Raw genomic sequence first — 53,071 nt, 5'->3', positions numbered from 1 at the left:
TGGACTACTGTGTCAGTGTTACAAAAGGATGAATTATCCTAGCATATTAATTATTGTTGGACTGGTCATTGACGCTTTCGGTGCATTATGCGTAGTGATACCAGACTTACCAAAGAGTGCTAGAGATACGTTGATTATGTTCACCCCATTCTTAAGGAATTATGAAAAAAACTTGAAAAAATTCAGAGACAGAAATAGACAGGATCTGACTGAGTTACTGAAATCGTTGTGGCCTGCGATAAAAACGCAAGGATTGGGTATTTCAACAGTGGATGCCGCTCAATTGTACGATGCTGAATACCGTGATGATAAGAGAGTAGTGTTAATTGGTGATAGTGGTCAAGATTTGACTTCAATAGATGCTAGAGATGTAGAAATCGCGGTAAATGAGTATATAAATAACAAGTATAGATTCACAGGTTTTGTACTTTTATTTACTGGTTTTCTGCTACAAATAATTGGAAATATCATGTAGTTTTTGATGAGTGTATAAATTCGGGTGCAATCTAATATATCTATTATTAATTAGGCTGTTTCACAAGTTCAGTAACCGCGTAGAAGGGGAGCGTATCAAGAAGCGCTACGAGCAATTTTACAATATACTGTCCGACGACAATTGACACGAGTGCCCACCCCCATGTTGGTTCGCCACCGAAGCCGAGAACTGGGAAGATTGCGAATCCAAGCGTAATGAACACTATTGTATCGACACCTTGGCTGACTGCTGTAGAACCGCAGTTTCGAAGCCAGCGGTGGCGGCCGGCGGTACGATTCTTCAGATCAGCGAACAAGCGGACGTCAAGGTGCTGTGCAAGCGCGAGTGCGACAACAGATGCAAGAATGATCGATGCGGAACCTCCAAGAGTGGATACGAATGCTTCTTGTCCACTATAGAACGGTGCAGATGGCATCCAAATGGCGAGGAACACGAGCGCATACGCGATGACGAGCGTGACGACAGTTCCGTTGACCACAGTCGCAGCGTATTTTTTCCCGTGGTACTCAACGAGTAGATCTGAAGCAAGATAAGCGACGCCGAACGCAACGAACCCGGCAGGGACGGCAACACCACCAAGTCCCGGCAGTTCGATCCACGTGAGTTTCGCTGCAAGGACGTTTGCGAGGACAATTGAGCCGGCGAACACAGCGGTGAAGATCGCGCGAGTATCCTCAGTCTCCATTAGCTATCACCACCGTCTGTGAACGTACAACTGCGTACGATGCTGTGTCGCGGCTCAGCTGGGGTGGGTACCGGTGGACAACGAGAGAGTCGACGGAGAGACGCTCGTGAGTGTTGGTGCTGTTCCATCGAGGGACTATCGAAACTCAATATTTATATATTCCCCGGATATTCTTCGAGTATGGCCCGAAGTATATCAAGAGACGAGTCCGAAGCAGATGTGCTTCAGGAAGCAGGCCAACGAACACTCCAAATCGGCGCAGACAACCCGATTCGGATCAGCTCGGGCCATCGAATCCTGCATCACGACGGGAAGTGCTCGCGACCACACGGCCACAACTACGAGATCATCGTCGAAGTGACCGGCGAACTCACCGAGGAAGGGTGGGTCGTTGACAAGGGCGATGTCACGGACGTCATCGATACGTGGGATCACCGGTTCCTCGTCGAAGAAGGCGACCCGCTCGTCGATGCATTTGAGGCGTCTGGAGATGGCGACGCACTCGTCGTCTTAGATCACCCACCGACGGCAGAGGTGATGAGCGTCCTCCTCGAACAACGCATGCTCGACGCGTTCCCAGACACCGTCTCGGACGTGTCGGTGTCGGTGAGCGAAACCGGCGAGCTCTGTGCGACCTACTAATGCCGGTCGCAAGTGACGTCGAGGAGCCCACAACGGATGCTGACGCGGCTGGTGAAGGGCTCCCGATCAACGAGGTGTTCTACTCGTTGCAGGGCGAGGGAACGCTTGCTGGCGTCCCCTCTGTCTTTGTGCGGACTTCAGGGTGTAATCTGCGGTGTTGGTTCTGTGATTCGTACCACACGTCATGGGAGCCGACCGGGGCGTGGCGCGACGTCGACTCGATCGTAGACGAAGTACGGTCGCACGAACAGGCGAACCACGTCGTACTCACGGGTGGGGAACCGCTCATTCACGAGCAGTCGGTAGAATTGTTAGAGGAACTGGCTGCAGAGGGATACCACACGACAGTGGAAACGAACGGAACGATCTACCGGGATGCACCGATCGACCTTGCGAGTATCAGTCCGAAGCTCGCGAGCAGTACACCGACACCAAATCGAGACCCGAAGGGTGACGGGGAGTGGGAGGAGAAACACGAGCAGAACCGGATCGATATGGACGCGTTGTCCCGTATGGTTGACGCGTACGAGACGCAACTGAAGTTTGTCGTGACAGATGAGACGGACCTTCCTGAGATTACGGACTTGGTCGATTGGGTTCGGGCGGCAACGGCGACCGCCGTAGCGGACGATGACGTGTTGTTGATGCCCGAAGGGATGACGCGTGAGCAACTCGACGGGACGCGGAGTGAAGTCGCCGAGTTAGCGATGGAGCACGGGTATCGGTACACGCCACGGCTACACGTGGACCTGTGGAATGACGCACCGGGTACATGAGAACTGAACCCAACATCTCAGACGAAGCAGCGCGACGACCACACCATGTTGGAGTCGTTACACGCAGTGCGGTGAACAGAGTGAACACAGCTTTAGCGAGACTGACAACACATGAGTAACGAAAGCGCGGTGATTCTGGTGTCTGGCGGGATGGATAGTGCGACGGCTGTCTACGAGGCGATGGAGCAGGGGTACGAGCCGTACTTCCTGCACACGTCGTACGGGCAGCGTACGGAAGACAAGGAGTTCGAGTGCGCACAAGCACTCGCTGACGAGGTCGATGCGGCTGACTTCCTCCATATTGAAACAGGGCACCTCGCTCAAATCGGTGCGTCGAGTCTGACGGACGAAGAGATGGACGTGGCTGATGCGGATCTTGAGAGTGACGAGATCCCGACGTCGTACGTTCCCTTCCGAAACGCGAATCTGTTGTCGATGGCGACATCGTACGCGGAGGCGACTGACTCGGAGGCACTGTTTATCGGCGCGCACTCGGAAGATTTCTCCGGGTATCCCGATTGTCGCCCCGCCTTTTTCGACGCCTTTCAGAACGTAATCGATGTCGGCACGAAACCCGAGACGGATATCGAGTTGAAGGCGCCGTTCGTCGAGTGGTCGAAGACAGAAATCGCTGAACGTGGGTTGGAACTCGGTGTTCCGTACGAAATCACGTGGTCGTGTTACCGAGACGATGAGCCAGCGTGTGGAACGTGCGACGCGTGTGCGTTCCGGCTCGAAGCGTTCCGGAACGCTGGATCACGCGATCCGATCGCGTACGCAGAGCGTCCAGAGTTCTCGTAAGATTCGATTCAGACAATATAGGGAGAACAGTTCCCAATTGTTGAGGAAGTTCTATTGAGATCGGGAAAAGAATCTCTGGCTCTGTTGAAATACTAAATTAGTAACATTTTCTTGCAGCTGTGCTGAATACAGAACACGAATCTTGTATGGAGAAATAACTGAAAACCGGTTGTTGGATCTAAGCAGACTATCAAACCCGGTTAGCTGATTCCACCATATCTTCCCATAATACCTGCCTACAAGGATTATAAACTAGTCTGACGTCGACAATCTGATTCCACCGCTAGCGGGTGAGTGGCCCCTCTCATATAAGCAGGCTAATCAGGATCAGAATAAATAGGACAATTATCAGATACACAATCACTCTATGCATATCAGATGGCTTTATTTGACCGTAGGGAACTGATTCAGATGTGGTGCTCGTCTCTTGGCTGGTTGTAGGCTGGGTGGCTTCATCCTCAACAACATCGGTCGGTGTGGTCGCTGGATCCATTCGCTGACGCATTGCTGAGTCGAGTTTTGTGCCGATCTCTCCGGCGTCCAAGAGTTCTAAAGATTCCCCGACCGACATGAGTTGCTCATAATGGTGGTGTAGCTCCTCAACATCATCTGCAGTCTTTATTCCCTCGGCATGAGCGAGGAGCCGTTTGAGCTCAACGACCAACGTAGTGAGGAACCGTTCAGCGTCCGTACATGCGTCCGGTTTTTCCGGAAGCTCGCTGGCTCTGTCGATAAACGCCGAATACGCATCATCGACATCCGAATACGTCGTTTGTAAGCTTTGAAGCTCCGTCTCAAAATCCCGAACGGCGTGGGACGGTGGAAGTTGCTGATACGATTTGGTGTAGTAATACCAGTCCTCTGCTATGTCAATCAGCGACTGAACATCAAAATAGTATTCCGGCGTTTCGTAGATGGCCACAACAGTAATATATGACCGAAAGTACCGGACATACGGCCGTGAATTGGGAGTGTAGTCGTCCGGGTTCAGTTCCCTTTTGAGCGTCTTGAGGCTGTTATTCGTCTTGTTATCTGCACTCGATGTTTCTGTTGAGGTACCAGTCTGTGCCGAAGTTTGATGCTGTGAACTATTGATATCTGTCCCAGCATCTATTATCGAATTAGATGATCCAATATTTCTGCCGATCCGCTGTAAGTTCGCACTTGCACGCGTGTTCACCGTTCGATTAGATGTGGGGCCTGAACTCCCGCCAGACGAAACTTCGGACATCTTTGGTATGTGATGGTCATGGACCTTATTATGACAGTCACGGCAGAGGGTTTTGAGATTGCTCTTGGCGTGAGAGCCGCCCTTACTCTTTGGAATTATATGATGACAGTGCAGTTCATTGTTCCCGAATGGGCCACCTTTTGCGCCGCAGTTCTGACACGTATGTCCGTCACGAGCGTATACTGCTTTCCGACGTGAATCCCAGTCATCGGGGTACTCGTCCCGTGACCAACCGTCGCCCATATAGACATCCTATCGCATCAAATTAATATGTTTTTCCACTGGATAGAAATCTGTGTCTCGTACGCCGTCCTATCTGTTCTTGAGGATTTCAACAGAGCTGAATCTCCGTTATTTATCTTCGATATCCCGCTAATGTCTCGTCGCGCGCGCCGGCGAGGTACTGCTTGATCTTCCCTTCGCGCCACCCTACAGGGGAGAGCACGCTCTCGACGGCGCGCACGGCGGCGTCTTCGTACCATTCGGTATCATAGCGTCCGAGATCCTCAAACTCCAGTCGGACGCGTGCGGCGCCGCGCGCGTCTGCATCAACGACAACGTATCGGACGGTCTGCCCCGGTTCCACGCCGGCGCCCTCAATTTGCGTCCGTTTCAGTGCGGCCACAGTGAGTGTCTCCATTGAGTAGTCGTCGACGTCCTTCGACACGCGATTGTCGACGACGAGTTCGTCGGGAGCGATCTCACCCCCACGCAACTCCTGAAGCCGTCGCCGAAGCACGTCACACACCGCCTCCGGCGACCGTGTCTCGTCGAACACACGGAGTGCGTCGTTCTGGACATTCTCAACCCACGCCGGCGTTGAGCGCTGTCGTCCCTCGATGCCGCGCGTCTTGATCGCGTCGCCGAGTCCAACCTCTGGATACTCTGCTCCACGTCGCTTCCCGAAGTACCGGGTCAACGCGCCCGACTCCGAGTTTCGCACTGGACAGAACGCCACCCAGTCGAATGCGCACTCGTACTCCAACTCGATCCCGGCCGCTTCAGTTATTTCCCCAGCAACCTCTTCTAGCGGACGCTGCTGGCGATCGTCTACGGGTGTCACCCAGATCGAATCAACGATCCCGTGGACGACGTGCCACCCAGCTTCTTCGAGGGCAGCTTTTGCGTCGAGGAGGAGGTCGCGAGCGTAAGCGTTGATCGCTTCATGACACTCGATGCGTCCGAACTTGGCGTTACTGAATCCCTGATACCCGAAGCAGGACACGAGGATCCACTTAATAGCCGAAGAGGCAGCTTCCAACCGCTTTCGCTCGTCGCCGTCGGTATTTGGAATCTGGTCTTTGATATTACTCCGCGCGTCGATAAGCGGCCCAAGCACGTCGGGTAGATACCCGTCATCCTCGCAGATCGAGTATTCGAGCCCCGGCACATCGTCGGTATCACAACATCCGCATCGAACGGTCTCAGGCGAAATATTTCGCGTCCGGATGATATTGGGGTACAACGACGCGAAGTCGAGTTCGTGAACGTCCTCATGGACGCCGACGTCGGGGGCGAAGGTCGTCCCACCGCGATCTGCGTCATCGAGCGTCGATGCCGTTTTGAACAGTTCCGGGCGCCACGCCCGCCATGGAACGAGCACGTCACGGCTCCGGGCCTCTCGGGTCTGCATGGCCGTCAACACCCGGCCGATAGACGCCCATCCGAGCTCTTCCAGCGGCAACCCGGAGCGCGCAACGAGATCAAGGCATCCATCCAGCCCCGACTCGTGATAGAAGAATGAGTTCGACCTATCGATGATGACGCGCCCGGGCACGGTGTACCGGGCCGGCGAGTGGCCGACGTTCCCGTACGAAGTGTATGTAGACTCGCTAGCGAGTTTGGTGTACCCCGGTCGCCGTCCGAGTTCAAGATCGATGCCATACGCGTCGGCTGCCTCGAACAGTAATAGGACGAGGTCAGCGGTCGACATGACCAGCACGTCCGGGTCGCGCTTGTCGATAGCCTGCTGGACGCCCGCGACAACTTCGCGTGGTGACGACCCAACCCGCTCGTCCTCGAGAGTGAGTTGCGGTAACGACTCAATCCCCGATTCATGACTGGGGAACTCGAGGTGCAGCGTCCGGAGATCACGGACCGAGCGGTCGGGCCCGGCCGGCGTGTCTGTTTCAAGACAGTATCGTAGTTGGCGCGTGAAATCAACGTTGTAGCAGGTGTATACATCCGGCTTGGCGAACTGGCGGATCCGCTTCGCTATCGTCCGGACAGCCTCGATCGACGTAGCGTCGATGCGGAGGAGTGGCCGTGCTTCTGTCCGGAATGTCTGGCGGTGTGCCTCCACACCGAGTTCGGCGACCGCGTCCTGTCCATCGAGGAATGACTGGAGATCGGTTAGTGCGTCTGAGAGTCCGTCGCGAGGTGATGGTGTCGGGTCGGGACCACCGGCTTGTCCATAGAGGTCACTTGCCTCGTCTCCAACGAAAAGTGTCGGTCGATAGTCCTCGTGGATTGTGCGAACGACTCCATCCGTTGTAAGCGCCCACGTGGCAACACGACCATCCTCAAGATAATCTAGCGTGAGAGTCACGACTACTCGTTGCCAAGCGCTTCGACCTGCGTCTCCAACTCAGCGATCCGCTGTTCCTGTTCGAGCGCGATTGCCATCCATACCGGTGCCAGCGGATTCGGGTGGTTGAGGTTGCCAGCGGCGTCCGCGTGATTACGGGCGTATCCGAATAAGTCGTCGAATCGAAATTGATCCTCCCGACGCAGGGGCCGGCGAAATTCGCCCCACTCTTCTTCGACCTCCCGCAGCTGATCCCGATATGTCGGGTTTGTCCGACCCATCACTGCACCCCCGGCGAGGCCATTGCGCGTTCGACCGTCGACGCTTCGTGCATCCGCGCGCGGTGTTCAAGGACCTCCCGCCAGTACGCAAGTGTCGTCTGCATCCAGCCGTCGTCAGTATGGTAGACAAGCGTTTCCGTATCGCTCGCTGCGTCCTCGAAGCGGGGGCCGAAGGCTGTTGCCCGGCACTGGAGGTGCGTCGCAGCGGCACGGCGCAACGGCCGGGAGAAACCGTCCTCGTGACACCGAGTCACGACGACCGGTACGTCGTGGACACGAGCGATACGGGCAACTGATGCGATCGCACGTATGAACATCTGCTCCGCGATCTCGCCGTTGACATCGGCAGCCCGGTACATCCCGTCGAGTCCAGTTGCAACGACAACCGACGGTGACAGTTGTTCGTCCAGTCGGCCAGCCAGTCGATCGAGGAGCGACGTGTGCTGATGTGCCGTGAATCCACGCGCCACCTCGATACGGTCGAGGATACGATCGGCCGGTGCAAGTTCGCGGAGCCGTGTGGTGTTCGCCCTGTTAGCGCCGTCGACCCAGAACGCCGGGCCATCTCTACTGAGCACTCGATCGAGGAGGAGCGCTTGAACGGGTGTGACACCGAGATCGTCGTCGACGTCGACAAGTGTGACGCCCGGCACGAGCTCCGGGAGATCGGCGGTCGGTCGTCGGGAACGAGTGTGCATGGTGTCGAAGATGGGGAGATGTGTAAAATGGGTGAGCCATGGATGGGCGGTGGAAGTGGAAGTGGTACTCACGCAATGGCCCGTTGGAATACTCAGTCGCTGACGACATTTGATTTGGTTGCGGTCAACACAGAGGACTTACAGACTAGAAATGGTCTATCTCTGTCTGGAACACCCTGCGAGATACAGAGAATATATTCAGCATAGCTGCTCAACACGTGGCGGTCCATGTCTAGTCCTCAATTATTTGCTTCTCAACTCCAATCCTAAAACCCCGCCAAAAACCATACCTGATATATGAGAGACACTATTTGCCGAACCACCTGAGTATAAATCTACAATTGGCACTATAATTGGCAGCGTGAACCCGAACAATACAATCGCACACTCAAACCAATACCGTAAATCATCCCACTCATCTACATTAATCCACGCACGCCACTTCTTTACGACATCAAAACGACAGATCGACGCAAACACCCACAAACCGTAAATTCCACCACTCGCTCCTGCTACAAGCCATTCCCCATTTACAAGCAAAATAAGGCCAACCACTGGAATAAGAGTACTGAACGCCAAAATCCCGGAAAACACCAGCAAATACTGTCGCGTTTTCAGGTGTGGTTCGACAAGGAACCCAGCGAGCAGCAAACTAAACAAGTTACCGATCAAGTGGCCAGCATCCCGCATATCGTGTGAAAAAGGAGCAGTCACCCATCCTATCCCCAAGTCCGGCGTGAAGTAGAACCATTTTTTTGCTACCTCAATACCGAACGCATCAGCAACGGAAAGCTGGAAAACATACCATGCAGTGAGAAACAATACTAATTCAATAGTGAATTTCCGGCGTTCAAGCCACAATATAAATCCTGCTATCGCTTGGCCGGGCGGACGATGTGTTGTGGCTTCGACCATAGTCAACGGTTCTAAGAGAAGAGATAGTGTATCATAAAACACCGAATATTCCAGCTTGTTCTCAGTGAGATGAGAGCTGCTACAAGATTTGCGCCCTTTGTCCAGCAGTATCCCCTCTATCTACTCAGTGACTGTTAATACCGACGTGACCGATACAAAGGTGTAGTCAGCATAGAACTTGTGTATCTTCCTCTAATTATATGATCACCAATATAAGTGTCCACATATATTTCAACCAAGTGAATTTCATCGAGAGGAACATTAATTATCCACTCTATTGAATACATCCTGTATGGCTTCTGAGGAGTTGAAGAATAGAGCTGAATCGCTGGTTGCGAATGCTCACGGAACAGAAATTGAATCGCACGATCTGTTTACTTTAGCGGATGATAGTAGTTCATTAGTTGATATTATAAAGAATAAAACAACAAAGAATAGTGGCAGTTCCGCGCCTAGAAGGGGTTTTCTAGCAGACCAGCCGATTATAGATTACTTTGATCAAGGTGAGCAACCACATTACTTGATATATAACGAGGGAATAGGAGTTTCAATTGATAATAGTATAAAGAAATCAGACATAGAAAGACGCAATCAAAATACGATGTGGGTAACAGATGAGGGCATTCATTTTGCTATAGGCAGGTCAGATGGGGACTTCCACAAATTTGTTCCTTTTCACACGCTTGAAAATATTGAGAAAGATGGTGATTCATTAACATCTATGAAACCCTACACATTTATTTTCTATACTGAAGAAGGCGATAATATAGAATTTAGTGCTGATTCCGGGTTGGATAAAAAAGAGGCATTTGATTTTATTGATCAACAGATCGGTAAATCTTCGTCGCCGAAAGATGATGTCTCTACAAGATCATCAACGACAACTAGAAAAAAATCAGTTCAATCAGGCGAGGGTACATCGGGAACTGAGTTATTCATTTTGCAGGAAGTAGATGAGCATGAGTTTGAGCATATCGTATCGAAAGTATGGGAGCAACAGGGTTGGGAAACAGAGGTAACAGATAAGTCAGGTGATAGAGGTATTGATATAAAAGCTGAAAAAGAGGACCCATTCCAGCAACTTCAGTACATACAAGCAAAACGTTACTCTGCGAGCAACAAAGTTGGGAGTAGCGAGATACAGAGATATGCTGGCTTACATGCCCGAGAAGAGACTGTAGATGCCGTCGTTGTGGTTACGACAAGCGAATTCACAGCAGAAGCAGAGAAAGTTGCAAAAAATAGAAATGTCAAAATTATAGATGGCACCCAACTTGTGGAGATGATTGACGAATATGATATAGAAATATAGTTGCTACTATGGTCTAGTTTGATGATGAGTGTTGTTTTGAATATCTGCAACATTCGCGCTCTGTATCTCGCACGGATATTGGAAGACCTCTCTGAGCTAGTATAATTCTCAGCGGTCAATACGCACTCTTCAGTAACCAACTATTTCGAACGGAATGTGTCTGCAGAAACGAATTTTCAACGATGTCGTTGAGATTAAGATTCTTTGTTGGCGTCGCCTGTAAACTCCTTCTCACTGCGGAGGCGTCCCATAACCCCATTCATAGCGTAGATCAGTGTCGCTGCTACTTCGAACGCTTCTGTTCGTGATAGTCCGGATACCGGTCTTGTCACGAATTCCTCACCATCGGTATTCACGCCGGTGATCGGAGTTACAGAATAGTCGCCATCGCCCATTGTCCCGTCAAGACGGACGAGAATTGTGGGATCGTCATCGGCTACCCACTCAATGTAGTACTCGTCATGGATCTCTTCATTCCACCCCGACGGATAGTAGTCGAGATGCTCAGTTTCGCTTTCAGACATAAGATGTAGTTGAAAGTCGTGTCCGGCACCGAATAAAATTGTTCCACACACATATTTTTGAGTCACTCCAGAATGTAGATCATGAGATTCGATTGAGTATGGAGAACGTCTACAACTCTCGTAACTTGCAGATCAATAAGACTCATCCCACTACAGCAGTGCTATGACGGGTGTGATGTAGGGATACGTGGACATATGGGTGTGATATGCGACACTATGAAGATATTCCCCTGCGAATACAAGCGTATGCCGAAGGTAAGCGTTGAGATCCCACAGGAACTGCTTGACGATCTCGACAGCCACGTTGGTGACGACGGGAAGTTCGTCAATCGGAGTGACGCTATCCGGGCGTCGATCCGTAAAACACTAGATATGCTTGATGAGATCGACGAGCGGCACGGACGGGTTGACTCAGCAGAAACTGAAGGCGGGAATACGAACTAACTGCCTTTACGTCGACACGCAAACGGTCAGCAACTCGTGAGAGAGCCGCTTCACCGTATCGCTCCAACTGCCTCGCTTGGGTCAGGGAGTTCTTGATTAAGTAGTCAGATGCCGAAGACAATGGTTACAGTGAATCTCCACCTACTAACAAGTATTAATTCGTCATCCAAACCCGTGCCCCGCCGACAAGTTTACTGGTGATATTACCTTCCTCTTCGAGGTTACTCAGACGTTGATATGCCGCCTGCTGAGAGCAATCAAAGTAGTCCGCAATTTTACTAGTTCCGACAGGCTCCAGATCATCAATCGCCGCCACCAACTCCTCGTCGGTAAACCTCGACGAGAATTTACCCGTGTCGGGGTCTCGGTGGTCGTCTGTCACGAGCGCAGGTGAACCTGAACCCAAATTAGTGTATCGGAGACGAGTCCAGCGACGAAAGCTTTAACCCACTTGTTGATCAACAAGTGGATGTCCGAAGGTATCGCCTGCTTATAGCTGGTATAAGCAGGCCGGTGTTACAGCACCGGCCTTCGGGGAGGACCGAATCCCCATGCCGACAGAAGAAGACCTACAACAAGACAGTGACGGAGCTCAGCAACCCAAACAACAGACTCTGGATGGCGACACCGCCGAGATAGATTACAAGGAGTCATCAAGTTCGCAAGGCGCGAAAGTACGTCGTGTCATACGAAAATACAACCTCGACGGTCTCGGACAAGAACTCAAGCAAAAATACACGGGTCCCGGAAGGCGCTGGTCACTCCGTGAACTCGAAGAGGAGTTCAATCTCGAAGTTCTCGACCATAGCACCCGAGGAGCTCAGGTAAAAGAAGAGGAATATCATGACTGTATCCAGCGACTCAAATCTAATGATCGGGAACTAACTCAGGAACGACTCCGCTTGCTCGGGGTAGATGGGAAGGAAGTCCTCAACGACATGGTCACGTACGAGACGATTCGTCTGTATTTAAAAAACTTCCATGGTGCGACTGCTCAGGAACGATTCGTAAGCCCCAGTAAGTCAGCAGAAACCGTCGAACTGCTCCATCATCGTCTCCGGCGAGTGTTATCCGATATACTGGAACGGCACCACCGGCGTGACGAAGTACCTGCAGAGCCCGAGATCGACTCAACAGTTGGCGTAGTCTGTCCAGACTGTGGAGCAACCGTGAGTGCCGTTAAATATCTTCAATTGCAGACGTGTCCGAATTGTCTATAAAAGGTGTCCAATAGTGACAGACACACTCACATCCGTCTCGTTCGACATCGAGACCACAGGTTTCGAACGATCGGAGATTGTGACAACCGTCGGGTTTAGTCTCCCACTCGGCTGTCGTCTATTCGTCAATACAGCGGACTCTTCCCTCGCGAAAGGTCCCGTGGAGGAGAGATTAGAGACCGCGTTCGATACATCGATCGAACTCAGCACGCACACAACTGAGTCCGCATTACTTGAGTCGATAATTGAGTTCGGATCGGAAATACTGGGGCCTCGTGAGTATCTTCTCGTCGCGTTCAACGGTGAGACGTTTCGAGGAGGGTTTGATCTGCCCTTCCTGCGATCTCGATTCGCGACGCACGATGTTCAGTGGCCGTTCTATGACGTACCATACGCTGATCTGATGCCAATATTCAACTCGAGATTCAACACGACGGTGGAAGACAGCAAAATTTCGGATCTCGAGTCGGTATATGAAATGCTGATCGGTGACGGATTGACTGAACTCGACCCGTTTGAGGACAGCAGCGAGGCAGTGACCACGTTTGAGGAACAGAGAATCGAACCGCTCCTCAAGCACAATGTCTCGGACGTCCTTCGAACAGATGCGCTCGCAACTCTCGCTGAGCGCTACTGCTCGAAGTCGGAGTTCAAATTGAAATCGCTAACTCCTGTGTCGCACAGGTAAACGAAAGAACAGCCGTACTAACGGGTTGGTAGCGGAATCTAATCCCGGTCGTTCAACTTCAAAACTGGAAACATGTTCATTGGTCGGGATGACGGTGACCTGACCTTCGCGGAACACCTCATCAGAGAGATCCGGAAGGAAGTCAATCTGGAGGCGGTCGTCGTCGCCATCTGGGTCGACAGCGTCGGCGTTGTCGTTCCTCGATCTTGCTGTTGGTGAACCCCTAGGTCCGGACCTGAGTCAAACACGACATCTATTTTCGGGCGTATAAATGCCGCCCGTCGAGGCGTTATAGCCGACCACCTCAGGGGCGACTAATTAACCAGTATCGGCTGTCCCCACGGGGACTACAGGGGAGAGGGTATCACTAGGCCGAATCCTGTGGCGTCTGTTGCTGTGCGTCCTCAAATTGATCATAGACCAGTTCACCGTAGACAGCGGAAACCGTGGGGTGGGGGGACCCCCCAGCGTCCGCATAATTGACACTCATACAAGAAACGGGGATGTGTCAAAACTACTCCTCTCTCAAGTCCCCCACGGGGACTACAGGGGGATCTTCCTGTCTGGTTTTTCAGCCCCCCCACCCCACAAGGGTATACACGGGTATATCTAAGACGTAATAGAATTTTGACCGCGCTCAGAATGGCAAGACCCGGTCAAAACAAACCCTCTAAATCCCTCGTATTACTAAATTCAGACCCGATTCACCCCCACCCACTGCTGAGGTTTATTAGCGGCCACGCTCGAAATCATATATGAGCAACAAGCTACCTGTCAGGGGTAGCGAGGTCCTACGCGCGCTCCTCGAGGAAGACGAACTCACGAGCTCGGACTTCGCGAGCAGCTCCGATGTGACGTCGAACGCGTACAACTACACCTTCAAGCAATTGGAGGAAATGGGATTCATCGACCTCGAAGAAGGAAGACAGAACCCCAACGGCGGGAATAAGCCCAACCTAGCTAGCCTCACAGAAGAAGGGCGCCACGTCGCCGAAGACCTCGACGAGCACGAGGAAACGATTGTCCGAGTTCAAAACTCCCAAGACGAGATAGAGGCCCTCGCAGAAGATATCGACCATCTGAGGCGGGAGATCTCGAGGGCAAAGTCAATGACCAACAATCCCGGCTATCAAAAATATCAGATCGAACAACGGCTTGACCAACTCGAAGAACAGACAGGAGACTTAGCAGACAGGTTAAGTATGCTTTCGCCACAGGAGTGGGAGCATCGGGGAATGGTGCTGGGTAAGATCCGGACGGTGCTAGCCGAAGAGCTGGGCAAATCCGTCAGAATGTGTGGACGGTGTGCAACCCCGACGGTCGTCGAGGTCAAGGCGGATGGGACACAAACTTGCACCGAGTGCGGTTCCAAAGTCTAGCGGCAGCTCGCAATCACCGGTCACAGCCGTCGGCAGTCCGCTCCGTCACAATCCAGTGTCCGTTCAAGCAGCGGTGGCGTTGAGGGCTGCCCTCGCCGGTTTTTGAAACCCCCACACAGCGCGCGCGACGAGTCTCAGCGAACGCCGGTAAGCTTGGCTTCTTTTCCACAGACTAATGTTTTGAGTACGTCACTTAATCAGTCATGCGAAAACAGATATTTCTTCATCGGCCGTGGCGGGTGTCTGCCCTTGCGAGCGCGCCGCTGCGGCCGCCTCACGGGGAGAGATTAGTCAGCACTTCCCGGCTCTAGTCTCCAATAAAATAGCCGACGTGGAAGCACTCGATCGTCAGACCGAGTGTGTACACATCGTGTTACTCGTTTCCAAACATCTGGCGCATCATCGGATGCATTTCCATCAGCTGCTCCTCGGCGATCTCCTCGTACAGCTTGTACGTGATCGAGACCGCGAGCAGCAGCCCGGTGCCGGAGACCTGGCCGATGGTGCCGAGCAGGTTCGCCATCACGGCGAGGAACCCGACGAGGGCGCCCCCGATGACGGTCACCTGCGGGATGTACCGCTCCATCACCTTCTCGACGACCTGCGGGTTCCGCCGGAAGCCGGGGATCTGCATCCCGGAGTTCTGGATCTGCTTCGCGGTCGCCTCCGGGCCCATCCCGGTCGTCTCGACCCAGAAGATGGCGAATATCGCGCCGCCGACGATCATGAACGTGAGGTCGATCGCGAGCCGGAGCGCGATCATCCACGGTTCGCCGGTCGCCGTCCCGCGGAACCACATCCACTGCTGCGGCTGCTGGATGGGGTTCAGGTAGTAGAACAGCCCGGACGTGGGCTGCCCCTGATCGCCGTACACACCGAGCCACCCCGGCATCCCCGCCCACTGCGAGGAGAGGAGCTGCCCGACGAACTGGATGTTCGCCTGCAGCGCGCGGACGAGGATCATCGGCAGCACGGACGCGTAGATAAGCTTCACCGGGAAGCGGCCGCGAGCGCCCTTCACGCGGGCGTGCGACAGCGGGATCTCGACGCGGACCGACTCCGCGTACACGACGATCCCGAAGATGAACACCGTCGTGAACAGCGCGAGGATGTTCCCCGGCTCGAACAGCAGCGACTCGAGCCCGGCCGACGTGAACGGCGACCCCAGCTGGGTGCCGCCCGTCGCGATCGCGAACCAGTTCGCGAAGAAGCCTCGCGCGCCGAGCGCGGAGAAGCTGAAGAAGCCGCCGACGATCTGTTGGCTCACCGCCGCGATGATGAACAGCCCGACGCCGGAGCCGACGCCCCACTTGCTCACGATCTCGTCCATGAACAGGAGGAGGACGCCGCCGACGAAGATCTGCGCGAAGATCAGCGACTTAACGCCGAACGTCCCGATGCCGAGCGCCTGTCCGACGGCCGGATCCGCGGGCAGGAACTGCCCCGTGAACACCATCGGCGCGGCCGTCAGCGCCGTCACGATGATCACCAGCAGTTTCTGGAGGCCTTGGTACAGGACCTGGTCTCGCGGGTCGTCGGTGTCGAGGCCGAGCAGGTTCGCACCGCCCAACAGCTGGAGGACGATGGACGCCGTGACGATCGGTCCGATACCGACCTGCAACAGCGAGCCGGACGAGCCGGCGAGCACCGACCGGAACTGCCCGAAGAAGTCGGACCCCTGACCGACGGCCAACCCGAACGGGTTGATGTTGGTCAGGAAGAAGTAGACGACCAGGATGCCGGCCGTCCACGTGAGCTTCCGTCTGAACGGGACGTGACCCGCCGGTCGCTCCACGACGGGCATCCGAGAGAGCACCGGTTCGGCGGCCTCCTTCCAGCTCATGATTACGCCTCGTCAGTCTCGTCGTCTGAAGTGTTTTCTGATTCGGCAGCGGCTTCCTCGGCGCGCTCGGAGAGCGTCGCCTCGCCGCCAGCCTCCTCGATCAGTTCGACCGCACCGGCGGTGAACGCGTCGGCGGTGACGTGGAGCTCGCGGCGGACCTGTCCGCCGCCGAGCACCTTCACGACGTCGGCGTCGTAGCCGTCGTCGACGACGTCGCGCGCGTCGATGACGTACGCGTCGCCGTCCTCCTCGGCGAGGTCCTCCGCGGCGTACAGCGCCGCGTCCTCGTCGAGTTTCTGGACTTTGACCTCGAGGACTTCCGTCTGCGCGTCCTCGGGGCGCTTGAAGCCGTACTTACCGAGCGGTCCGTAGTTGTGGAACTCGTGTTTCGCGCGGCCGGCCGCGCCGCGGCCGCCGCGGTGACCGGCGCCGCGCCGGTTCTTGTGCGTTCCGCCGCCGTGGGTACGGGACCCGCGCTGTCGACGTTTCTTGCTCGTCATCGCATCGCCTCCAGGAGACCGTCGATCTCCTCGGTCGTGTGTTTCCCGAGCTCGCCGCCCTCGATCACGGGGTGTTTGATCCCCTCGTGACCGCCGCGGGGCGCGTGGAGCCGCAGCGTCGGAGAGAGCCCCTGATCGCGCAGGGTCGTCTCCTCGGCGACGAGCGCCTCGGCCAGCGCCTCCAAGTCGGCGTAGTCGGTGTTGTCGTCGATCCACTCGTCGTCGACGTCGGCCGAGCCCTCGAGGGGCTCGCCGCGCCGAGCGATAGTGGTCGCGACGGCGTCGACGCTCGGTTCCCCGAACGCGACGATGTCGTTCACCTTGGTGATCATCCCGCCGTACGAGTCCGTCTCCGGGACGAACGTCGCGTGGTTGACGCGCCCGATGTTCAGCATGTCGAGCGTGTCCTCGACGCCGTGCTCCAGGTTGACGTCGCCGCGGAGCTGTACGATCGCTTGCATCACTCGCTCACCTCGTCGTAGTGGACCTCGCGGGCGTGCTGCGGAGTGCGGGACTGCGCCGCGTTCTCCAGCGCGTTGAACGTCGCCTTCGCGAGGTTGACGGTCGTGCGGGTGTTGCCGTCGGAGTTCGTCCAGGCGTCCTCGACGCCGGCGAGCTCCAGAATGTTCCGGACCGTCTCCGCGGCCGCAAGGCCCAGCCCCTGCGGGGCGGGCTTGATCTCGACGGTGACGGAGCCAGCCTTACCCTTCGCCGTTCGGGTCAGGGAGTTCGTGCCGCCGGGCTGGTCCTCCCAGGACCCGGAGCCGCGGTCCACCTGGATGATGTTCAGCTTCGCGACGTCGATCGCCTTCTGGATGGCGCCGCCGACCTGGTCGTCCCGGGCCTGCGCGTAGCCGAGGTAGCCGTCGCGGTTGCCCACGGCGACCACGCAGCGGAACTTCACGCGGCGGCCGGAGTCGGTCATGCGCTGGACCATGTTGATGTCCAGCACCTCGTCTTCCAGCCCCGGGAGGAGCTGGTCGACGATCTCGGCCTCCTTCATCGGGAGGCCGGAGTCGAGCGCCTGTTCCATCGACGAGATGTCGCCGTTCTGTACCTTGCGGCCGAGTCGCGTCCGCGGTTCCCAGCCGTCGTTGTGTCTACTCATGGTCCTCCTGGATTGTCGCGAGCACGTCGTCGAAGTGCTCGGGTAAGTCGGCCGCGTCGAACTCGCCGCTGTACAGCGGCTCGTCGAGCTGGTCGTCGTACGCGGCGATGTGTTCGCCTCGCGTACGCGACCAGTCGGCCAGCACGCCGTCGTTGTGCGGGATCTCGAGGCCGGCGTCGATCGCTCCTTCCTGTACTGCAAACGTCTTGTTGCCGGGCGTCGCCGTGTTGAGCCCGATGTCGAGGACGGCCTCTTCGAGGCCGGCGTCGACTGCGCGAGCGCCCGCGAGGTACCCGGTGAGGTACGCGCTGGGAAGGTTGCCCGTGGGGGCGTCCCAGCCGTACTCCGCGAGGTCCTCGCTGGAGGCGGCCGCGTGGGTCTCGTCGCCGTCGGATCCGGGAGTCACCAGCTGCGCCCTGACGTGAGCGTTGCTCACCCGGGCGACCAGGCGAGGCTTGCCCGATTTCAGCAGGCGCAACCTCTGATGGTAATCCGTCCGGACCTCGCGGCGGCGCCGCATCGGCACCTTGTATCGTGGTCCTGTCGCCATTACTCTGTCACCTCGTAGCCGTACTGCGTCTGGATGTACGCCTCCAGTCGGGCGACGTCCTCGAACTCGCCACCGCTCGCCTTGTTGTAGAGCGTGCGGTACTCCGTGGCGTCGAGGACGTCCTCGTCGTCGCGGAGCTCCTTCAGGCGGGTCCGCATCGCGCGGATCCGCGCCTTCCAGTCGTCTTTCGTGTTCTGTCGCGCGCCGGCTTTCCCCTTCCGGGTACCGGCGCCGGACTTGTGTCCGTACGAGCGCTTCGCGGCGCGCTCGCGGGCCTGTCCGCGGGAGTTCGTTTTCGCGTCCTTCGCGCGGATCGTGCCCTGCTCGATGAGTTCGCGGACGTCCTCTCGCGTGATGGCGTCCTCGATCTCCTCCTGTGCCTCGGGGTCGAGCCAGACGCGGCCCTTGCCGACGTCCAGCTCGTCCGCTGCGAGCCGTTTCTGCGCTTTCAGGTCACTCATCGTCGACCTCCACTTCGACGTAGGTCGGGTTCAGCACGCGGATCTCGCGCTCCTCCGCCTCGTCTTCGATCAGTTCGCGCTTGCGACCGCCGACCTTCGAGGCGATCCGCACCGCCTGCGTGTCGCCGTCGACGCCTTCGAGATCGTCCGTGTTGTGCACGCGGACCTCCTCGAAGCCGCTCGGGTGCAGGTCGCGCGACGCCTTCGGCGACCGGAACCCAGCCTCGACGACGGGGCCCTTCGCCTTCATGCGCCGGCGCTGCTTGGAGAGCCCGCCGCGCGGCTTGCGCCACGACGTCGGGATCCGCTTTTTCTTGTGGTAGTCCTGCCGGTTGAACTGCGGTTTCCCCTCGCGGTGCTTCTGCGCGAGCGCGCGAGCGGTCTCGTCGTCCAGCTCCGGCGTCTTCTCGGCGTGACCGCGGGGGCGAAGCTCCGTCTCGACGTCCTCGTCGGCGGCGGCCTCGTCGGCCTCCTCCTCGTCCGTCTCGTCTTCGATTTCCGCGTCCGCCTCCTCGTCGACCTCCAGCCCGCCGACGTCGGCCTTGATACGCGCTGCGAGCGCGTTGCCGACGCCGTCGACCTCGGAGAGCTCCGACTGGGAGGCGGCCTTCACGTCCTCGACCGTCTCGTAGCCGGCCTCGCGAAGGGCGTCCGCCTTCGAGGGACCGACACCGCTGATGTCTTCCAGTTCTTCGGCCATTGGTTAGGCACCTCCGGTGGGCTTCTCGACGATGTACACGCCGTCCTGGAAGACGCGCGTGTCCTTGTCGGTCACCTTCGTCAGCTGTTCGATGTCGGCGGCGGTCTGCCCGACGGCCTCCTTGTCGGAGCCCGAGAGCGTGACCGTCTCGCCGTCGACCTGTACGTCCGTGTCCCCGCGGACCGGGGTGCGTCGCTGTGCTCGCTCGCCGAGGAAGTTCTCGATGACGACCTCGTCGCCCTCCACGGTCACCTGCATCGGGAAGTGGGCGTAGTACACTTCCATCGTGTACTCCCATCCCTCGGTGACGCCGTGGATCATGTTGGTGACGTGGCTCTCGAATGTGCCGACCGTGGCGTTCGTCTTCGCGTCCTCGTTCTCGGAGGCGATCGCGACGGCACCGTCCTCGACCGTGACCTCGACGTCGGGGTACCAGAGGCGTCGCGTGACGCTCCCGTTGGGACCCTCGACGGTGAGTTCGAGGTGGTCGGTCTCGGCGGAGACGTCGTCCGGAATTTCGATTTCGACTCTGTTCATTGTTAGTAGACGTATGCGATCACTTGGCCGCCGATGCCCTCTTCGCGGGCCTCGTAGTGGCTCATGACGCCGTGGCTCGTCGTGACGATGAGCGTCCCGTAGTCACGGGCGGGGAGGTACCGCTTCTCCCACTTCTCGAACTCGTCTGCGCCCGCGGAGTAGCGGGGCTTGACGGCGCCACACTCGTTGATCGCGCCTTTCAGTTCGACCTCGAACTTCCCGGCTTTCCCGTCGTCGACGTACTCGAAGCCGTCGACGTACCCGCGGTCGTAGAGGACCTCGAGGACGGAGCCGATGATGTTTGAGGCGGGCTCAACCGTGTACGACAGGTGGCCAACGCTCTCGGCGTTGTCCATGCCGGCGAGCGCGTTGGTGAATGGATCGTTTCCTGTCATGATCAGCTGTACTTCTCGAATCCCATGTCTCGGGCGACCTCGCGGAAACACTGCCGGCAGAGGTTGATGTCGTACTTGCCGACAAGCCCCTGCTCGCGGTCGCACCGCCGGCAGGTGTGCCGGGAGCCGGTGCGCTTCGCCGCGTGTTCGCCCGTGTCGTTGTTCGCTTCGCTCATTCCGTTACCTCTACGTCGAAGTTGGTCTCGAGGAACGCGGCCGCGTCCTCGACGGTCATCCGGTGTTTCGCGGGGATCGACGCCGTCGCCTTGTCCCGCTTCGACACGCGGTAGCCGGGCCGGACGATCGTCGTCGTCACGTCGAGCCCGTAGATGCCGATGTTGGGGTTGTACTCCTGGCTCGGGAAGTCGGTGTGGTCCTCGACACCGAAGCTCAGGTTGCCCGTGTCGTCGAACTGACTCCGCGAGACGTCGACGACGTCGAGCGCGGTTGCGAGGAACTCGTGTGCGTCCTCGCCCCGCAGCGTCACCTTGACGCCGATCGGGTCGCCCTTGCGGATCCCGAACTCGGCTATGGTGCGCTTCGAGGTGGTCCGGACCGACTGCTGCTCCGTGATCTCCTCGATGATCTCCTCGGCGTCGGCGAGGGGTTCACCGCCCTGCCCGACGCCCATGTGGACGACGACCTTCTCGAGATACGGCTCGCGCATCTCGTGAGGGGCGCTCTCGGCTTCACTCATCCGAATCACCCGCCTCGTCGGCGTCGTCGCCGGTGAAGTTCTCGTCGATGACGACGAGGTACTCCTCGACCGTCTCGTAGCCGTCGTCGTCGTCGCCGACGAACACGGTGTTCGAGCCCGAGCCGAGCGTCACGTCGATGGCGTCGACCTCGCCGATCCGCCCGGCGTGCTGGCCGGCAACGGCGGTGACGAGGGCGCCCTCTTCGTACTCGAAGTGGGCGACGACCTCCTTGGTCTCGTTGTCGACGACGATCGAGTCCTTGGTGTCGTACGGTGTGTCCGCGTCGACGCGCACGTTCGTTCCGTCGTGGAGCGTCAACTGGACGGCGCCGCCGGGGACGACCGACTTGTTCGTGATCTTCCCGAGCCGGCTGCCCGCGGCCTCCTCGTCGACGGGGGTCAGCGCGAGCCGACCGCCCTCGTCGGGGAAGACGCGGAAGAACTCCCCGCGCTCGGGGAACGCCAGGATGTCGAACATCCCGATCGGACGCTGCTCGTCCGAGATCGCGTCGCCGTTGACGAGGACCGAGTCGTTGTTCAGCGCGTAGCGCGCCTCCTTCGTCGAGTCGACGTAACCGAGCACGTCCCGCAGCAGGACGACGAGCGGAACGCCCGCCTCACCGTGCGGGCCGGCGCCGGCCTTGACGGTGAATGTGTTCGTCTTTCGCTCGACCGGCCAGGAGTTCGGTACTGCCAGTCGCTTCTGATGTCGCGTCATTCGTTATCCTCCTGGAGCCGCGCCTCCCGGCGTTCGTCTTCCAGGTCCAGATCGGTCACCCGGACGTTGCTCGCCGGGATCGGACGGGGAACTTCCTCCCCGTCCGCCTTCTCGACGGTGACGTCCTCGACGGTGATCCGTTCCGCGGACAGGTCGACGGCGACGACTTCCGCCTCCGTCCCGGCCGCGTCGCCGCGAAGCACCTCGACGGTGTCGCCGGCGTTGACGCGGACGTTGCGCTGTCCGTACTCCTCGCGGAGCTCCTCCGTGAGGGTTGCTCGGACCTGGTTCTGCCGCTCGTGGAGCGGCGCGGTCTCCGACCGTTTTCGCTGTTTGCGTGGCTGTTTCGTCATGGTTAGACGATCATCGTCGCGGTCGAGGCGATGCTTCCGAATCGTTCGGCGACCTCGCGGGCGACGGGGCCCTTGATCTCGGTGCCCCGCGGCTCCTCGAGGTCGTCGATGATGACGGCCGCGTTGTCCTCGAACTTCACGCGGGTCCCGCTCGGACGGCGGATCGGCTTGCGCTGGCGGACGACGACCGCCTCCAGCACCTGCCGCCGCATCTCCGGGGTCCCTTTGGTGACCGAGACGGTCACCTTGTCGCCGATACCTGCCTTCGGGTGGCGGTTCTTCGTGCCGGAGTAGCCGGCGACGGAGATCACCTTCAGCTCACGCGCGCCGGTGTTGTCGGCGCACGTGATGAGCGAGCCCTTCGAGAGCCCCTGCGTGACGTCGGCCTTTAGCGCCTCCATCACTGATCACCCGACAGGTTCTCGACGACGACGTGGGACTTCGTCTTCGAGAGCGGTCGCGTTTCCGCGATCTTCACTTCGTCACCGACTTCGAGCGAGTCGAGCACGCCCGGCACGTGGGCCGGGATGCGCGAGCGACGCTTCATGTACCGATCGTATTTCGGTACGAACACGTCGTATTCTCGCTCGACGATGACGGTCTTTTCCATATCCGTCGACACGACCGTTCCCTCGCGGGTTTGGCCGCGGACGGAGAGCTGCCCGTGGAACGGGCACTTCTCGTAGTCGTAATCCTCCGGGTTGTCTGGCTCCGGAGGCGTGGGTACGTCGATTCCTATCGCCATTGTGTGACACCTCGTTCGGTGCGTTCGGCGGGTCGATGCCGCAACCGATCGCCATCCACCGTTACGTAGACCGCGTCTTTGCACTCGCCGCGGTGGCTCGCCGGACCCGCGTCGTCACCGGTGACGACGCTTGCGGACCCGGACGGGCCAGACTGACGGGGGCGGACCCCCGTAGTATCCGACCCGAGTTGGGACGCGGACCCCGACGACTGCGCGTCGCCGGCGGCTTCATCTGTGCGGACGGTCGGGACGTCGACGACCGCGAACTCCAGCGTCGCGCCCGACTTGGGCACGCGCTTGTCCCCCGACGGCGTTCGGACCACGATGGTGCCGAACGTCTCGGACAGCACGCGGCCGGCGATGCCCGCGTGGGCGTCGCTGGCGGCGTCGGCCACCCGAACCGGGAGGCCGACGAGCTCGTGCCGGACGAGTGTGTCGGGGGATATCATCTTATTCGTCGTCGAAGTCGCCTTCTTCCTGCTGGATCGTCTTGATCCGCGCGATCGTCTTCTTCAGTTCCTTGACGCGGCCCGGACTCTCCGGCATGCCGCCGGCGGCGCGCTGCGCCTTCGAGTTGAGCAGCTCGGTCTCGAGCTCCTCGAGCTCGACCTGCCGCTCGGCCGCCGTCATGTCGCGGATCTCGTCTGTGTAGAGGATCGCCATTTACTCGTCCTCCTCTTCGTCGTCAGCGGCTTCCATCTCCGCGACGAGGTCCGCCGCCTCCGATTCGATCTCCTCGTCGAGCTCGTCGATGTCGTCCGCGTCGGCGTCGCCGACCGGCTCCTCGGGGGCGACATCGGTCGCCTCCGCGGCCGTGTCTTGCGTCTCCTCGACGACCTCCTCGACGACCTCCTCGTCGATGACGTCGGTGGGGTCGTCGTCGGGCACCTCGACGTCGTCGTCGGCGCCGACGTCCGGCACCTCCTCTGGCTCCTCTTCGAGGAGCGCTTCGACGCCTTCGTCGTCGCCCGCGGCGGCCTGCTCGACCTCCGGGACCTCGGCGTCCTCGCGGATATCGAAGTCGTCCGGGAGCTTCGCGCCCGGCGGGATGATCTTCACGTTGACGCCGATCGTCCCGAGCTTCATCACCGCGACGCCCTGGCCGTGGTCGACGACCTCCTCCGCGGGCTCGCCGTTGTGCTTGATGTAGCCGCGGTTGAACTTCTCGACGCGCGAACGCGCGCCGGTGACCTTCCCGGACAGGACGATTTCGGCGCCCAGCGCGCCGGCGTCCATGATCCGGTCGATCGTCGTGTGACCGGCCTTCCGGAAGTACCAGCCGCGTTCGAGAGCGTTCGCGAGACGGTCCGCGACGATCTGGGCGTTCAGGTCGGGCTCGTCGACCTCCTGAACGTCGATCTGCGGGTCGTCCATGTCGAAGCGGTCCTCGAGCTCGGTGGTGATCTTGCGGATGTTCTTCCCGCCTTTCCCGATCACCATGCCGGGCTTTTCGGCCTTCAGCACGATCTGCGTGCCCATCGGCGTCTTGGCGACGTCCATGCCGCCGTAGCCGGCTCGGCCGAGCTCGTCCGCGAAGAACTCGTTGATCTGTGAACGGCGCAGGCCGTCCTCGATGAATTGGTGTTCGTCAGCCATTATTCGTCGGCCTCCGGGTCCTCGATGATGAGTTCGACGTCGGCGAGCGTGGTGTTCCACTGGGTGGCGCCCGCGGCTCGCGGGTTCCGCCCGGGTCGCTCACCGACCTTGTGGGGGGCGACGTGTTTGATGACCATCTCGTCGCCGTCGAATCCCTGTTCTGTCGCGTTGTTCTTGACGTTCTCCAGGAGCTTGAGGAAGTCCTTGGCGGCCTTCTCGGGGTAGCGGCCCGCGTCCCAGCCGTCGATGTCGGAGCGGTGGCCCGCGCCGGCGTTGTGCTGGCGCATCGGCACCGAGGTCTCCTCGTCGATGACTTCCTGGAGGAACTCCTCGGCGTCGGCGACGGTCTCGCCTTTGATCTCCCGGGAGATCTCCTTGCTGTCCTTCACGCTGATGGGCCGGTCGCGGAGCATCCCCTTGGCGGTGGTCTCCGGGTCGGCCTCGACGCTGTAGTTGATTCCCATGGGTTACTTGAGCGGCACGAACTTCGAGGACCGGGTCGCGCCGATGCCGGCCTGACCGTGTTCGACGGTGCTTCGCGTGAGGTGGAACTCGCCCAGGTAGTGTCCGATCATCTGGGGTTCGACCTGCACGCGCTCGAAGCTGTGTCCGTTGTACACGGAGAAGGTGACGCCGACGAACTCCGGAAGGATCGGCATGTCGCGCAGATGCGTCCGGATCGGATCGTCCGCCGTCGTCTCCTTGTCGCGGGTTCGGGCCTTCTCCAGCAGCTTCTGCTGTTCGGTGCCGAGGCCGCGAACGATGCTTCGCCGCTGGCGTGCGGGGAGCAGTTCCGCGACGTCTTCGACGTCCATCTCCTGCAGCTCGTCGAGCGAGTGACCGCGGTAGGCGAACTCCTTGCCCTCGCGGCCGGTTCGGTAGTTGGAACTCATTTGTTGCCACCTCGTCCGGTGCGCTTGGATGCGATGTCACCCACTTTGCGTCCCGGCGGGGCGTCCCGCGAGACGGACTTCGGCTGTCCGGGGTGTTGGCGACCGCCCCCGCCGAAGGGGTGGTCGACGGCGTTCATCGCGACGCCGCGCACGCGCGGGTATTTCGTCCCGCGCGCCTTCATCTTGTGGTACTTGTTGCCGGCCTTGACGAAGGGCTTCTCCGTCCGGCCGCCGCCCGCGACCACGCCGATCGTGGCGCGGCACTGCGGGTCAAGCCGCTTCACTTCCCCGCTGGGGAGCTGGACGACCGCGACGTCGCGGTCGTGGGTGAGGAGCGTCGCGGACACGCCGGAGGCGCGCGCGAACTTCCCGCCGTCCCCGCGGTTGCTCTCGACGTTACAGACCGGAACGCCCTCGGGGATTTCGGCCAGCGGGAGCGTGTTCCCGGGCTTGATCTCCGCGCTCACGCCGACCTGAATCGTCTCGCCCACGCGCACGCCTTCCGGCGCGAGCACGAGCCGACGGTCGTCGTCCTCGAACTCGATCTCCGCGAGCGGAGCCGAGCGGGCCGGGTCGTGTTCGATCCCGACGATCTCGCCGGTGATCGTGTCCACGTCTTCGAGCTTCTTGTGCGACAGTTCCGCCTTATAGCGGTGGGAGGGGGCCCGGAACGTCGGGCCGCCGCGTCCACGCCGCTGTCCTTGGATTCGTCGTCCCATATCAGAACACCCCGATGCGCGAGGCGATTTCGGTCGCGTCGTCGTCCTCGGAGAGCGTGACCGTCGCCTTCTTCTTCCCCTTCGAGGTCACCTGCGTGTTCACGTCGGTGACGGTGACGTCGTAGCGGTCTTGGACCTCCTCGCGGACCTCGGGCTTCGTCGCGTCGATGTCGACGAGGAACAGCAGCTTGTTCTTGAAGTCCATCTCGTTCATCGCCTGCTCGGTGACGAGCGGGTGCTCGATGATGGAGTTCATCGGTCTGCCACCTCCTCGATCGCGCTCTCGGTCCACAGCGTGAGTCGTCCCGGGTGTCCGCCCGGCGCGAGGTCCTCAGCGTTGACCTCGCCCGCGGTCGCGACGTCGACGCCCGAGAGGTTCCGGGCGGCGCGGGACGGCTCCTCGCTGGTGACGACGAGGACGGACTTGGGTTGGCTGTACTTGCGACCGCGGGTCTTCCCGCGGCCGGACCGCACGGAGCGGCCCTCCTCGGCGCGCTCGATGTCGGCGTCGGCGCCGACGGCCTCCAGCACGCCCAGGGCCTCCTGGGTCTTCTGTAAGTCCTCGAACTCGTCGGAGACGACGAGCGGGAGCGCCAGGTCGTCGTCGAACGCGTGACCGCGCTCGGCGACGAGCTCGGCGTCGGTGGTGGCCGCGACGGCCGACCGGATCGCGAGCTGTCGCTCCTTGTCGTTCAGTTTCTTCGTCTGGTCCTTCTCGGCCTTCGGCGGGTGCGCGGCGCGGCCCGAGACGGCGCTCGGGACGCGGCGGGCGACGTTCTCGGAGCGCGGGATGTGCGCGAGCCCGCGCCCGGAGCCGAACGACTCCGCGGGGGTTCGCAGCCCGGCGAACTCGTCGGCACCGTAGGCCTGCTTCCGGTTAGCCTGTGCGGCGGAGACCGCTCGACCGATGAGGTCCGGTCGGAACGCGGTCTCGAAGATCGCCGGCAGCTCGACGCTGCCCGCGTCCCCGCCGTCCAGGTCGTGTACTGTTGCGTTCATGTATTATCCCTGGTTGGATGCGGTGGATACGTACCGGACCTCGGGGTCGAGGCGCGGCTGGTCGTTCGGCCGGATGGCCGGGCGGAACCGAAGCAGGCGCTGGTCCGGACCGGGCAGCGAGCCCTTGATGAGCGCGTACTCGCCGTCGACCTCGCCGTAGTTGACGAAGCCGCCGTCGACGGAGGCGTCGTCGCCCTCGCCGAAGTCGATGAGGCGCTTGTTGAGCTCGGTGCGCTGGTGGTAGCCGGTCTGCCCCTGCTGGGGAACGGTGGAGCGAACGCGGGAGGGGTTCCACGGACCGAGGTTACCGATCCGGCGCCGCCATCCCTGGCGGGCGTGTTTGCCCTTCCGCTTCTGTACGCCCCAGCGCTTGACGGGACCCTGCGTCCCCTTCCCCTTCGTGATGCCCGAGACGTCGGTGTACTGACCGGCGCGGAAGACGTCGCCGAACTCGTGGGCGCCGCCCTCCCCGACGAGGTCGAGCCCGAACTCGACGCGCTCCTCGAGGGAGCCGCCGCCGACTCGGGTCTCCATGACGTCGGGCTTCTTCTTGGGGATGTTCGCGAGCTCCGAGGGGACGGTGTGAGTGATGACGCGGACGTCGTCGACGACGCCGTCGTCGAGCAACGCGCGAAGCTCCTCTGCGTCCTCCTCGAAGGTGTTCTCCGCCGGGAGGTCGAGCGCGCGATCGAGCTCCTCGTGGAACTCGGTCGCCCAGACCTCTTCGACCGGCTTCTTTCCGTACGCCGTCTGTTCGTAGGCGCGCAGGGCCACCGCGTACATCGGCGGCGTCTCGACGACGGTGACGGGAACGGACTCTTCCATTCCCTCACGCGGCGAGTTGGCCTCGTCGTTGACCATAACGACGTGCGTCATTCCGGCCTTGTAGCCGGCGAACCCCTGCAGTGCGGGGGCTCCGTCGTCGTCGGGCCACGAGCGAATACGCGGGACCTCTCGGTCGGCGCGGGTCCGTGGGCCGTAACCCAGCGAGCCTTTTCTCGGTCGGTTTGGTTGTGCCATGTGTTTACTCCGTGAGTGTGAGCGAGCCGAGAGTCACGAACAGAGCCTCCTCCGTTCGGACGACCTCGCTGCTCTGTGCCGGGATCGTATTCAGCCAGAGGTCGAACCCCGGATCGGGTTCGACCGGACGGCCGTCGGCGACGGCCGCCCGAATGTCGTCGGGCGAAAGCCCGAGCATCTCCGGAAGCCCCCGCTCGGGCGCGCCGAAGGCGACGGCGTAGCCGCCGGCCTCCCGCGCGTCCGAGACGATGCCGCCGAGCCGCGAGACGGAGAGTTCCTCCCCGTGTCGCGACGTCGCGACGGCCAGTCCGTCGCCGGCGAGCGCTTCCGACAGGTCCGCGTTCACGACCTGGAAGCCCGCCTCGGGCTTCCCGGTGATGCGGGCGCGGACCGGTTCTCTCGAAGAGACCCTGATGGTGACGCGCTCCCCCTGCTCGACCTCCATTCCGGAGGGGACGAGCAGGGAGATCGGGTGTTCCCGCAGCGGGGAATTGACCCGGACGCGGCCTTCAGGTCCGACCTCGGTCACGAGTCCCTGTGTTTTCGACTCTTCCCCGCTAGGGGTCGAGCCGGTCCGCCACGGCACGCGGAGCGGCGGGAGCACGCCGGCGTACCGGAGTTCGTCGCGCTCCCCCCAGAGGTCCTTCCGGAGCTCCGGAGGGGTCGCGGCGTACCCCAGCACGGTCCGAACGTACTCGCCGCCCCGTCGCCGCTCGCCTTCCGCGTCTGGGAAGACGACCAGTCGATCCGCCCGGAACACCGCCGCCGCGCGGGCGACGTAACCGAGTTTGCGAGTCGCCTCGCGGTCGTCCTCGGCCTCCCGGACGACCGAAGACGGAATACAGATCGTGAGTCCGTCTTCGGTACGCATCGTGGCGAGACTGTACCCCTCGATTTCGGACGGCACCGTAAAAGGATAGCGGTCCCGTTTCCGGGCTGTGCCGCGTTCACACGGGGTCTGACGGGCGTTTCGACCCGTCGGATCGAGAGAGTCTATCACACGGATCGGGTCGAACCGAGATCGCTCAAGACGATCCGAGGCCGCCCGAAACGATCCGAGGCCGCCCAAAACGATCCGAGGCCTGGAGCGACACGGGGCGGCCGAGCCGATCCGGCGCTATCGCTCCGACGAGTCCCCGACGACGTCGCCGTTCCCGTCCACGGTGAGCGCGAGCTCGTCGCCGTCGACCGAGAACGTCAGCGTGGCCCGGAGGGGATCCGTCGACCGGACCGCCTCGTCGTACTCGTTGAGGAACCGGTCGAGGCGGAGGACCGACCGGGGCGAGAACGGGTCGAGCCCGTGATCGAGCATGAACCCCAACAGCTCCGGCGACGACAGGAGCCCGGGTCCGGCGGCGCACCCCATCTCGTAGGGGCAGTTGGGACACGACGCCTTCAGCAGCACCGCGAACCGGGACCGGCAGTTCGAGCAGACGCCGTCGCGCTCGTGGTCCGCGCAGGCGTCCAGTTCGGTCTCGACGGACGCCGCGCAACGCGGGCAGATCCCGGAGCCGACGGCGAGCAGTTCGAGGTTCGTCCACGCGTGGGCGGCGCGGAGCACCTCGCCCGGCGTTCGCCCCCGGAGCCCCGCCGGGGGAAACGGGAGCCGGCCGAGGTATCCCGACGCCGTCTCCTCGGGGCCGCCGACCCGGCCCCACGAGCGGTCCCACCGGCTCTCGCACGCCGGGCAGAACACCTCGACGCTGCCGTCGCGCCACTGGATCTCCAGCGGTCGCTCGCAGGTCGGACAGCGGTCCTCGACCGGCGTCCGGTCGAGCTCCGGGTCGTCGGTGACCGCCCCGGAGCGGATCGCTTCGACGACGCGTCGGCCCGGGTGGTCCAGCGCGTAGCCGTCCGCGGTCTTCCGGACGAAGTGGCCGCGGAGCTCGCCGAGGTGGTAGTTGAACCTCGCCGTGTCGTCGACGGGGAGCCGGTCGTACAGCTCTGAGAAGGCGAGCGGCTCAGCGGCATCGCCGAGGGCGCGCAGGATCCGCACCCGGACCTCGTCGCCGAGCGCGGCAAACGCCTCGTCGGGCGACAGCCGACCGTCCGGACGCTCCTCGGTCATCGTGGTACCCCGTCGGTCCGCCTCATGTAAAGAGCCTGTCGTGGCGTGCGCCCGTCACGCGCCGAGACAGACGCCCGTCCCGGGCACGCACACCGGCCGAGGGTCCCAGTCGTCGGCACGCTTTCGGAGCCGCCGAGCGATCGGCCGCGCCCCGTAGTACACGGCGAGGGCGGCGCTCGCGACCCCCGCGCTCGCGACCGGGTACGAGGCGGCGACGAGGACCCCGAGCATGGCCGCGACCAACAGCGCCGATCCGCGCACCGTCGGTGGCGGCCCCCGCGGGGGGTTCGATGCGTCGCGTCGCGTCCGCGTTCCGTCGGGTCTCATGCGGTCGATGCTACGCGCCGCGAGGGAATAAGTGTAATCTGAACGATGTTTTTGTAGGGAAAGCTACGTAAATTCGTTTGAGTAAGCCGGCACGAGTCGGACCGCGCTTCAGGCCGGGACGATCCGGACGACCGGCGCGTCGGGGTCGTCGACGGCGACGTAGAGGTGGCCCGTCGACGGCTCGACCGCGATCGCGCGCATGCGCCACTCCCGGTCGTCGAGCAGGGGGTCGCGCTCGGTGACGTCGGCCTCGGCGGCGCCCGCGCCCTCGACCGTGAACCGGCCGAGGTACTGCGCCGCGAGCGTGCCGGCGAACAGGTCGCCCCGCCACGCGGGAAACGCGTCGCCGTCGTAGAAGACCGCCCCGCTCGGGGGGAACCCGCCGGAGCCGCAGGGCCAGTAGTGGACCGGCGCGACGACGTCGCCGCGCTCGTCGTGGCCCGGTGCGAGGGGGTCGTCGGTGCCGTACCGGCACGCCTCGCTCGCTACCGGCCAGCCGTAGTCGCCGCCGCGTTCGACGACGTTGATCTCGTCGCCGTCCTCCTCGCCGTGCTCGCACTGCCAGACCGCCCCCGTCTCGGGCCGGACGGCCATCGCCTGCGGGTTCCGATGGCCGTAGCTGTACACCGCGTCCGACGCGTCCGGGTCGTCGGCGAACGGGTTGTCCGGGTGGGCGTCGCCGTCGGGCGTCAGCCGGAGCGTCGCCCCGAGCTCGTTCGACGGGTCCTGCGAGACGTGGTCCGGGCCGAACTCGGTGTCGCGCCGGTCCCCGACGGTGACGAACAGCGCGCCGTCGGGGCCGAACGTCGCGCGCGAGCCGAAGTGCAGGTCCGTGTCGCGGAACGGCTCGGCGACGCGGACCGCCTCGAACCCCGAGAGCGCCGGGGGGTCGAGGCGGCCGGCGCCGACGTGGGTCGTCGCGCCGCTCCCGTCGGCGGGAGAGTCCTCCGCGGCCGCCGAGTACGTGAGGTACACGCGGCGGTCGTCCGGGTAGTCGGGGTGGACCGCGACGTCGAGCAGCCCGCCTTGTCCCGCCGCGAACACGTCGGGCGCGCCCGCGACGGACTCGACGGTTCCCGATCCGGGGTCGACAAGTGAGAGCCGGCCGGGCCGCTCGGTGACGAGGAGGCGCCCGTCGCCGGGGAGGAAGGCGAGCCCCCACGGGTCCTCGAACCCCTCCGCGACGCGCTCGACCGCGTACTCGACGTCGTCGCCGTCGTCCGGGAGGGCGTCGTCGCCGTCATCGGTGCCGCCGTCGGTTCCGGTGCCGCCGCCGTCCGCGCCGTCGTCGGCGCCTCCGCCGCCGAGACAGCCGGCGGTCGAGAGGACGGCGAGCCCGCCGGTCGCTCGGAGGACGCTGCGTCTGTCGGCGAGGTGGGCGGATCGGCGCGTCATGTGGGTCGTCTCGTCTCCGTCTTGGTCGGGAGCCCGATGACGCTTCCGGCGTGCGGTCCGGGCGGGGAGGCCCGCCAGCCCGGCCCGCGTTCGGAACCCTTATATCTCCGACTCGGGCTATGTGCAGATGCGAAGCACGCACCGGTAGTGTAGTGGTATCACGCAACCTTGCCATGGTTGCAACCCGAGTTCAAATCTCGGCCGGTGCACTCTTTTCAGTCGTGCACCGCCCTGACTCCCCGCTCGTTTCACTCGCGGGGAGTCTCGGCCGGTGCATTTTCTAACTGACTCCGTCAGTCAGCGTTCGCTTCACTCCGTTCAGCGAACTCGCGAACGAAGTGAGAGAAATCACCGAGTGATTTGAACGCTATCAGTCGCGCGCAGCGAACGGAGTGAGCGAAATCACCGAGTGATGTGAACGCTATCAGTTACTTATGAATCGTTGCCGGCGCGGTGAACACCGCCAAAGCCCGCACCTCACGCCTCCCCAGCCTCGGCGGACGGCCCGGCGCGGGCCGAGCCGCGCCGGCCCGCCGCCTCCCTCGCACGCGCTCCTCGCGCCCCGAGGGGCGCTCGCAGGCGCGCGCCACCGCATCGTTGTTTATAAGCTATCGTCGTCTTTTATGAGCGATCCTCGTCTCATCTCATTGTCATTAAATACGGTCACGCGACCGCTGGGGATCGAAAGGTGCCGGGGTTCCCCGACCGGTAGTTTCAATCGGCGATCCGGCGAACCCGTGGCGTGTGACCGTTCCAACGAAGACGCTCCCGAGCGGCGCCGAGCTGCCGGCGCTCGGACTGGGCACGTACGACCTCGACGACGAGCAGACGGCCGAGAGCGTCCGCGCGGCGCTCGACGCCGGCTACGCGCACATCGACACCGCAGAGGGGTATCGCAACGAGGAGGTCATCGGCGACGTCCTCGCGGAGTACGACCGCGACGAGGTGTTCCTCACCTCGAAGGTGCTCGCGAAGAACCTCAACTACGAGTCGCTGATCGCCTCCTGCGAGGCGTCGCTCGACCGGCTCGGCACCGACTACCTCGACTTGTACCTCGTCCACTGGCCCAACCCGGCCATCTCGCTGCGCGAGACCCTCCGGGCGATGGCGGAGCTCCGCGACCGGGGACTCGTCCGCGACGTCGGCGTCTCGAACTTCAGCGCCTACCAGCTGAGCTGCGCGCACCACGTCTCGGACGTGCCGATCGCGGTGAACCAGATCGAGTTCCACCCGTACTTCCAGCGGGCCGACCTCGTCGACTACTGCCGCGAGTCCGACACCGTGATCGAGGCCGCGGCGCCGCTCGCGCGGACGGACGTGTTCGGCGACGAGGTCGTCGCCGGGCTCGCCGAGAAGTACGACAGGAGCCCCGCGCAGGTCGTGCTCCGGTGGGCGGTCGACCGCGGCGTGGTCCCGCTGCCGCGGTCGTCCACGCCGGACCACGTCCGGGCCAACGCCGACCTCGACTGGGAGCTCGACGCGGCCGACCGGCGGCGCCTCGACGAGCGCGACCGCGACGAGCCGGTGTACGACACCCCGGCCCGCGACTGGACGAGCGACGTGTACGGGATCGAGCAGTGAGGCGGCTCGCGTCGCCGACCGACCCCGTCCGGGCTCAGGCCGCGTCGTCGCCGAGCGCCACCGGCCGCCCGGTCTCCGCCGACTCGTAGATCCCGTCGAGCGCGTGCACGTCCGTGAGAGCGTGTTCGCCGTCCGGATGGAACGGCTCGCCCGCCAACAGCTGATGGCCGAAGTAGGCGAACTCCTCTTCGATCTGGTGGACCTGCTCGAAGTCGACGTCGACACGGGCGCCGTCGCGGACGACGGCGAACCCGCGGTCCTCCCGCTCGTAGAAGGCCGGGTCTACGATCAGCCTCGCCTCCGTGCCGGTGACCTCCAGCCGGCTCGCGTGCTGCGCGTTCTGGCTCACCGAACAGAGCGCGTCCACGTCGCCCGGGAACTCCAGCCGGAAGGTGGCGTGCTCGTCCACTTCGGCGAACGCCTCGTGGTCTGAGCGGGTCCGGCCCGACACGCGAACCGGGTCCTCGCCGAGCGCGAACCGGGTCGTATTGATCGGGTAGACGCCGAGGTCCATGAGCGCGCAGCCGCCGGACAGCTCAGGGTCGAGCCGCCACTGGTCGGCGTCGCCGCCGAGTTCGCCGAGCATCGTCTGCGACATCGTCGCGTGCACGTGGACCACGTCGCCGGCGACGCCCCCGTCGAGGAGGTCGCGGAGCCGCCGGACGACGGGGTCGGTCTGCATCCGGTAGCCGACCATCAGGGGTACGTCGGCGTCGTCGCACGCCTCGACGAGCCGGCGCGCGCGGTCCGGCGTCGCCTCCAGCGGCTTCTCGCAGAGGACCGCCTTCCCCTGCGCCGCGGCGGCTCGGACGTACCCCAGGTGGGCGGCGTTCGGCGTCGCGACGTACACCGCGTCGTACGCGTCGGCGGCGGCGCCGGACCGGAACTCCTCGGGGGTGACGCCGGTTACGTCGCGCTCGGCGGCGACCGTCTTCACCGCGTCGGCGTCGATATCGGTGACGACGGTCGCCTCGGTGTACGCCGACCGAGCGATGCCCGGCAGCGCCCAGTCGCGGGCGAACCAGCCGAGGCCGACGACGGCGATCCGAACGGGGTCCGTGACGGCCTCCGGATCGAGCGTCTCCCAGTCCCGGCGCGTGAACTCGTCGAGGTACTCCGCGAGGGCGGCTTCCATGTCGGGACGTCAGCGCGGGGCCGTGAAATAACCCCGGCGACCGGGCGGGTTCGTCAGCCCTCGTCGCCCGCCCTCACCACGGCCCGTCGTAGTTCACTCGCGGCCGGTCGGCGTCGACGCCGAGGTCGCGGAGCGCCGCGGTCGCGTTCTGGACGGGCGAGGGGGCCGGGCGGTCGAGCGCGTCCGCGGTCGCCTCGGCGAACCGGACGGTCCAGTCCCCGCCGATGACGACGGTCGCGCGGCGCGGGATCTGCGAATGCCCCTCCCACGACTCCGCGACCAGGTCGTACGAGTCGGCGACCCCGCCGTGGAAGTCGGAGACGACGGGGAACGGAAGTTCGAACCGGTCGGCGTACGCGAACCCCGCGTACAGCGAGTCGCCGGTGAGCGCGACGACGGCGAGGTCGCCGCGGTCGTGCCAGCCCGCGTCCCGCACCGCCGCGAACTCGGCCGTGCAGGTGGGGACGAAGTTCGCCGGCGCGAAGCAGAGCGCGACGGCGTCGCAGTCGTCGACGAGCCGGAACAGCTCCAGTTCCGTCGCCGTCCCGCCCGCGACCGCGGGGGCGATGAAGTCCGGCGCCTTGCGGCCGACGTCTATCATGGGTGACACGTGCGGACGCGGTGGATAAATACCCACCCCTGACCGCTCGGCGTCCGCCGAGGCCGGAGAGATGTCGGATAAGCGGATTAGATACACGCATGAGTGCTGAGAGCACCGCTCACGGTGTAAGAGCTTTACGTGTAGCCGGTCGATGGAAGGCGTGTTCAGCGCCCACGCCGCGACCGCGCTCGCCCTCGTCGACAGCTACGGGGCCGTCGCGGTGTTCGCCGTGTTCGCGCTCGAGGGCGCCCTCGTCGGGAAGGTGCTCCCGGCGCGGACGCTGTTCGTGACCGCCGTGGTCGCCGTCGGCGTCGAGGCGATCGCGGTCCTGCCGGTGTTCGCCGCGGCGGTGGTCGGCGCGACCGTCGGCCAGTCGACCGTCTTCGTCGCAGTCCGTCGGTTCGACGTCGACCCCACGTCGCTTCCCCTCGTTCCGGTCGGCGAGGACCGCCTCGACGGCGCGAGCCGCTGGTTCGACCGGTGGGGACTCCCCGCGGTGGCGGCGTCGAACGCGGTCCCCGGCACGCGCGGCTGGCTCGCCGTGCCGACCGCGAACGCCTCGTCCGTCTCCGTCCCGCGCTTCGCCGCGGCGTCGCTGGTCGGGTCCGCCGCGTACGTCGGCGCGCTGCTCGCGATCGGCGTCGCCGTGGTGCTCGGGTTCGGGAGCGCGACCGAACTCCTCGGCGCCGAGTGGATCGCGGCCTTATAACATCGTCCGCCGCCCTGCCCGTCAGATTTTAAATAACCGTCCCGTGCTTCTTCTCCGGCAGGTCCTTCTCCACGTCCTCGTAGAACGCGAACCGGGCCGCGAGCTCCTCGCGGAGCGTCGACGGGGGGACGATCTCGTCGATGACGACCTCGCTGGCCATCCGGTGGACGTCGATGTCTTCCCGGTACTCCTCGCGGAGCCGCGCCTCGGTCTCGGCGCGCTCCTCGGGGTCGTCGATCTCGGCGAGCTTCCGCGCGTAGACGGCGTTGATCGCGGCCTCCGGCCCCATGATGCCGATCTCACCGGAGGGGAGCCCGATCACGCTCTCCGGGTCGTAGGCGGGCCCGCCCATCGCGTAGATCCCCGCGCCGTACGCCTTCCGGGTGACGACGGTCTGTTTTGGTACCGTCGCGGAGGAGGTGGCGTAGATCATCTTCTTGCCTTTCTCGAGGATCGCGTCCTTCTCGACCTGCGAGCCGGCCATGAATCCCGGCGTGTCACAGAGGTATAACAGGGGGATCTCGTAGGCGTCGCAGGTCCAGATGAACTCGGCGGCCTTCTCCGCGGCGTCCGGGAAGATGGCGCCCGACCGCTCCGTCGGCTGGTTGGCGACGACGCCGACGGGGCGCCCGTCGATCCGGCAGAACGCCGTGACGATCTCCGGGCCGTACCCCTCCTTCAGCTCGAAGACGGACTCCGCGTCGGCGATCCGGTCGAGCAGGTCGCGGACGTCGTACGGGCGATTCGGCGACTCGGGGATCAGCTCGTCGATCCCCTCGGGCGGGAGCTTCGGCGGCTTCGTCTCGCGCTGCGGAGGCTTCTCGCCGGCGGCGTCGGGGAGGTAGCCGATCAGGTCGGCGACGAGCTCGCGGGCGTGCTCCTCGTCGCGGGCGACCAGGTCCGCCGACCCGGACTCCTCGGCGTGGACGCGGGGGCCGCCCAGGTCCGCCATCTCGATCTCCTCGCCGGTGACCATCTTCACCATCCGCGGCGAGGCGATCGCCATCGCGGACATCCCCTCGACCATCACGGTGAAGTCGGCGAAGACGGGCGTGTAGGCGGCGCCGGCGATACAGGGGCCGTAGAGGACGCAGATCTGCGGGACCGCGCCCGACAGCAATGAGTGGTTGTAGTAGTACTTCCCGATCCCCTCGCGGTTGGCGAAGAAGCCGCTCTGCTGGTCGATCCGCCCGCCGGAGGAGTCCATCAGGTAGAGCACCGGCTTGCCCGTCTTCAGGGCCCGCTGTTGCATCCGGAGGAACTTCTCGACGCCCTTCGCCGCCATCGACCCCGCCTTCACCGTGAAGTCGTTGGCCATGAAGTGGACGTCGCGCCCCTCGAACTCGGCGGCGCCGGTGAGCAGGCCGTCGCCCGGGAGCCGGTCGCCGCCGGCGTCGTCGGATCCGTCGCCGTCGGCGTCGCCGTCGCGGTTCGGCGCGTTCGGGTGCCAGTCGTCGAACGCCGCGAACTTCCCGTCCTCGAAGTGGAGCCCCGCCGGGTCGCCGTCGGTCGCGCTCGCGTCGCCCGCGCCGCGCGTCCCGCCCTCGCCGCCGAACCAGAGGTCGAGGCGGTCGCGGACGAACAGCTTCCCCTGCTCGGGGAGCCGCTCGCGGTACTTCTCCGGGCCGCCTTCCAGGATGTCGTCGATCTCGGCCCGGAGGTCGCGCTCGCGGTCGGTCGGTCCGAGGTCGTCGTCGAGGGGGTACGCCGTCTCGGGCGGCGCGGCGCTCGCGGCGGGCTCGTCGCTCTCACCGACGTGGACGTCGACGTCGACACCGAGATGCTCGGCGAGCGATCGCGCGATCGCCTCGGCCTCCTCGGGCGTCGCCGCCGCGCCGACGTGGACTTTCATGGGCGCAAGATTTGCGGTGGATCCTAAACAGTTTTCCATGCAAGTCCGGCGGCGACCGACGGATCGGTGCAAACGGGCCGCGAGCCGACCGGGTCAGTCCAGCGCCGTCTTCAACCGCTCGACCAACTCCTCGTTGCCGACGTACAGCGGCACGCGGTCGTGGACGCCCTCGGGCTCGACGTCGAGGATGTCGATTTCGCCGTCCGTGGCGGCCCCGCCGGCGCGCTCGACGATGTAGGCGATCGGGTTCGCCTCGAAGGAGAGCCGGAGCTTCCCGTCCGGCGCGTCGACGAGGGCGGGGTACGCGAAGATCCCGCCGTAGGTGAGCACCTGGTTCACGTCGCCGACCATGGCGCCGCCGTACCGGAGCTTCAGCTCGTCTTCGATCTCGCGCGCGAAGGCGGTGAACGCGTCGGGCCAGTCGGGGACGCGCCCGCCGAACCCGTAGACGAGGGGGTCGTCGGGGAGGTGCAGGTCGTCTTCGACCACCGAACGGGAGACCGCGTGGCCGTCGTCGCTACCGCCGTCGCCGTCGGGGTCGGCCTCGACGACCTCCTCGCGGACGCCGGCGTCGTCGGCGACGACCATCGTCGTGATCGGGCCGTACAGCACGTAGCCGGCGGCGACGAGGTCGCGCCCGGTGGCGGGCAGCGGGGCGTCGTAGATCCCGACCACCGTGCCCATCGCGTTGTTCGACCGGAGGTTCGACGAGCCGTCGAGGGGGTCGATCGCGACCGCGTAGGCGCCCTCGCCGACCGCCCCGCCGGCGTCGACGGCGGCCTCGCGTTCCTCGCTGACGAACGAGCCGACGCCGTCGACCGCGGTGATCGCCTCGCCGAGCAGCTCGTCGGCGTACAGGTCGCCGGCCAGCACCGACTCGCCCGAGGGGTTGTCCGTCCCGCTCTCGACGCGGCGGCCGGGGAGCGCGGCGCGGATCTCCGGGGCCGTCTCGGCGACCGCGTCGAAGACGGCCTCGACGGTCGGGTCCGCGTCGCGGTCCGAGGCGGGGTCGCTCATCAGTCCGCGCTCTCGGCGGCGGCCAGCGCCTCGACCGGGTCGGCCTCTCGGAAGATCACGGCCTCCAGCGCGTCGAGGATCCGCTCGGGCTCGTCGCGCTGGAAGACGTTCCGGCCGACCGCGATCCCGGTGGCGCCCGCGTCGATGGCGTTCGAGACGTTCCGGAGGAACTCCTCGTCGTCGCGCATCGTCCCGCCGGACATCACGACGTCGGCGGGACCGGCCATCTCGACGGCGTGGCCCATCGCCTCGGGGGAACCGGGGTACTTCACCTTCACCACGTCGGCGCCGAGCTCGAGGCCGAGCCGCGCGCCGTACGAGATCACGTCCGGGCTCCCGTCGTTGCGGAGCCCCTGTCCGCGGGGGTATGACCACATGACGACGCCCATGTCGTGTTCGCGGGCGCCCTCCTGTGCCTCCCGGAACTCCTCGGCCATCTCGACCTCGTGGTTCGAACCCCCGTAGACGGTGAATCCGATCGCGTCCGCGCCGAGTCCGGCCGCGTACTCGGCGGTGCAGTTGACCGCGCTGTCGGGCTCGCCCATCCAGAGGTTCGAGGTCCCGTTGAGCTTCAACAGGAGGTTCACCTCGTCCTCGTAGTCGGGGTAGTACGCCTCGGCGAGCCCCTTCTGAACGGCCAGCGAGGTGACCGCCTCGTGGGTAGCGAGCTCGAATATCCGCCGGGGGTCCGCCGTGTCGGGGTTCGGTTCGAAGTCGACCGGTCCGTGCTCGATCCCGTGGTCGTACGCGAGGATCAGCGACTTGCCGTCCCGCGAGATATTGTCGGCGGCGTGAGGAAGCATCAGTTCGTACTCCCGTTACATCGATAAAAAACGCTATGGTCGTTTCGGCGGACGTAAAGAAACGAATTCGACGCGCTCCGCGTGTGTCGCTCCGCTCAGGGGCGGATTCGAGACAAATAGAATTACTACTCAGATAGTTAATTATCAGTCGTTCGCAACGAACGGCGGTCGAGCGCGACGGTATCCGCCGCAGAGCCGACACGTTGCGGTCGCGGAACCGGCACGCCCCGGTCGTGGGATCAGCACGCCGCGGTCGCGGAACCGGCACGCTCCGGTCGCGGAGACGCAATACTTACCACCCGCGGCGCGACAGCGACCCCTATGCGGGAGCTATCCGACATCGACGTCATCGGCGTGGTGGGGGCCGGTACGATGGGCAACGGGATCGCGCAGGTCGCCGCGACCGCCGGCTACGGGGTCGTGATGCGCGACATCGACGACGAGTACGTGGAGCGCGGCCTCGACAGCGTCGCGGACAGCCTCGACCGGCTGGCGTCGAAGGGCGCCCTCGACGAGGCCCCCGAGGCGATCCGCGACCGGATCGCGGGCACCACCGACCTCGACGACCTCGCGGCCGCGGACGTCGTCGTCGAGGCGGCGGTCGAGGACATGGACGTGAAACGCGACGTGTTCGCCGACCTCGACGAGGTGACCGACGACGACGTCGTCCTCGCGACGAACACCTCGACGCTGTCGGTCACGACCATCGCGAGCGCCACGGACCGCGCGAGCGACGTGATCGGACTCCACTTCATGAACCCGGTCCCGATCATGGACGGCGTGGAGGTCGTCGTCGGGGAGCGCACCGCGGACGCGGTCGTCGAGTTCGCGCACGCCTTCGCCGCGGACCTGGGCAAGGAGACGTGGGAGTCCGACGACAAGCCCGGCTTCGTCACGAATCGGATCCTGATGCCGTGGATCAACGAGGGGGTCCGCGCCTTCGACGAGGGCGTCGCCGACAAGGCCGACATCGACCGCGGGATGAAGCTCGGGACGAACGTCCCGATGGGGCCCTTAGAGCTCGCCGACCACATCGGGCTCGACGTCGTGTTAGACGCCAGCGAGACGCTGCACGCCGAGCTCGGCGACCGCTACAAGCCGGCGTACCTCGTCAAGCGCAAGGTTGAGGCCGGCGACCTCGGGAAGAAGACGGGACGCGGGTTCTACGAGTACGGCGACGAGTAGGAGGCGACGAGGGAGAGGCGACGAGGGAGACGGGGCGGCCGGCGGGACCCCGGCTCAGGCGCCCTTCGCCGTCCGGTCGTCGTCGGCCGTCCACCGGCGGGCGCCGGGGAGGAGCCCGACGAGCTTCGTCACGTAGCCGAACCGGAACAGCCCGAGCTGCGAGAGCGCGCCGAGGGCGAAGACGGCCAGGAAGGCCGGCGCGGTGACGTCGAACAGGAGCGGTTCGACCGACGGTCCGGCGGCGGCCGCGTCCAGCGTCGCCGGCGTGAGCGAGCGCGACGCGAACGCCGCGCCGATGAACGCCGTCGAGACGACGAGCGTCGTCCGGCTCAGGACGAACCCGAACAGCGCGCCGACCGCGACGCCCGCGAGCGTCGCGCCGACGAGCAGCAGCGTCCCCTCGACCCCGGCCGCGTCGGCGGCGTACAGCGGGCCGACCGCGAAGCGACCGGCGAAACCGCCGACCAGCCCGCCGATGGCGACGACGGCGAAGGAGAGCCCGGCGTACGCGAGGAAGCCGCCGACCGCGGCGCCGATCGCGACCGCGACGCCGGTCAGGACCAGCCCGTCGACGGCGATGACTCCGGCGAGGCTCGGCGCGGCGAGGTAGCCCGCGCCGCCGCCGACGAGCAGGCCGGTCAGCGTGACGGCGTAGACGGAGACCGCGGCGCCGACGAACGCGAGGAGCAGTCCCGCGAAGACGAGTCCGGCGTTGACTGGGGTGAGCATACGTCCGCCTTTTCGACGGCGACGGATAAAAGCCGCCGGCCCGAGCGCGTCGGTCTCACCGCGCCCGCCGCCCCGCCTGACGGTCCACGTGGCGCGTGTAGCCGCCGACGGCGAGGCCGAAGCCGACGACGAGCAGCAGGAAGCCGAGCAGCCGGCTCGTCCCGATCGTCAACATCGAGAGGAGCAGGCCGAAGGCGAACGCGAAGACGCCGGCGACGGCCACCCCGACGTCGACGAGCGGCGACGGCTGGACCGCCTCGCAGTGGGGGCAGACCCGGGCGTCGCTCGCGATCGGCTCCCGGCAGTCGACGCAGCGGACGCGGTCGTTCGACACGAGCGGTCGTTCGGACGACGGTTACTTATATACGTCAGTCCGCCGCGGCCGCGCCGGCGTCGTCGCTCGCGCCGAGCGTCTCCTCGACCTGCGTCACGACCGCGGCGAACGCGACGACCGCGAGCCCCGCGCCGACCGCGAAGGGGACGACGAACCCGAAGCCGACGAGCCAGCCGGACGCGAGGGGACCGAGCGCGACGCCGAAGCCGAACCCCATCGTGAGCACCGACAGCGTCGTCCCCGACTCGCCCTCCCGCGCGAGGTCGCCGGCGAGCGCGAGCGACGGCGCGAAGACGCACGCGACGGCGACCCCCTGCGCCAGCCGGACGAGCGTCATCACGACCGGGTCGGTGACGATCCCCTGCAGCAGCGTCGTCGGGACGAGGAGGACGAAGCCGGCGAGCAGGAACGGCCGGCGCCCGATCCGGTCGCTGGCCTGCCCGACGGGCACCTGCAGGAGCACGTTCGCGATCGTGACGGCCGCGAACTGGAGCCCGAACCACACCGGCGCCTGGTCGAGCCGGACGTTCACCTGGTTCTGGAGCGTCGCGAACAGCGCGATGCACATCCCCATCGCCACCGTCGCCAGCCCCAGCGCGAAGACGGGGTCGAGCAGGCGGTCCTCGCCGCGCACGCGGATCGAGAGGTCGTCGCTCGCCTCGCTGGACTCGGCCGCGTCGCGGACGAGCAGGAAGACGAGGGCGAAGCTGAGGTACGCCCCGCCGCAGGCGGCGGCGAAGGCGGCGTCGAAGCCGTCGATCACGGGGAGGCCGATCGGCGAGAGGTCGTACGGGCCCGCCTCGACGACGGCGCCGGCCAGCACCGGACCGAAGCCGAACCCGATCAGCCGGAAGGTGTTGTACACGCCGAAGTTGCCGCCGCGGTCGGCGTCGGCCGACGCGTACTCGTTGACTAACGCGACCGTCGCGGGGATGATCAGCGCCGCGCCGAACCCCTGGATCGCCCGCAGGACGACGAGCTGCCAGTAGACGGTCACGACCGTGTAGAGCCCGCTCGCGGTGCCCAAGAGGAGGATCCCGATCAGCACGAACGGGCGACGGACCCCTATCCGGTCCGAGAGCCGCCCGGTAATCGGCTGCGAGAGGCTGTTGAGGAAGCCGAAAAGCGAGAGGACGATCCCGATGAGGAGCGGCTCGGTCACCGTGACCGCCGCCGCGCCCACCCCGACCTCGGTCCCGAGGAGCGCGCTGACGTCGATCAGGTCGCTCGCGATGTACAGCGGCAGCACGACGATGAGGAAGGAGTTGCCGGCGGCCCCAACCATCCGGGCGAGCGCGAGCACGATGACTCGCCGGTCGGTGTCGGCGATGCCGGAGAGCGTCCCCATTTCCCTCCGCTTCGGTCGGGACCACAAAGGTGTTTGCGAACGGCGGGAGTCGTTCCGGTTCCGGGCGGTCCAGCCGGGAGAGCCGGGACGATCCGTCGACGGTGAGCGTCGGCCGCTACGATTCGGGCACCGGCGGCTGTCGGCGCTCGATCCCGCGGACCTCGAAGCGCGCGCCGCCCTCGGCGGACTCGGTCGCCGCGACGGCCCAGCCGTGCGCGGTGGCGATCTCTTGGACGATCGCCAGCCCGAAGCCGGTGTTGCCCTCAACGCCGGTCCGGCCGGGCTCGAAGAGATCGCCGGCGACGTCCCCGGGGATCCCCGGGCCGTCGTCGGCGACGTAGAAGCCGTCGTCGAGGTCGCCGACGCGGATCGAGACGTCCGACCCGCCGTGCTCCACGGCGTTCCGGACGAGGTTCTCGAAGAGGTTCCGGAGTCGGTCGGGGTCGGCGAGCACCTCCCGGTCGGTCTCGACCGTCAGCTCGGCGGACTCGGTGTCGACCGTCTCCCCAGCGTCCGCGGCGACGCCCGCGACCGACACCGGCTCGGGGTCGCCGACGGTCTCCCCGTCGCGGGCGAGCGTGAGGGTGTGCTCGACGATGGACTCGATGCGGTCGAGCGCGTCGGCCGCGGCGTCGAGGTGTTCGGCGCCCTCGTCCGCCATCGTCCGCGCCAGGTCGAGGCGACCCTGCGCGACGTTGAGCGGGTTCCGGAGGTCGTGCGAGACGATGCTCGCGAAGGAGTCGAGCCGCTCGTTCTGTCGTTCGAGCGCCGCCTCGCGCTGCTTGAACGCCGTGATGTCCTGCTGGAAGCCGACCCACTCGGTGACGCGCCCGTTCGCGCCGCGGATCGGCGCGACGCTGACGCGGTTCCAGAACTCGGTCCCGTCCTTCCGGTAGTTCAGGAGTTCGACGCTAGCGGGCTCCTCCGCCTCGATCGCCTCGCGGAGCTGCGCGACCGACTCCTCGTCGGTGTCCGGACCCTGTAGGAACCGGCAGTTGACCCCGATCGACTCCTCGCGGTCGTAGCCGGTCATCTCGACGAACCGGTCGTTGACGTACTCCATCGGGTTGTCCGTGCGGTCGGGGTCGGTGATGGTGATACCGACCGGCGCCTCGTCGAGCGCGCGGGTCTTCGTCTCCAGCTCCTCGCGCCGCTCCACCTCGTCCGAGACGTCGCGCAGGATGCCGACGCTCCCCTCGAAGCAGTCGCCGTCGTACGGCAGCGCCGCCATGTGGTCCCGACAGGGGATCGGCTCCCCCTGCTTCGGCTCGATGTCGACCCGGAACCGCTGGATGTCCGGACCGGTGCTGGAGAGGATGGTTCCGAGCCGGTCCTCGGACTCGGCGACCGCGTCGTCGCCTTTTATAAGTCCGGGCGTGCTTCCGACGATCTCCTCGACGTCGTAGCCGGTCAGCTCCGCGAACGGCTCGTTGACGAACTCGAACGTTCCGGTCTCGTCGACGACGTACACGGGATAGCCGAGCGCGTCGATGACCGTCGAGTAGCGGTCCGCGATCTCCCGAGTGCGGTGCTCGTCGACAGCCTGGTGGACTCGGTTCGCGAGCCGTCGGAGCTGCTCCGGGCCTCCCTTCTGGAAGTAGCCGGTGACGCCAGCGTTGAGCGCGCGGCTCGCGATCTCCTCGCTCCCCTTCCCGGTGTACAGCACGAAGGGGATCGAGCGGTCCGTCTCGCGGAGCCGGTCGAAGAACTCCAGCCCGTCCATGCCGGGCATGTCGTAGTCGCTGACGATGCAGTCGAACCGCCCGCCGTCGAGCTCGTCGAGGGCGTCCGCCGCCGCCGTGACGCTCGTTACCGCGACATCGTCCAGTTCGCGTTCGAGGTACGCCTCCGTGAGGTCGAGCACGGAGGGGTCGTCGTCGACGTGTAACACGTCGATCCGTTCGGGCATGCGGGCGGATACGTCGCCGACTCATAAACGGATGTCGCCCCGGGTATCAGTTCTGAGTACGGAGCGAGGGGGCCGGTCGGGGCGCGGCTGAGGGTCGGTCGCCCGACCGACCGGTTCCACTGCCGCCGCGCGTGGCTGATCGTTAAGTCGGCGCGGCGCGGACGGTCGGGCGATGGCGGGCGGCACGCTCCCCGGGACGGCGACCGACGAGGCGGACGGGAGCGACCGCGTCGTGTTCCACGTCGACATGGACTGCTTTTACGCCTCCTGCGAGCGCCTGCGGCGACCAGAACTCGCGGGCGAACCCGTCGTCGTCGGGATGGGGTACGAGGACGGTGAGACGGTCGGCGCCGTCGCGACCGCGAGCTACGAGGCCCGCGCGTTCGGCGTCGAGAGCGCGATGCCGATCTCCGAGGCGCTCGACCTGCTCCCCCGCCGCGCCGACGCCGACCCGGACGACCCGGACGCGCCGGACCCCGAGGCGGCCGGCCGGTACCTGCCCGTCGACCTCGGATTTTATAAGGAAGTCGCGGGCGACGTGAAGGCCGTCCTCCGGGACTGCGCCGACACGCTCCGCGAGGTGAGCGTCGACGAGGCGTACCTCGACGTCACCGACCGGACCGCGTGGGACGCCGCGGAGGGGGAGAGCGCCGCGGCCGGCCCCGCCGAGGCGCGTACCCTCGCGGAGGGGTACGCCCGGCACGTCAAGGAGCGCATCGAGCGGGAGGCCGGGGTGCCCGCGAGCGTCGGCGTGGCGCCGAACATGTCGACCGCGAAAGTCGCCAGCGACGCCGACAAGCCGGACGGGCTCGTCGTCGTGCCGCCCGGTTCTGTCGAGTCCTTCCTCGCGCCGCTACCGACCGCCGAGATCCACGGCGTCGGCCCCGTGACGGAGCGGACGCTCGCCGAGATGGGGATCGAGACCGCCGCCGACCTCGCCGCGGCCGACCCCGACGGACTCGCCGACGAACTGGGGGAGCGCGGCCCGGAGCTCCACCGGCGCGCCCGCGGCGACGACGACCGGGAGGTCACGCCGACCGGGCTCCCCAAGAGCCTCTCGCGGGAGTCGTCGCTGTCGCCGACCGCCGACCGGGAGACGAAGCGCGAGACGGTGGCGGCGCTGGCGGCGGACGTGGCCCGTCGGGCCCGCGAGCGGGGCTGCCTCTACCGCACCATCGGGATCAAGGCGGTCGAGCCGCCCTACGATGTCAACACGCGGGCGCGGAGCCTCCCCGGTCCGGTCGACGACCCCGACCTCGTGGAGTCGGTCGCGTTCGACCTCCTCGGGGAGTTCGACGGAGACCGGGTCAGAAAGCTGGGCGTGCGGGTCTCCAACCTCGACTTCGCCGAGAGCGACCAGGCGACCCTCGGTGGGTTCGATCCGGGCGACGGCGAGGGAACGAGCGCCGGCGTGAGCGGGGGGACGAGCGCCGGCGGGAGCGGGGGGACGAGCGCCGGCGACCGCGCCCGCGGGACGGGGACCGGGTCGGCCGCAGGCGGCGGCGACGGCGGGAAGCTCACCGACTGGGTGGACGGCGAGCCGGGCGCCGAGGACGAGGGCGAGACCGACGAGGCCCGAGACCGACGGGCGAGCGAGCGCGGCGACGGGCAGGCGTCGCTCGGCGACTGGGGGTGAGACCCTCCGGCGCCGGAATCGGCGCGTGGATTTATCAGGCGAGCGCGGCGATTCGGAGGCGTGTCCCTCGCTCGCCGCGTCCTCCTCGGCTCGAACCGGAACGGCTCGCCGCGTCGGTATCGGCTCCTCGTCCCGCCGCTGCTCTTCCTCGCCGTCTTCGCCGCCTACGCGGTCGGGGCGTTCGAGGTCTCCGGCGGGGTCGTGTTCCTCGCGGGCGACGCCGCGGTCGTCGGCGTCCTCGCGGCCGCGGTCCTCGCCTATCGACGGGCCGGGCTGGCGCTGGCGTGGGCGTCCGTCTACGGCGCGCTCCTCGGGTACAACGCGGACCACTACCTGCTGGGCCTCTCGGGGCGGCCCCTCGGCGAGCGCGTCGCCGCGCTCGTCGGACCCGACGGGCTCGCCTTCGTCGGCGTCGAGGCCGTGGTCCTGGGGACGCTCGCGTGGGTCGGCGGCGCGGCCGCGGCCCGAGCCGCGGAGGCGCTTCGGTCCCGAAGCGGTGAGGCCCCGTCCGAGTGAGGGGATTTAGGTGCCCGAGCGCCGACTCCGACGCATGGACGATCTGTCGTGGGAGACGCTCGACACCGACATCGACTACCGCTGCCCCGGCTTCGACGTGCGCCGCGACGAGGTGCGCTTCCCGGACGGCGAGACGGACGGGTTCCACTACGTCGACGAGCCGCCGGCGGTCGTGGTGCTCCCGCTGACCCCCGACGGCGACGTCGTCGTGATCGACGAGTGGCGGCAGGCGGTCGGCCGCGTCAACCGCGGGATCCCCGCCGGGACGGTCGAGTCGGCGGACGCCGACGACCTCGAACGCGCCGCCGCCCGCGAGCTCGCCGAGGAGACGGGGTACGAGGCCGACGCCTTCGAGCGCCTGACGTCGGTGGAGCCGACGAACGGGATGGCGGACTCGGTCCACCACCACTTCCTCGCGACGGGGTGTGAACCCACCGCCGAGCGCGACCTCGACCACAACGAGTCGATCGCGGTCGAGACGGTCCCGTACGACGACCTGCTCGAAGCGGTCGTCGACGAGGGGCTCCGCGACGGGCGGGCCGTGACCGCCGTGCTCTGGTACGAGCTGCTGCACCGCTGACGGGGGCTTCCGGGGGGTCGCGAGCGCGGCGCACGAACAGCCCTATTATGCGTCGGCCCGTACGCCGGGTAATGCCTGACCCCTCCAGCGACGACGGGACGCGACGGGAGTCGAGCGCTCCCGACGGCGGCGAGCCGGCGGACGGCTCGGCCGCGACCGGCGACGGGCCGGCGACCGCCGACGGCACCGCCTCGCCGACGGCGTCCGACGGGTCCGACGGCCGCGGCGTCGGGATCGCGATCGTCACGGCCCTGCTCTTGGGGGCGCTCGGCCCCGCGATCGCCCTCGCCAGCGGGGGCGTGGTGCTCGGTCTCAACGCGGTGACGGGCGGGCTCCCGCTCGCCGTGACCCTCGTTATCACGCTCGTTTTGGGCCAGTACGTCGCGTTCGGCGGGCTGGCGCTCGGCTACCTCGCGTGGCGCGGGCTCGACCGGTCCGGGATCGTCGCGTACCTCGGCGTGCGGCGCCCGAGCCTGAAGGAGATCGGCCTGATCGTCGGGAGCTGGGCGCTCATCCTCGTCACGATCATCGTCGTCTCGATCGTGATCCAGCAGCTCGGGACCGAGGCCGCCTCGAACCAGAGCGCGGAGCTGGCGATGCGGAACCCCGCGATCATCCCGCTCCTCATCGCGGCCTCGTTCCTCGTGATCGGCCCCTCCGAGGAGATCCTGTACCGCGGCGTCGTCCAGGGACGGCTCCGGGAGTCGCTGTCGCCGGCGCCCGCGATCCTCATCGCCTCCGCGATCTTCGCCGCCGTCCACGTGATGGCGCTGACCGGCGGCGCCTCCGCGCGGCTCACCACCATCGCCATCCTCTTCCTCCCGAGCATCGTCTTCGGCGCGGTGTACGAGTACACCGAGAACCTCGTCGTCCCGGCGCTGCTTCACGGCCTCCACAACGCCGTCATCTTCACCATCCTGTACATCTCGATCGCCTACGGCGACGAGATTCAGGAGGCGGCCGGCGGCGGCGCGGCGCTGCTCCCCATTTAAAAAGACGAGCGACAGGGAGCGTTTCGGACCGCCGACGGCGACGACGAGGTATTTATAAGCGACCGGCAGTGCGGTGGCGCGCGCCTCCGAGCGGGCCGCCGGCCCGCGAGTAGCGAGGGACCGAAGGTCCCTCTGACAGAGGCGCGAAGCGCCTCGCTGTCGCGAGCCGTCGCGACTGGGGCCTTGGAGGTGTTCACCGATACGCAGTCGACAACCGGTTATAAACAACCAGAACATCTGCAACTACCGAGTAGAAGCGGACTGAGGGGAGTAAGCCCCCTTCGGTTCGTCCCGACATTCGGCTAAGCGTCCGCGCCGTGGCCGGACTACCTTATGGCGCGGACTTGCACCGGCGAGGATTCGCCGTTCCATCCGTTCCCACCCGTCGATCCTCCTCGGGTTAACTCCCTTCCCTCGCGGGTCGGTTCGCGCGAATCACGGGTCGGGGCGGGGGGTGTCGTTGCTGTTCCAGAGCCAGCCGTCTCCGACTCCGGGCGTGTGCCCGGTCGCCCGTCCGGCCGGTGGGGGGACTTTCCTCATGCCAGAGGCACGGGAGTCGGGCTCCCTCTGTCCGGGTCGACGTTGCCCGCGACCGCGAATAAGCGATCCGGTCGGAGCGGGGGTCCCGAGCGCGCCGCGACGGTAACGACGGCCTAATTCGACGGCGGGTGCGGCCGCGACCCCGAGGACGAGCGCTGCTTCGACCGCCGGCGAACGGGGGTCCACCCGCCGGCGAACGGGGATCCACCCGCCGCGTGAACCGGGGAAATCGAGGCGCTCCGGCGAGATATCGTGCCATCAGTTCGCAAGGGAAGCGTTCAAGTCGTCAGCAACGTAATGGACCTACATGTCCGAGGCCCAGACCGTTCAGCTGTCGTACGACGACGGTGCACGAGCGGTCGAACTCGCGCGGGAGGCGGTCGAGTCGTTCGTCCGACACGGACAACGTGAACAACCCGGCAGCATGCGCGAGGCGTTCTACGCCCGCACCGGGGCGTTCGTTCGATTGGAATCCACGAGAGGCCGCGGCCGCCTCCGCGGCTGCGCGGGCGCCTGGGAAACGTCCGACCAGCTCGGCCACGCCATCGTCGAGGCCGCCATCAAGGCCGCCTCCGGCGACTCCTGCGGCTCGGAGGTCGAGCCCAAGGAGCTCGACAACATCACCGTCTCCGTGTTCGTCGTCTCGAACACGGTGCTCACGAACGACCCCCTCGCCGACCTGCAGATCGGCACGCACGGCGTCGCCGTCGACGGCGGCAACTCGCACGGCTGGCTCTACCCGACGGTCCCCGTCGAGAACGGCTGGTCCGGCGCCGAGTTCCTCTCGCGCGCCTGCCGGAAGGCGAAGCTCTCCCCGACTGCCTGGGAGGACGACGACACGATGGTGACGCTCATCGAGGGACAGGTGTTCCGAGAGCGCGCCGACGGCGGCGCCGTCGAGGAGCTGTAACGGCCGAAATCGACTGTTCTTCTCCGTTTCCGGTCGTCGGCCCCGTAGCCGACCGCTACTCCGCCCCGTAGCCGACCGCCTCCGCGTCCGCGAGCGCCCGCTCCGCCGCGGCCGCGAGGTCGGTCGCGTCGCCGGCGACGACCTCGCCGTCGCGGATCGCCGGCCCCATGAGCGACTCGGCGTCCTCGGGCCCCGATCGGTCCGCCAGTCCCACCGCGTGCGCGCCGTCCGCGGTGCGGTAGACGGCCTTCGCGCCCGAGAGCTTCCCGCGCTTCGCGGCCGGCTCGCCGTCGACGGCGACGAGGTCGAGCGCGAAGTCCACGGGGTCGGCGTTGGAGACGTAGCCGCCCACGCCGAAGCCGTCGGCGACGTCGCGGAGCTCGCGGAGGTCGGCGGGCTCGAGCCCGCCGGAGACGTACACGCCGACGTCGGCGTGGCCGCGGGCGTCGAGCTCCCACTGGACCTCGCGGACGATGTGCCGGAAGTCGCCGCGGCGCGACCCGGTGGTGTCGAGCCGGACGCCGTCCAGCCGGTCGCCGAGCGCCGCGACCGCCCGGAGCGTCTCGTCCACCTCGTCGGAGTAGGTGTCACAGAGGGCGATCCGCGGCACCGACTCGTCGACGGCCTCATCGAAGGCGCGCCACGCCGCCTCCTGCTCGCCGCGGCCGAAGCAGATCGAGAGGGCGTGCGGCATCGTCCCCGACGCCTCACGGCCGATCAGGTCGCCGGCGGCCACGTGCGAGAAGCCGTCGAACCCGCCCACGAGCGCGGACCGCTCCACCGCCGCCGTCATCGAGGGGTGCACGTGGCGCGCGCCGAAGGAGAGCACCTGCGACTCCGGCGCGGCGGCCCGGCAGTCGAGCGCGGCGGTCGCCATCCCGGAGGCGTGCGAGAGGAAGCCCAAGAGCGAGGTCTCCAGCCGCGCGAACTCCCGGTACGGCCCCTCGATCCGCATCACCGGGCCGCCGTCGAACAACCGCCCCTCGGGGATCGCGTCGGCGTCGACGTCGCGGCCCTCCAACAGCGCGAGCGCGTCCTTCAGCCCGGCGAACAGCTCGAAGTCGCCGTCGGGGAACTGGTCGGCGGTCACCTCGGCGACGACGCGCGGGTTCCGGCCGGCGCGGTCCAGCGCGGCCTCTGTCCGCTCGAAGTACGCGTCCGTCGCCCGGCCGTCGCGGATCGCGGCCGCGTCGACGATGTCGAACTCGGTCATACACGGGATACGCCCGCGCGGGAGCAAAAGCGGTCCGGATCCCGGGCCCGCGCGGTCCGGGTCCCGGGCCCGCGCGTCGCGGCGACACTCGTCCGCCGGCGCGCCGAGCGACTCAGTCCCGCGACCGGCGGGCGAGCAGCGACACCGCCGCCAGCAGCCCGAGGAGGCCGGCGACGACCCCGAATCCGGGCGCCTCGTCGCCGGTCGAGGCGTCCGGCCCGGACGAGCCGTCCGGGCCGTCGCCGTCCGACCCGGAGTCGTTTCCGTCGTCGCCGTCCGACCCGTCGTCACCGTTCGTGCCGTCGGCACCGTCCGTCCCGCCGTCGCCGCTCGCACCGTCCCCGGTCGCGGGGGGCGCGAGGTCAGCGTCGGGGCGCAGTTCGAGCACGCCGCCGGGCTCCGGGGCGTGGACGATCGTCACGCGCGTCCCGTCTCGGACGACGCCGTAGGCGCCGGGGAAGTCGCCGTCGTCGATCTCGTACACCCGTCCCGCCTCGTACTCGTCGTCGCCGTGGGCGGTTACCATCTCGACGTACGTCTCGCGGAAGTCCGCGGCGTCGGCGGTCGTCTGCCACTCGGTCACCCAGACGTACCCGTCGCGGGCGTCGTCGCCGTCGCCGGCGCGGTACGGGTAGAGCTCGTCGCCCGCCCAGCCGTCGGTCGACTCGTGGGCGTAGTTGTAGTTCGCGCGGGTCTGGAGCTCCTCGTCCGGCTGCGTGTGGATCCGGACGTTCGCCCCCGCGCTCGTCTCGGGCTCGAGCACCGGGTACCCGTACTCGAGGCTCTGGTACCAGAACATGACGAACATCGACGCCTCGCCGGTCGTCTCGGCGCCGTCGACCCCCTGATCGGGGTACGTCTCCCAGTCGCCGGTCGCCGTGTCCTCGAACGTCACGTTGCGGGTCTCGTAGTCGGGGTTCCGGTGGATCACCTCGGCGGTGCTCCCCGGCGGGTTCGTCATCGTCTCGTTGACCGCCTCCCAGCCGCCCTCCTCGACGAGTTCCTCGACGTAGAGCGCGCCGTCGGAGTACGGCTGGAGCACGGTCTGGAGGATGCCGAAGTTGAAGTCGGCCGCCGACCCGCCGCCCCCGCCGCCCGCTGCGCGGCCAACTGGACCTGCATCGACGCAGCGGGCGGCGTAGCGCTCCTCGATGTGGACGGCCTCCCCCTCGACGATGCCGTCGACCGCGAGGTCGCCGTCCTGCGTGGCGCCGGCGTAGCGGGGCCGCGTGAGGTCG

The 53,071-nt window shown here is 65.1% G+C and carries 65 protein-coding genes, 1 tRNA gene and 1 other RNA gene; 19 read left to right on the top strand and 48 right to left on the bottom strand.

Annotated features, from left to right (window positions below):
- The first annotated feature begins 136 nt into the window (after nucleotides 1-136).
- On the top strand, nucleotides 137-475 hold the full coding sequence (locus DJ75_RS17980; protein WP_141211940.1) for a hypothetical protein: 339 nt from the start codon (nucleotides 137-139) through the stop codon (nucleotides 473-475).
- A 46-nt stretch (nucleotides 476-521) separates the two neighbouring features.
- On the opposite strand, the gene DJ75_RS00675 is transcribed toward DJ75_RS17980, so the two are convergent.
- Nucleotides 522-1,181: a queuosine precursor transporter gene (locus tag DJ75_RS00675; RefSeq protein WP_094521956.1), complete on the bottom strand. Its 660-nt coding sequence runs from the start codon at nucleotides 1,179-1,181 to the stop codon at nucleotides 522-524.
- A gap of 180 nt (nucleotides 1,182-1,361) precedes the next feature.
- On the opposite strand from DJ75_RS00675, the gene DJ75_RS00670 reads away from it, so the two are divergent.
- The 3 genes from DJ75_RS00670 to queC all read left to right on the top strand — a co-directional run bounded on the left by DJ75_RS00670 (nucleotide 1,362) and on the right by queC (nucleotide 3,400).
- A complete protein-coding gene (locus DJ75_RS00670) occupies nucleotides 1,362-1,823 on the top strand; it encodes a 6-pyruvoyl tetrahydropterin synthase family protein (RefSeq protein ID WP_094521955.1) in 462 nt (153 codons plus the stop codon).
- On the top strand, nucleotides 1,823-2,599 hold the full coding sequence (locus DJ75_RS00665) for a 7-carboxy-7-deazaguanine synthase QueE (RefSeq protein ID WP_094521954.1): 777 nt from the start codon (nucleotides 1,823-1,825) through the stop codon (nucleotides 2,597-2,599). The genes DJ75_RS00670 and DJ75_RS00665 overlap by 1 nt, the downstream gene beginning before the upstream one ends.
- Before the next feature lie 111 nt (nucleotides 2,600-2,710).
- On the top strand, nucleotides 2,711-3,400 hold the full coding sequence (queC, locus tag DJ75_RS00660) for a 7-cyano-7-deazaguanine synthase QueC (RefSeq protein WP_094521953.1): 690 nt from the start codon (nucleotides 2,711-2,713) through the stop codon (nucleotides 3,398-3,400).
- 304 nt (nucleotides 3,401-3,704) lie between these two features.
- On the opposite strand, the gene DJ75_RS00655 is transcribed toward queC, so the two are convergent.
- The 5 genes from DJ75_RS00655 to DJ75_RS00635 all read right to left on the bottom strand — a co-directional run bounded on the left by DJ75_RS00655 (nucleotide 3,705) and on the right by DJ75_RS00635 (nucleotide 9,052).
- Complete coding sequence (locus DJ75_RS00655; RefSeq protein ID WP_094521952.1) at nucleotides 3,705-4,874, bottom strand: HNH endonuclease; 1,170 nt, start codon at nucleotides 4,872-4,874, stop codon at nucleotides 3,705-3,707.
- 112 nt (nucleotides 4,875-4,986) lie between these two features.
- On the bottom strand, nucleotides 4,987-7,179 hold the full coding sequence (locus tag DJ75_RS00650; RefSeq protein WP_094521951.1) for a type B DNA-directed DNA polymerase: 2,193 nt from the start codon (nucleotides 7,177-7,179) through the stop codon (nucleotides 4,987-4,989).
- Nucleotides 7,180-7,181: 2 nt separating this feature from the next.
- Nucleotides 7,182-7,439 carry a hypothetical protein gene (locus DJ75_RS00645; RefSeq protein ID WP_094521950.1) on the bottom strand — a complete coding sequence of 86 codons (258 nt, stop codon included), beginning with the start codon at nucleotides 7,437-7,439 and terminating at the stop codon, nucleotides 7,182-7,184.
- A complete protein-coding gene (locus DJ75_RS00640; protein WP_094521949.1) occupies nucleotides 7,439-8,137 on the bottom strand; it encodes a hypothetical protein in 699 nt (232 codons plus the stop codon). The genes DJ75_RS00645 and DJ75_RS00640 overlap by 1 nt, the downstream gene beginning before the upstream one ends.
- 243 nt (nucleotides 8,138-8,380) lie before the next feature.
- Nucleotides 8,381-9,052, bottom strand: coding sequence for a rhomboid family intramembrane serine protease (locus tag DJ75_RS00635; RefSeq protein WP_094521948.1), 672 nt, complete (start codon nucleotides 9,050-9,052; stop codon nucleotides 8,381-8,383).
- A 292-nt stretch (nucleotides 9,053-9,344) separates the two neighbouring features.
- Here DJ75_RS00635 and DJ75_RS00630 point away from each other — a divergent pair, with 292 nt between their 5' ends.
- Complete coding sequence (locus DJ75_RS00630; RefSeq protein WP_094521947.1) at nucleotides 9,345-10,364, top strand: restriction endonuclease; 1,020 nt, start codon at nucleotides 9,345-9,347, stop codon at nucleotides 10,362-10,364.
- Between the two features lie 194 nt (nucleotides 10,365-10,558).
- On the opposite strand, the gene DJ75_RS00625 is transcribed toward DJ75_RS00630, so the two are convergent.
- Nucleotides 10,559-10,888, bottom strand: coding sequence for a hypothetical protein (locus DJ75_RS00625; protein WP_094521946.1), 330 nt, complete (start codon nucleotides 10,886-10,888; stop codon nucleotides 10,559-10,561).
- A gap of 246 nt (nucleotides 10,889-11,134) precedes the next feature.
- Here DJ75_RS00625 and DJ75_RS00620 point away from each other — a divergent pair, with 246 nt between their 5' ends.
- Nucleotides 11,135-11,332, top strand: coding sequence for a type II toxin-antitoxin system ParD family antitoxin (locus DJ75_RS00620; protein ID WP_094521989.1), 198 nt, complete (start codon nucleotides 11,135-11,137; stop codon nucleotides 11,330-11,332).
- A 154-nt stretch (nucleotides 11,333-11,486) separates the two neighbouring features.
- Here DJ75_RS00620 and DJ75_RS17975 read toward each other — a convergent pair whose 3' ends face one another.
- Nucleotides 11,487-11,714: a transcriptional regulator gene (locus tag DJ75_RS17975; protein WP_141211939.1), complete on the bottom strand. Its 228-nt coding sequence runs from the start codon at nucleotides 11,712-11,714 to the stop codon at nucleotides 11,487-11,489.
- A 169-nt stretch (nucleotides 11,715-11,883) separates the two neighbouring features.
- Here DJ75_RS17975 and rdfA point away from each other — a divergent pair, with 169 nt between their 5' ends.
- The 4 genes from rdfA (at nucleotide 11,884) to DJ75_RS00610 (ending at nucleotide 14,619) form a co-directional block, all read left to right on the top strand.
- Entirely contained in the window at nucleotides 11,884-12,552 is a 669-nt protein-coding gene (gene rdfA, locus DJ75_RS17970; RefSeq protein WP_141211938.1) for a rod-determining factor RdfA, read from the top strand.
- Between the two features lie 13 nt (nucleotides 12,553-12,565).
- Entirely contained in the window at nucleotides 12,566-13,240 is a 675-nt protein-coding gene (locus DJ75_RS00615) for a ribonuclease H-like domain-containing protein (RefSeq protein WP_094521945.1), read from the top strand.
- 72 nt (nucleotides 13,241-13,312) lie between these two features.
- Nucleotides 13,313-13,459 carry a hypothetical protein gene (locus DJ75_RS18435; RefSeq protein ID WP_176451396.1) on the top strand — a complete coding sequence of 49 codons (147 nt, stop codon included), beginning with the start codon at nucleotides 13,313-13,315 and terminating at the stop codon, nucleotides 13,457-13,459.
- A 536-nt stretch (nucleotides 13,460-13,995) separates the two neighbouring features.
- Nucleotides 13,996-14,619, top strand: coding sequence for a hypothetical protein (locus tag DJ75_RS00610; RefSeq protein WP_094521944.1), 624 nt, complete (start codon nucleotides 13,996-13,998; stop codon nucleotides 14,617-14,619).
- Between the two features lie 373 nt (nucleotides 14,620-14,992).
- On the opposite strand, the gene secY is transcribed toward DJ75_RS00610, so the two are convergent.
- The 28 genes from secY to DJ75_RS00470 form a co-directional block, all read right to left on the bottom strand.
- Nucleotides 14,993-16,462, bottom strand: a complete 1,470-nt coding sequence (gene secY, locus DJ75_RS00605; RefSeq protein WP_094521943.1) for a preprotein translocase subunit SecY — start codon at nucleotides 16,460-16,462, stop codon at nucleotides 14,993-14,995.
- Nucleotides 16,463-16,464: 2 nt separating this feature from the next.
- Nucleotides 16,465-16,962, bottom strand: a complete 498-nt coding sequence (locus DJ75_RS00600) for an uL15m family ribosomal protein (protein WP_094521942.1) — start codon at nucleotides 16,960-16,962, stop codon at nucleotides 16,465-16,467.
- Nucleotides 16,959-17,423: a 50S ribosomal protein L30 gene (locus tag DJ75_RS00595; RefSeq protein ID WP_094521941.1), complete on the bottom strand. Its 465-nt coding sequence runs from the start codon at nucleotides 17,421-17,423 to the stop codon at nucleotides 16,959-16,961. Before DJ75_RS00595 ends, DJ75_RS00600 begins: the two co-directional genes overlap by 4 nt.
- Entirely contained in the window at nucleotides 17,423-18,070 is a 648-nt protein-coding gene (locus tag DJ75_RS00590) for a 30S ribosomal protein S5 (RefSeq protein WP_094521940.1), read from the bottom strand. The genes DJ75_RS00595 and DJ75_RS00590 overlap by 1 nt, the downstream gene beginning before the upstream one ends.
- Complete coding sequence (locus DJ75_RS00585; protein ID WP_094521939.1) at nucleotides 18,063-18,620, bottom strand: 50S ribosomal protein L18; 558 nt, start codon at nucleotides 18,618-18,620, stop codon at nucleotides 18,063-18,065. Before DJ75_RS00585 ends, DJ75_RS00590 begins: the two co-directional genes overlap by 8 nt.
- Complete coding sequence (locus DJ75_RS00580) at nucleotides 18,620-19,081, bottom strand: 50S ribosomal protein L19e (protein WP_094521938.1); 462 nt, start codon at nucleotides 19,079-19,081, stop codon at nucleotides 18,620-18,622. The genes DJ75_RS00585 and DJ75_RS00580 overlap by 1 nt, the downstream gene beginning before the upstream one ends.
- Nucleotides 19,074-19,781, bottom strand: a complete 708-nt coding sequence (locus DJ75_RS00575; RefSeq protein WP_094521937.1) for a 50S ribosomal protein L32e — start codon at nucleotides 19,779-19,781, stop codon at nucleotides 19,074-19,076. The genes DJ75_RS00580 and DJ75_RS00575 overlap by 8 nt, the downstream gene beginning before the upstream one ends.
- A 3-nt stretch (nucleotides 19,782-19,784) precedes the next feature.
- Nucleotides 19,785-20,318 carry a 50S ribosomal protein L6 gene (locus DJ75_RS00570; RefSeq protein WP_094521936.1) on the bottom strand — a complete coding sequence of 178 codons (534 nt, stop codon included), beginning with the start codon at nucleotides 20,316-20,318 and terminating at the stop codon, nucleotides 19,785-19,787.
- Nucleotides 20,319-20,320: 2 nt separating this feature from the next.
- A complete protein-coding gene (locus tag DJ75_RS00565; RefSeq protein WP_004047215.1) occupies nucleotides 20,321-20,713 on the bottom strand; it encodes a 30S ribosomal protein S8 in 393 nt (130 codons plus the stop codon).
- Between the two features lie 2 nt (nucleotides 20,714-20,715).
- Nucleotides 20,716-20,889 (bottom strand): 30S ribosomal protein S14, encoded by a 174-nt coding sequence (locus DJ75_RS00560; protein WP_094521935.1) that lies wholly within the window; start codon nucleotides 20,887-20,889, stop codon nucleotides 20,716-20,718.
- Entirely contained in the window at nucleotides 20,886-21,410 is a 525-nt protein-coding gene (locus tag DJ75_RS00555; RefSeq protein WP_094521934.1) for a 50S ribosomal protein L5, read from the bottom strand. Before DJ75_RS00555 ends, DJ75_RS00560 begins: the two co-directional genes overlap by 4 nt.
- The gene (locus DJ75_RS00550; protein ID WP_094521933.1) at nucleotides 21,403-22,128 is read right to left on the bottom strand and encodes a 30S ribosomal protein S4e; all 726 of its coding nucleotides are present in this window, start codon (nucleotides 22,126-22,128) and stop codon (nucleotides 21,403-21,405) included. Before DJ75_RS00550 ends, DJ75_RS00555 begins: the two co-directional genes overlap by 8 nt.
- A complete protein-coding gene (gene rplX, locus DJ75_RS00545) occupies nucleotides 22,125-22,481 on the bottom strand; it encodes a 50S ribosomal protein L24 (RefSeq protein WP_094521932.1) in 357 nt (118 codons plus the stop codon). The genes DJ75_RS00550 and rplX overlap by 4 nt, the downstream gene beginning before the upstream one ends.
- Before the next feature lie 2 nt (nucleotides 22,482-22,483).
- The gene (locus tag DJ75_RS00540; protein WP_094521931.1) at nucleotides 22,484-22,882 is read right to left on the bottom strand and encodes a 50S ribosomal protein L14; all 399 of its coding nucleotides are present in this window, start codon (nucleotides 22,880-22,882) and stop codon (nucleotides 22,484-22,486) included.
- Nucleotides 22,882-23,226, bottom strand: coding sequence for a 30S ribosomal protein S17 (locus DJ75_RS00535; protein ID WP_094521930.1), 345 nt, complete (start codon nucleotides 23,224-23,226; stop codon nucleotides 22,882-22,884). The genes DJ75_RS00540 and DJ75_RS00535 overlap by 1 nt, the downstream gene beginning before the upstream one ends.
- Nucleotides 23,217-23,675: a ribonuclease P protein component 1 gene (locus tag DJ75_RS00530; protein ID WP_094521929.1), complete on the bottom strand. Its 459-nt coding sequence runs from the start codon at nucleotides 23,673-23,675 to the stop codon at nucleotides 23,217-23,219. Before DJ75_RS00530 ends, DJ75_RS00535 begins: the two co-directional genes overlap by 10 nt.
- Before the next feature lies 1 nt (nucleotide 23,676).
- The gene (gene rpmC, locus DJ75_RS00525; RefSeq protein ID WP_094521928.1) at nucleotides 23,677-23,889 is read right to left on the bottom strand and encodes a 50S ribosomal protein L29; all 213 of its coding nucleotides are present in this window, start codon (nucleotides 23,887-23,889) and stop codon (nucleotides 23,677-23,679) included.
- Complete coding sequence (locus tag DJ75_RS00520) at nucleotides 23,890-24,822, bottom strand: 30S ribosomal protein S3 (protein WP_094521927.1); 933 nt, start codon at nucleotides 24,820-24,822, stop codon at nucleotides 23,890-23,892.
- On the bottom strand, nucleotides 24,822-25,286 hold the full coding sequence (locus tag DJ75_RS00515; protein ID WP_094521926.1) for a 50S ribosomal protein L22: 465 nt from the start codon (nucleotides 25,284-25,286) through the stop codon (nucleotides 24,822-24,824). Before DJ75_RS00515 ends, DJ75_RS00520 begins: the two co-directional genes overlap by 1 nt.
- Before the next feature lie 3 nt (nucleotides 25,287-25,289).
- Nucleotides 25,290-25,715 (bottom strand): 30S ribosomal protein S19, encoded by a 426-nt coding sequence (locus tag DJ75_RS00510; RefSeq protein WP_094521925.1) that lies wholly within the window; start codon nucleotides 25,713-25,715, stop codon nucleotides 25,290-25,292.
- On the bottom strand, nucleotides 25,712-26,434 hold the full coding sequence (locus DJ75_RS00505) for a 50S ribosomal protein L2 (protein WP_008007907.1): 723 nt from the start codon (nucleotides 26,432-26,434) through the stop codon (nucleotides 25,712-25,714). Before DJ75_RS00505 ends, DJ75_RS00510 begins: the two co-directional genes overlap by 4 nt.
- Nucleotide 26,435: 1 nt before the next feature.
- On the bottom strand, nucleotides 26,436-26,690 hold the full coding sequence (locus DJ75_RS00500; RefSeq protein WP_094521924.1) for a 50S ribosomal protein L23: 255 nt from the start codon (nucleotides 26,688-26,690) through the stop codon (nucleotides 26,436-26,438).
- On the bottom strand, nucleotides 26,687-27,433 hold the full coding sequence (gene rpl4p / locus DJ75_RS00495; RefSeq protein WP_094521923.1) for a 50S ribosomal protein L4: 747 nt from the start codon (nucleotides 27,431-27,433) through the stop codon (nucleotides 26,687-26,689). Before rpl4p ends, DJ75_RS00500 begins: the two co-directional genes overlap by 4 nt.
- Before the next feature lie 3 nt (nucleotides 27,434-27,436).
- Nucleotides 27,437-28,453 carry a 50S ribosomal protein L3 gene (locus tag DJ75_RS00490; protein WP_094521922.1) on the bottom strand — a complete coding sequence of 339 codons (1,017 nt, stop codon included), beginning with the start codon at nucleotides 28,451-28,453 and terminating at the stop codon, nucleotides 27,437-27,439.
- Between the two features lie 4 nt (nucleotides 28,454-28,457).
- Nucleotides 28,458-29,324 (bottom strand): putative RNA uridine N3 methyltransferase, encoded by an 867-nt coding sequence (locus DJ75_RS00485; RefSeq protein ID WP_094521988.1) that lies wholly within the window; start codon nucleotides 29,322-29,324, stop codon nucleotides 28,458-28,460.
- A gap of 246 nt (nucleotides 29,325-29,570) precedes the next feature.
- Nucleotides 29,571-30,521 (bottom strand): helix-turn-helix transcriptional regulator, encoded by a 951-nt coding sequence (locus DJ75_RS00480; RefSeq protein ID WP_094521921.1) that lies wholly within the window; start codon nucleotides 30,519-30,521, stop codon nucleotides 29,571-29,573.
- A gap of 54 nt (nucleotides 30,522-30,575) precedes the next feature.
- Nucleotides 30,576-30,848 (bottom strand): hypothetical protein, encoded by a 273-nt coding sequence (locus DJ75_RS00475; RefSeq protein WP_094521920.1) that lies wholly within the window; start codon nucleotides 30,846-30,848, stop codon nucleotides 30,576-30,578.
- A gap of 108 nt (nucleotides 30,849-30,956) precedes the next feature.
- Complete coding sequence (locus DJ75_RS00470; RefSeq protein WP_094521919.1) at nucleotides 30,957-32,243, bottom strand: PQQ-dependent sugar dehydrogenase; 1,287 nt, start codon at nucleotides 32,241-32,243, stop codon at nucleotides 30,957-30,959.
- A 138-nt stretch (nucleotides 32,244-32,381) separates the two neighbouring features.
- On the opposite strand from DJ75_RS00470, the gene DJ75_RS00465 reads away from it, so the two are divergent.
- Nucleotides 32,382-32,452: transfer RNA gene (locus tag DJ75_RS00465), tRNA-Gly, on the top strand.
- A 535-nt stretch (nucleotides 32,453-32,987) separates the two neighbouring features.
- Nucleotides 32,988-33,824 carry an aldo/keto reductase gene (locus DJ75_RS00460; protein ID WP_094521918.1) on the top strand — a complete coding sequence of 279 codons (837 nt, stop codon included), beginning with the start codon at nucleotides 32,988-32,990 and terminating at the stop codon, nucleotides 33,822-33,824.
- A 34-nt stretch (nucleotides 33,825-33,858) separates the two neighbouring features.
- On the opposite strand, the gene gfo6 is transcribed toward DJ75_RS00460, so the two are convergent.
- Both gfo6 and DJ75_RS00450 read right to left on the bottom strand, forming a co-directional pair.
- Nucleotides 33,859-34,959 (bottom strand): D-xylose 1-dehydrogenase Gfo6, encoded by a 1,101-nt coding sequence (gene gfo6, locus DJ75_RS00455; protein ID WP_094521917.1) that lies wholly within the window; start codon nucleotides 34,957-34,959, stop codon nucleotides 33,859-33,861.
- 73 nt (nucleotides 34,960-35,032) lie between these two features.
- Entirely contained in the window at nucleotides 35,033-35,560 is a 528-nt protein-coding gene (locus DJ75_RS00450; protein WP_094521916.1) for a redoxin domain-containing protein, read from the bottom strand.
- Between the two features lie 160 nt (nucleotides 35,561-35,720).
- On the opposite strand from DJ75_RS00450, the gene DJ75_RS00445 reads away from it, so the two are divergent.
- Complete coding sequence (locus DJ75_RS00445; RefSeq protein WP_094521987.1) at nucleotides 35,721-36,269, top strand: DedA family protein; 549 nt, start codon at nucleotides 35,721-35,723, stop codon at nucleotides 36,267-36,269.
- A 28-nt stretch (nucleotides 36,270-36,297) separates the two neighbouring features.
- Here DJ75_RS00445 and DJ75_RS00440 read toward each other — a convergent pair whose 3' ends face one another.
- The 3 genes from DJ75_RS00440 to DJ75_RS00430 all read right to left on the bottom strand — a co-directional run bounded on the left by DJ75_RS00440 (nucleotide 36,298) and on the right by DJ75_RS00430 (nucleotide 39,941).
- Complete coding sequence (locus tag DJ75_RS00440) at nucleotides 36,298-38,121, bottom strand: acyl-CoA carboxylase subunit beta (protein WP_094521915.1); 1,824 nt, start codon at nucleotides 38,119-38,121, stop codon at nucleotides 36,298-36,300.
- A gap of 93 nt (nucleotides 38,122-38,214) precedes the next feature.
- Nucleotides 38,215-39,138, bottom strand: coding sequence for a class 1 fructose-bisphosphatase (locus DJ75_RS00435; protein ID WP_094521914.1), 924 nt, complete (start codon nucleotides 39,136-39,138; stop codon nucleotides 38,215-38,217).
- Nucleotides 39,138-39,941 carry a class I fructose-bisphosphate aldolase gene (locus tag DJ75_RS00430; RefSeq protein WP_094521913.1) on the bottom strand — a complete coding sequence of 268 codons (804 nt, stop codon included), beginning with the start codon at nucleotides 39,939-39,941 and terminating at the stop codon, nucleotides 39,138-39,140. The genes DJ75_RS00435 and DJ75_RS00430 overlap by 1 nt, the downstream gene beginning before the upstream one ends.
- Before the next feature lie 321 nt (nucleotides 39,942-40,262).
- Here DJ75_RS00430 and DJ75_RS00425 point away from each other — a divergent pair, with 321 nt between their 5' ends.
- Nucleotides 40,263-41,126, top strand: coding sequence for a 3-hydroxyacyl-CoA dehydrogenase family protein (locus tag DJ75_RS00425; RefSeq protein ID WP_094521912.1), 864 nt, complete (start codon nucleotides 40,263-40,265; stop codon nucleotides 41,124-41,126).
- A 54-nt stretch (nucleotides 41,127-41,180) separates the two neighbouring features.
- Here the strand turns inward: DJ75_RS00425 and DJ75_RS00420 are convergent, their stop codons facing one another.
- The 4 genes from DJ75_RS00420 to DJ75_RS00405 form a co-directional block, all read right to left on the bottom strand.
- Nucleotides 41,181-41,855 (bottom strand): phosphate ABC transporter permease, encoded by a 675-nt coding sequence (locus DJ75_RS00420; RefSeq protein WP_094521911.1) that lies wholly within the window; start codon nucleotides 41,853-41,855, stop codon nucleotides 41,181-41,183.
- 55 nt (nucleotides 41,856-41,910) lie between these two features.
- Entirely contained in the window at nucleotides 41,911-42,189 is a 279-nt protein-coding gene (locus DJ75_RS00415) for a zinc ribbon domain-containing protein (RefSeq protein WP_094521910.1), read from the bottom strand.
- A gap of 34 nt (nucleotides 42,190-42,223) precedes the next feature.
- A complete protein-coding gene (locus DJ75_RS00410) occupies nucleotides 42,224-43,537 on the bottom strand; it encodes an MFS transporter (protein WP_094521909.1) in 1,314 nt (437 codons plus the stop codon).
- 115 nt (nucleotides 43,538-43,652) lie between these two features.
- Entirely contained in the window at nucleotides 43,653-45,446 is a 1,794-nt protein-coding gene (locus tag DJ75_RS00405; RefSeq protein WP_094521908.1) for a PAS domain S-box protein, read from the bottom strand.
- A 172-nt stretch (nucleotides 45,447-45,618) separates the two neighbouring features.
- On the opposite strand from DJ75_RS00405, the gene DJ75_RS00400 reads away from it, so the two are divergent.
- The 4 genes from DJ75_RS00400 to DJ75_RS00385 all read left to right on the top strand — a co-directional run bounded on the left by DJ75_RS00400 (nucleotide 45,619) and on the right by DJ75_RS00385 (nucleotide 49,170).
- The gene (locus tag DJ75_RS00400) at nucleotides 45,619-47,082 is read left to right on the top strand and encodes a DNA polymerase IV (protein WP_094521907.1); all 1,464 of its coding nucleotides are present in this window, start codon (nucleotides 45,619-45,621) and stop codon (nucleotides 47,080-47,082) included.
- A 60-nt stretch (nucleotides 47,083-47,142) separates the two neighbouring features.
- A complete protein-coding gene (locus tag DJ75_RS00395; protein ID WP_094521906.1) occupies nucleotides 47,143-47,598 on the top strand; it encodes a hypothetical protein in 456 nt (151 codons plus the stop codon).
- Between the two features lie 34 nt (nucleotides 47,599-47,632).
- A complete protein-coding gene (locus DJ75_RS00390; protein WP_094521905.1) occupies nucleotides 47,633-48,178 on the top strand; it encodes an NUDIX hydrolase in 546 nt (181 codons plus the stop codon).
- 71 nt (nucleotides 48,179-48,249) lie between these two features.
- Nucleotides 48,250-49,170: a CPBP family intramembrane glutamic endopeptidase gene (locus DJ75_RS00385; RefSeq protein ID WP_094521904.1), complete on the top strand. Its 921-nt coding sequence runs from the start codon at nucleotides 48,250-48,252 to the stop codon at nucleotides 49,168-49,170.
- A gap of 259 nt (nucleotides 49,171-49,429) precedes the next feature.
- On the opposite strand, the gene rnpB is transcribed toward DJ75_RS00385, so the two are convergent.
- Nucleotides 49,430-49,742, bottom strand: an RNA gene (rnpB, locus tag DJ75_RS00380) — RNase P RNA component.
- A gap of 275 nt (nucleotides 49,743-50,017) precedes the next feature.
- On the opposite strand from rnpB, the gene DJ75_RS00375 reads away from it, so the two are divergent.
- Complete coding sequence (locus DJ75_RS00375) at nucleotides 50,018-50,620, top strand: TIGR00296 family protein (protein WP_094521903.1); 603 nt, start codon at nucleotides 50,018-50,020, stop codon at nucleotides 50,618-50,620.
- Between the two features lie 55 nt (nucleotides 50,621-50,675).
- Here the strand turns inward: DJ75_RS00375 and DJ75_RS00370 are convergent, their stop codons facing one another.
- Nucleotides 50,676-51,833 carry a nicotinate phosphoribosyltransferase gene (locus DJ75_RS00370; RefSeq protein ID WP_094521902.1) on the bottom strand — a complete coding sequence of 386 codons (1,158 nt, stop codon included), beginning with the start codon at nucleotides 51,831-51,833 and terminating at the stop codon, nucleotides 50,676-50,678.
- 112 nt (nucleotides 51,834-51,945) lie between these two features.
- Nucleotides 51,946-53,071: Hvo_1808 family surface protein (locus DJ75_RS00365; RefSeq protein WP_141211937.1), on the bottom strand; the 1,126-nt coding region annotated here is incomplete at its 5' end.

Origin of the sequence: Halorubrum sp. Eb13 (assembly GCF_002252895.1) — an archaeon.
GTDB lineage: Archaea > Halobacteriota > Halobacteria > Halobacteriales > Haloferacaceae > Halorubrum.
This window is presented reverse-complemented; position numbering and strand designations above follow the sequence as displayed.

Coding starts and splice junctions, on each gene's coding strand:
- DJ75_RS17980 (WP_141211940.1), top strand. CDS start 137: ATGTTCACCCCATTCTTAAGGAATTATGAAAAAAACTTGAAAAAATTC.
- DJ75_RS00675 (WP_094521956.1), bottom strand. CDS start 1,181: ATGGAGACTGAGGATACTCGCGCGATCTTCACCGCTGTGTTCGCCGGC.
- DJ75_RS00670 (WP_094521955.1), top strand. CDS start 1,362: ATGGCCCGAAGTATATCAAGAGACGAGTCCGAAGCAGATGTGCTTCAG.
- DJ75_RS00665 (WP_094521954.1), top strand. CDS start 1,823: ATGCCGGTCGCAAGTGACGTCGAGGAGCCCACAACGGATGCTGACGCG.
- queC (WP_094521953.1), top strand. CDS start 2,711: ATGAGTAACGAAAGCGCGGTGATTCTGGTGTCTGGCGGGATGGATAGT.
- DJ75_RS00655 (WP_094521952.1), bottom strand. CDS start 4,874: ATGGGCGACGGTTGGTCACGGGACGAGTACCCCGATGACTGGGATTCA.
- DJ75_RS00645 (WP_094521950.1), bottom strand. CDS start 7,439: ATGGGTCGGACAAACCCGACATATCGGGATCAGCTGCGGGAGGTCGAA.
- DJ75_RS00640 (WP_094521949.1), bottom strand. CDS start 8,137: ATGCACACTCGTTCCCGACGACCGACCGCCGATCTCCCGGAGCTCGTG.
- DJ75_RS00635 (WP_094521948.1), bottom strand. CDS start 9,052: ATGGTCGAAGCCACAACACATCGTCCGCCCGGCCAAGCGATAGCAGGA.
- DJ75_RS00630 (WP_094521947.1), top strand. CDS start 9,345: ATGGCTTCTGAGGAGTTGAAGAATAGAGCTGAATCGCTGGTTGCGAAT.
- DJ75_RS00625 (WP_094521946.1), bottom strand. CDS start 10,888: ATGTCTGAAAGCGAAACTGAGCATCTCGACTACTATCCGTCGGGGTGG.
- DJ75_RS00620 (WP_094521989.1), top strand. CDS start 11,135: ATGCCGAAGGTAAGCGTTGAGATCCCACAGGAACTGCTTGACGATCTC.
- rdfA (WP_141211938.1), top strand. CDS start 11,884: ATGCCGACAGAAGAAGACCTACAACAAGACAGTGACGGAGCTCAGCAA.
- DJ75_RS18435 (WP_176451396.1), top strand. CDS start 13,313: ATGTTCATTGGTCGGGATGACGGTGACCTGACCTTCGCGGAACACCTC.
- DJ75_RS00610 (WP_094521944.1), top strand. CDS start 13,996: ATGAGCAACAAGCTACCTGTCAGGGGTAGCGAGGTCCTACGCGCGCTC.
- secY (WP_094521943.1), bottom strand. CDS start 16,462: ATGAGCTGGAAGGAGGCCGCCGAACCGGTGCTCTCTCGGATGCCCGTC.
- DJ75_RS00600 (WP_094521942.1), bottom strand. CDS start 16,962: ATGACGAGCAAGAAACGTCGACAGCGCGGGTCCCGTACCCACGGCGGC.
- DJ75_RS00595 (WP_094521941.1), bottom strand. CDS start 17,423: ATGCAAGCGATCGTACAGCTCCGCGGCGACGTCAACCTGGAGCACGGC.
- DJ75_RS00590 (WP_094521940.1), bottom strand. CDS start 18,070: ATGAGTAGACACAACGACGGCTGGGAACCGCGGACGCGACTCGGCCGC.
- DJ75_RS00585 (WP_094521939.1), bottom strand. CDS start 18,620: ATGGCGACAGGACCACGATACAAGGTGCCGATGCGGCGCCGCCGCGAG.
- DJ75_RS00580 (WP_094521938.1), bottom strand. CDS start 19,081: ATGAGTGACCTGAAAGCGCAGAAACGGCTCGCAGCGGACGAGCTGGAC.
- DJ75_RS00575 (WP_094521937.1), bottom strand. CDS start 19,781: ATGGCCGAAGAACTGGAAGACATCAGCGGTGTCGGTCCCTCGAAGGCG.
- DJ75_RS00570 (WP_094521936.1), bottom strand. CDS start 20,318: ATGAACAGAGTCGAAATCGAAATTCCGGACGACGTCTCCGCCGAGACC.
- DJ75_RS00565 (WP_004047215.1), bottom strand. CDS start 20,713: ATGACAGGAAACGATCCATTCACCAACGCGCTCGCCGGCATGGACAAC.
- DJ75_RS00560 (WP_094521935.1), bottom strand. CDS start 20,889: ATGAGCGAAGCGAACAACGACACGGGCGAACACGCGGCGAAGCGCACC.
- DJ75_RS00555 (WP_094521934.1), bottom strand. CDS start 21,410: ATGAGTGAAGCCGAGAGCGCCCCTCACGAGATGCGCGAGCCGTATCTC.
- DJ75_RS00550 (WP_094521933.1), bottom strand. CDS start 22,128: ATGACGCGACATCAGAAGCGACTGGCAGTACCGAACTCCTGGCCGGTC.
- rplX (WP_094521932.1), bottom strand. CDS start 22,481: ATGACGAAACAGCCACGCAAACAGCGAAAACGGTCGGAGACCGCGCCG.
- DJ75_RS00540 (WP_094521931.1), bottom strand. CDS start 22,882: ATGGAGGCGCTAAAGGCCGACGTCACGCAGGGGCTCTCGAAGGGCTCG.
- DJ75_RS00535 (WP_094521930.1), bottom strand. CDS start 23,226: ATGGCGATAGGAATCGACGTACCCACGCCTCCGGAGCCAGACAACCCG.
- DJ75_RS00530 (WP_094521929.1), bottom strand. CDS start 23,675: ATGATATCCCCCGACACACTCGTCCGGCACGAGCTCGTCGGCCTCCCG.
- rpmC (WP_094521928.1), bottom strand. CDS start 23,889: ATGGCGATCCTCTACACAGACGAGATCCGCGACATGACGGCGGCCGAG.
- DJ75_RS00520 (WP_094521927.1), bottom strand. CDS start 24,822: ATGGCTGACGAACACCAATTCATCGAGGACGGCCTGCGCCGTTCACAG.
- DJ75_RS00515 (WP_094521926.1), bottom strand. CDS start 25,286: ATGGGAATCAACTACAGCGTCGAGGCCGACCCGGAGACCACCGCCAAG.
- DJ75_RS00510 (WP_094521925.1), bottom strand. CDS start 25,715: ATGAGTTCCAACTACCGAACCGGCCGCGAGGGCAAGGAGTTCGCCTAC.
- DJ75_RS00505 (WP_008007907.1), bottom strand. CDS start 26,434: ATGGGACGACGAATCCAAGGACAGCGGCGTGGACGCGGCGGCCCGACG.
- DJ75_RS00500 (WP_094521924.1), bottom strand. CDS start 26,690: ATGAACTCCATCATCGAGCACCCGCTCGTCACCGAGCAGGCGATGAAC.
- rpl4p (WP_094521923.1), bottom strand. CDS start 27,433: ATGAACGCAACAGTACACGACCTGGACGGCGGGGACGCGGGCAGCGTC.
- DJ75_RS00490 (WP_094521922.1), bottom strand. CDS start 28,453: ATGGCACAACCAAACCGACCGAGAAAAGGCTCGCTGGGTTACGGCCCA.
- DJ75_RS00485 (WP_094521988.1), bottom strand. CDS start 29,324: ATGCGTACCGAAGACGGACTCACGATCTGTATTCCGTCTTCGGTCGTC.
- DJ75_RS00480 (WP_094521921.1), bottom strand. CDS start 30,521: ATGACCGAGGAGCGTCCGGACGGTCGGCTGTCGCCCGACGAGGCGTTT.
- DJ75_RS00475 (WP_094521920.1), bottom strand. CDS start 30,848: ATGAGACCCGACGGAACGCGGACGCGACGCGACGCATCGAACCCCCCG.
- DJ75_RS00470 (WP_094521919.1), bottom strand. CDS start 32,243: ATGACGCGCCGATCCGCCCACCTCGCCGACAGACGCAGCGTCCTCCGA.
- gfo6 (WP_094521917.1), bottom strand. CDS start 34,959: ATGGAAGCCGCCCTCGCGGAGTACCTCGACGAGTTCACGCGCCGGGAC.
- DJ75_RS00450 (WP_094521916.1), bottom strand. CDS start 35,560: ATGATAGACGTCGGCCGCAAGGCGCCGGACTTCATCGCCCCCGCGGTC.
- DJ75_RS00440 (WP_094521915.1), bottom strand. CDS start 38,121: ATGAAAGTCCACGTCGGCGCGGCGGCGACGCCCGAGGAGGCCGAGGCG.
- DJ75_RS00435 (WP_094521914.1), bottom strand. CDS start 39,138: ATGAGCGACCCCGCCTCGGACCGCGACGCGGACCCGACCGTCGAGGCC.
- DJ75_RS00430 (WP_094521913.1), bottom strand. CDS start 39,941: ATGCTTCCTCACGCCGCCGACAATATCTCGCGGGACGGCAAGTCGCTG.
- DJ75_RS00425 (WP_094521912.1), top strand. CDS start 40,263: ATGCGGGAGCTATCCGACATCGACGTCATCGGCGTGGTGGGGGCCGGT.
- DJ75_RS00420 (WP_094521911.1), bottom strand. CDS start 41,855: ATGCTCACCCCAGTCAACGCCGGACTCGTCTTCGCGGGACTGCTCCTC.
- DJ75_RS00410 (WP_094521909.1), bottom strand. CDS start 43,537: ATGGGGACGCTCTCCGGCATCGCCGACACCGACCGGCGAGTCATCGTG.
- DJ75_RS00405 (WP_094521908.1), bottom strand. CDS start 45,446: ATGCCCGAACGGATCGACGTGTTACACGTCGACGACGACCCCTCCGTG.
- DJ75_RS00400 (WP_094521907.1), top strand. CDS start 45,619: ATGGCGGGCGGCACGCTCCCCGGGACGGCGACCGACGAGGCGGACGGG.
- DJ75_RS00390 (WP_094521905.1), top strand. CDS start 47,633: ATGGACGATCTGTCGTGGGAGACGCTCGACACCGACATCGACTACCGC.
- DJ75_RS00385 (WP_094521904.1), top strand. CDS start 48,250: ATGCCTGACCCCTCCAGCGACGACGGGACGCGACGGGAGTCGAGCGCT.
- DJ75_RS00375 (WP_094521903.1), top strand. CDS start 50,018: ATGTCCGAGGCCCAGACCGTTCAGCTGTCGTACGACGACGGTGCACGA.
- DJ75_RS00370 (WP_094521902.1), bottom strand. CDS start 51,833: ATGACCGAGTTCGACATCGTCGACGCGGCCGCGATCCGCGACGGCCGG.